This window comes from Rhizobium sp. WSM409 (assembly GCF_057653825.1).
This window is the reverse complement of record NZ_CM172794.1, coordinates 2687208-2744424: the sequence shown is the minus strand read 5'-3', so window position 1 is coordinate 2744424 and position 57217 is coordinate 2687208. Positions and strand designations below refer to the sequence as shown.

General features: G+C 58.9%; 48 protein-coding genes, 1 tRNA gene and 1 pseudogene (2 of these 50 only partly in view). 28 read left to right on the top strand and 22 right to left on the bottom strand.

Features of this window, described 5'->3' with window-relative positions:
- Positions 1 to 677, top strand: the 3' portion of a protein-coding gene (locus tag AC25BC_RS13800; protein WP_012758171.1) for a PhzF family phenazine biosynthesis protein. It extends 235 nt beyond the left edge of the window; the window shows 677 of its 912 coding nt (coding positions 236–912); its start codon lies beyond the left edge, outside the window; its stop codon occupies positions 675 to 677.
- A 204-nt stretch (positions 678 to 881) separates the two neighbouring features.
- Positions 882 to 957, top strand: a tRNA-Lys gene (locus AC25BC_RS13795).
- A 254-nt stretch (positions 958 to 1211) separates the two neighbouring features.
- Here AC25BC_RS13795 and AC25BC_RS13790 read toward each other — a convergent pair.
- On the bottom strand, positions 1212 to 1517 hold the full coding sequence (locus tag AC25BC_RS13790) for a helix-turn-helix domain-containing protein (protein ID WP_128438152.1): 306 nt from the start codon (positions 1515 to 1517) through the stop codon (positions 1212 to 1214).
- Between the two features lie 500 nt (positions 1518 to 2017).
- Here AC25BC_RS13790 and AC25BC_RS13785 point away from each other — a divergent pair, with 500 nt between their 5' ends.
- Both AC25BC_RS13785 and AC25BC_RS13780 read left to right on the top strand, forming a co-directional pair.
- Positions 2018 to 2404, top strand: a complete 387-nt coding sequence (locus AC25BC_RS13785) for a hypothetical protein (RefSeq protein WP_128438151.1) — start codon at positions 2018 to 2020, stop codon at positions 2402 to 2404.
- A 255-nt stretch (positions 2405 to 2659) separates the two neighbouring features.
- The gene (locus AC25BC_RS13780; RefSeq protein ID WP_245459792.1) at positions 2660 to 4498 is read left to right on the top strand and encodes an AAA family ATPase; all 1839 of its coding nucleotides are present in this window, start codon (positions 2660 to 2662) and stop codon (positions 4496 to 4498) included.
- A 171-nt stretch (positions 4499 to 4669) separates the two neighbouring features.
- Here AC25BC_RS13780 and AC25BC_RS13775 read toward each other — a convergent pair whose 3' ends face one another.
- From AC25BC_RS13775 to AC25BC_RS13760, 4 genes are all read right to left on the bottom strand, one after another.
- Positions 4670 to 5215: a hypothetical protein gene (locus AC25BC_RS13775; protein WP_128438149.1), complete on the bottom strand. Its 546-nt coding sequence runs from the start codon at positions 5213 to 5215 to the stop codon at positions 4670 to 4672.
- 67 nt (positions 5216 to 5282) lie between these two features.
- Positions 5283 to 6536: a hypothetical protein gene (locus tag AC25BC_RS13770; protein WP_128438148.1), complete on the bottom strand. Its 1254-nt coding sequence runs from the start codon at positions 6534 to 6536 to the stop codon at positions 5283 to 5285.
- A 12-nt stretch (positions 6537 to 6548) separates the two neighbouring features.
- The gene (locus AC25BC_RS13765; protein ID WP_128438147.1) at positions 6549 to 9539 is read right to left on the bottom strand and encodes a GTP pyrophosphokinase; all 2991 of its coding nucleotides are present in this window, start codon (positions 9537 to 9539) and stop codon (positions 6549 to 6551) included.
- A 396-nt stretch (positions 9540 to 9935) separates the two neighbouring features.
- Entirely contained in the window at positions 9936 to 12674 is a 2739-nt protein-coding gene (locus AC25BC_RS13760; protein ID WP_245459791.1) for a UvrD-helicase domain-containing protein, read from the bottom strand.
- Between the two features lie 881 nt (positions 12675 to 13555).
- Here AC25BC_RS13760 and AC25BC_RS13755 point away from each other — a divergent pair.
- From AC25BC_RS13755 to AC25BC_RS13730, 6 genes and pseudogenes are all read left to right on the top strand, one after another.
- Positions 13556 to 17404, top strand: coding sequence for a CHAT domain-containing protein (locus tag AC25BC_RS13755; RefSeq protein ID WP_128438145.1), 3849 nt, complete (start codon positions 13556 to 13558; stop codon positions 17402 to 17404).
- Positions 17401 to 18105 carry a peptidoglycan-binding domain-containing protein gene (locus tag AC25BC_RS13750; RefSeq protein WP_128438144.1) on the top strand — a complete coding sequence of 235 codons (705 nt, stop codon included), beginning with the start codon at positions 17401 to 17403 and terminating at the stop codon, positions 18103 to 18105. Before AC25BC_RS13755 ends, AC25BC_RS13750 begins: the two co-directional genes overlap by 4 nt.
- Positions 18099 to 18932, top strand: a complete 834-nt coding sequence (locus AC25BC_RS13745) for a CHAP domain-containing protein (RefSeq protein ID WP_128438143.1) — start codon at positions 18099 to 18101, stop codon at positions 18930 to 18932. The genes AC25BC_RS13750 and AC25BC_RS13745 overlap by 7 nt, the downstream gene beginning before the upstream one ends.
- A gap of 297 nt (positions 18933 to 19229) precedes the next feature.
- Positions 19230 to 20052 (top strand): annotated as a pseudogene (locus AC25BC_RS13740) (ImuA family protein).
- Entirely contained in the window at positions 19973 to 21484 is a 1512-nt protein-coding gene (locus AC25BC_RS13735) for a Y-family DNA polymerase (protein WP_128438142.1), read from the top strand. The pseudogene AC25BC_RS13740 and the gene AC25BC_RS13735 overlap by 80 nt, the downstream one beginning before the upstream one ends.
- Positions 21481 to 24771, top strand: a complete 3291-nt coding sequence (locus AC25BC_RS13730; protein WP_245459790.1) for an error-prone DNA polymerase — start codon at positions 21481 to 21483, stop codon at positions 24769 to 24771. The genes AC25BC_RS13735 and AC25BC_RS13730 overlap by 4 nt, the downstream gene beginning before the upstream one ends.
- Positions 24772 to 24993: 222 nt before the next feature.
- Here the strand turns inward: AC25BC_RS13730 and AC25BC_RS13725 are convergent, their stop codons facing one another.
- Complete coding sequence (locus AC25BC_RS13725) at positions 24994 to 25137, bottom strand: hypothetical protein (RefSeq protein ID WP_164902980.1); 144 nt, start codon at positions 25135 to 25137, stop codon at positions 24994 to 24996.
- 60 nt (positions 25138 to 25197) lie between these two features.
- Between AC25BC_RS13725 and AC25BC_RS13720 the strand changes: the two genes are divergently transcribed.
- Positions 25198 to 26469, top strand: coding sequence for a phospholipase D family protein (locus tag AC25BC_RS13720; protein WP_128438141.1), 1272 nt, complete (start codon positions 25198 to 25200; stop codon positions 26467 to 26469).
- A gap of 520 nt (positions 26470 to 26989) precedes the next feature.
- Here AC25BC_RS13720 and AC25BC_RS13715 read toward each other — a convergent pair.
- Positions 26990 to 27469 (bottom strand): ASCH domain-containing protein, encoded by a 480-nt coding sequence (locus AC25BC_RS13715; RefSeq protein WP_128438140.1) that lies wholly within the window; start codon positions 27467 to 27469, stop codon positions 26990 to 26992.
- 75 nt (positions 27470 to 27544) lie between these two features.
- Here AC25BC_RS13715 and AC25BC_RS13710 point away from each other — a divergent pair, with 75 nt between their 5' ends.
- Positions 27545 to 28675 carry a hypothetical protein gene (locus AC25BC_RS13710; RefSeq protein ID WP_128438139.1) on the top strand — a complete coding sequence of 377 codons (1131 nt, stop codon included), beginning with the start codon at positions 27545 to 27547 and terminating at the stop codon, positions 28673 to 28675.
- 49 nt (positions 28676 to 28724) lie between these two features.
- Positions 28725 to 29207, top strand: a complete 483-nt coding sequence (locus AC25BC_RS13705) for a hypothetical protein (RefSeq protein WP_128438138.1) — start codon at positions 28725 to 28727, stop codon at positions 29205 to 29207.
- Here the strand turns inward: AC25BC_RS13705 and AC25BC_RS13700 are convergent.
- A complete protein-coding gene (locus AC25BC_RS13700; protein WP_164902979.1) occupies positions 29197 to 29703 on the bottom strand; it encodes an AAA family ATPase in 507 nt (168 codons plus the stop codon). The two genes, AC25BC_RS13705 and AC25BC_RS13700, sit on opposite strands and share 11 nt — an antisense overlap.
- Before the next feature lie 364 nt (positions 29704 to 30067).
- On the opposite strand from AC25BC_RS13700, the gene AC25BC_RS13695 reads away from it, so the two are divergent.
- Positions 30068 to 30832, top strand: a complete 765-nt coding sequence (locus tag AC25BC_RS13695; protein WP_128438136.1) for a hypothetical protein — start codon at positions 30068 to 30070, stop codon at positions 30830 to 30832.
- Here the strand turns inward: AC25BC_RS13695 and AC25BC_RS13690 are convergent.
- From AC25BC_RS13690 to AC25BC_RS13675, 4 genes are read right to left on the bottom strand one after another with little or no spacing between them, the layout of a single operon-like run.
- The gene (locus AC25BC_RS13690) at positions 30807 to 31373 is read right to left on the bottom strand and encodes a hypothetical protein (RefSeq protein WP_128438135.1); all 567 of its coding nucleotides are present in this window, start codon (positions 31371 to 31373) and stop codon (positions 30807 to 30809) included. The genes AC25BC_RS13695 and AC25BC_RS13690 overlap by 26 nt on opposite strands.
- Positions 31370 to 32254, bottom strand: coding sequence for a bis-aminopropyl spermidine synthase family protein (locus AC25BC_RS13685; protein ID WP_128438134.1), 885 nt, complete (start codon positions 32252 to 32254; stop codon positions 31370 to 31372). The genes AC25BC_RS13690 and AC25BC_RS13685 overlap by 4 nt, the downstream gene beginning before the upstream one ends.
- Entirely contained in the window at positions 32251 to 32676 is a 426-nt protein-coding gene (locus AC25BC_RS13680) for a hypothetical protein (RefSeq protein WP_128438133.1), read from the bottom strand. Before AC25BC_RS13680 ends, AC25BC_RS13685 begins: the two co-directional genes overlap by 4 nt.
- On the bottom strand, positions 32673 to 33188 hold the full coding sequence (locus AC25BC_RS13675) for an ImmA/IrrE family metallo-endopeptidase (protein WP_164902978.1): 516 nt from the start codon (positions 33186 to 33188) through the stop codon (positions 32673 to 32675). The genes AC25BC_RS13680 and AC25BC_RS13675 overlap by 4 nt, the downstream gene beginning before the upstream one ends.
- A gap of 272 nt (positions 33189 to 33460) precedes the next feature.
- Here AC25BC_RS13675 and AC25BC_RS13670 point away from each other — a divergent pair, with 272 nt between their 5' ends.
- The 3 genes from AC25BC_RS13670 to AC25BC_RS13660 are packed head-to-tail and all read left to right on the top strand — an operon-like array spanning position 33461 to position 38229.
- A complete protein-coding gene (locus AC25BC_RS13670) occupies positions 33461 to 35170 on the top strand; it encodes an SIR2 family protein (RefSeq protein ID WP_128438131.1) in 1710 nt (569 codons plus the stop codon).
- On the top strand, positions 35167 to 35799 hold the full coding sequence (locus tag AC25BC_RS13665; RefSeq protein ID WP_128438130.1) for a hypothetical protein: 633 nt from the start codon (positions 35167 to 35169) through the stop codon (positions 35797 to 35799). Before AC25BC_RS13670 ends, AC25BC_RS13665 begins: the two co-directional genes overlap by 4 nt.
- 24 nt (positions 35800 to 35823) lie before the next feature.
- The gene (locus AC25BC_RS13660; protein WP_281023981.1) at positions 35824 to 38229 is read left to right on the top strand and encodes an AAA family ATPase; all 2406 of its coding nucleotides are present in this window, start codon (positions 35824 to 35826) and stop codon (positions 38227 to 38229) included.
- A 96-nt stretch (positions 38230 to 38325) separates the two neighbouring features.
- Here the strand turns inward: AC25BC_RS13660 and AC25BC_RS13655 are convergent, their stop codons facing one another.
- A complete protein-coding gene (locus tag AC25BC_RS13655; protein WP_128438128.1) occupies positions 38326 to 42111 on the bottom strand; it encodes an nSTAND3 domain-containing NTPase in 3786 nt (1261 codons plus the stop codon).
- On the opposite strand from AC25BC_RS13655, the gene AC25BC_RS13650 reads away from it, so the two are divergent.
- The 4 genes from AC25BC_RS13650 to AC25BC_RS13635 all read left to right on the top strand — a co-directional run bounded on the left by AC25BC_RS13650 (position 42085) and on the right by AC25BC_RS13635 (position 45102).
- Positions 42085 to 42555, top strand: coding sequence for a hypothetical protein (locus AC25BC_RS13650; RefSeq protein WP_128438127.1), 471 nt, complete (start codon positions 42085 to 42087; stop codon positions 42553 to 42555). The genes AC25BC_RS13655 and AC25BC_RS13650 overlap by 27 nt on opposite strands.
- Positions 42556 to 43213: 658 nt before the next feature.
- Positions 43214 to 43540: a helix-turn-helix domain-containing protein gene (locus AC25BC_RS13645; RefSeq protein WP_432431572.1), complete on the top strand. Its 327-nt coding sequence runs from the start codon at positions 43214 to 43216 to the stop codon at positions 43538 to 43540.
- Positions 43426 to 44553, top strand: a complete 1128-nt coding sequence (locus tag AC25BC_RS13640; RefSeq protein WP_128438126.1) for a tyrosine-type recombinase/integrase — start codon at positions 43426 to 43428, stop codon at positions 44551 to 44553. Before AC25BC_RS13645 ends, AC25BC_RS13640 begins: the two co-directional genes overlap by 115 nt.
- 252 nt (positions 44554 to 44805) lie before the next feature.
- Positions 44806 to 45102, top strand: coding sequence for a hypothetical protein (locus AC25BC_RS13635; protein WP_012758170.1), 297 nt, complete (start codon positions 44806 to 44808; stop codon positions 45100 to 45102).
- 76 nt (positions 45103 to 45178) lie between these two features.
- On the opposite strand, the gene AC25BC_RS13630 is transcribed toward AC25BC_RS13635, so the two are convergent.
- Complete coding sequence (locus AC25BC_RS13630) at positions 45179 to 45460, bottom strand: hypothetical protein (RefSeq protein ID WP_041935553.1); 282 nt, start codon at positions 45458 to 45460, stop codon at positions 45179 to 45181.
- Positions 45461 to 45741: 281 nt separating this feature from the next.
- Between AC25BC_RS13630 and AC25BC_RS13625 the strand changes: the two genes are divergently transcribed.
- The gene (locus tag AC25BC_RS13625; protein ID WP_012758168.1) at positions 45742 to 46044 is read left to right on the top strand and encodes a hypothetical protein; all 303 of its coding nucleotides are present in this window, start codon (positions 45742 to 45744) and stop codon (positions 46042 to 46044) included.
- 220 nt (positions 46045 to 46264) lie between these two features.
- Here AC25BC_RS13625 and AC25BC_RS13620 read toward each other — a convergent pair whose 3' ends face one another.
- Positions 46265 to 46573: a hypothetical protein gene (locus tag AC25BC_RS13620; RefSeq protein WP_012758167.1), complete on the bottom strand. Its 309-nt coding sequence runs from the start codon at positions 46571 to 46573 to the stop codon at positions 46265 to 46267.
- A 108-nt stretch (positions 46574 to 46681) separates the two neighbouring features.
- Complete coding sequence (locus tag AC25BC_RS13615; RefSeq protein WP_487778522.1) at positions 46682 to 46876, bottom strand: hypothetical protein; 195 nt, start codon at positions 46874 to 46876, stop codon at positions 46682 to 46684.
- Positions 46877 to 46951: 75 nt separating this feature from the next.
- Here AC25BC_RS13615 and AC25BC_RS13610 point away from each other — a divergent pair, with 75 nt between their 5' ends.
- Both AC25BC_RS13610 and chrA read left to right on the top strand, forming a co-directional pair.
- Positions 46952 to 47767, top strand: a complete 816-nt coding sequence (locus AC25BC_RS13610; protein WP_012758166.1) for a chromate resistance protein ChrB domain-containing protein — start codon at positions 46952 to 46954, stop codon at positions 47765 to 47767.
- A gap of 1 nt (position 47768) precedes the next feature.
- Positions 47769 to 49190, top strand: coding sequence for a chromate efflux transporter (gene chrA, locus AC25BC_RS13605; RefSeq protein ID WP_012758165.1), 1422 nt, complete (start codon positions 47769 to 47771; stop codon positions 49188 to 49190).
- A gap of 15 nt (positions 49191 to 49205) precedes the next feature.
- Here chrA and AC25BC_RS13600 read toward each other — a convergent pair whose 3' ends face one another.
- The gene (locus AC25BC_RS13600) at positions 49206 to 50537 is read right to left on the bottom strand and encodes a hemolysin family protein (protein WP_012758164.1); all 1332 of its coding nucleotides are present in this window, start codon (positions 50535 to 50537) and stop codon (positions 49206 to 49208) included.
- Positions 50538 to 50715: 178 nt separating this feature from the next.
- On the bottom strand, positions 50716 to 51099 hold the full coding sequence (locus AC25BC_RS13595) for a VOC family protein (RefSeq protein WP_012758163.1): 384 nt from the start codon (positions 51097 to 51099) through the stop codon (positions 50716 to 50718).
- Between the two features lie 525 nt (positions 51100 to 51624).
- Between AC25BC_RS13595 and AC25BC_RS13590 the strand changes: the two genes are divergently transcribed.
- Positions 51625 to 51933 (top strand): RcnB family protein, encoded by a 309-nt coding sequence (locus tag AC25BC_RS13590; protein WP_012758162.1) that lies wholly within the window; start codon positions 51625 to 51627, stop codon positions 51931 to 51933.
- Positions 51934 to 52207: 274 nt separating this feature from the next.
- Here AC25BC_RS13590 and AC25BC_RS13585 read toward each other — a convergent pair whose 3' ends face one another.
- The 3 genes from AC25BC_RS13585 to AC25BC_RS13575 all read right to left on the bottom strand — a co-directional run bounded on the left by AC25BC_RS13585 (position 52208) and on the right by AC25BC_RS13575 (position 54767).
- Entirely contained in the window at positions 52208 to 52384 is a 177-nt protein-coding gene (locus tag AC25BC_RS13585; protein WP_012758161.1) for a hypothetical protein, read from the bottom strand.
- Positions 52381 to 53586: a zinc metallochaperone GTPase ZigA gene (zigA, locus tag AC25BC_RS13580; RefSeq protein ID WP_012758160.1), complete on the bottom strand. Its 1206-nt coding sequence runs from the start codon at positions 53584 to 53586 to the stop codon at positions 52381 to 52383. Before zigA ends, AC25BC_RS13585 begins: the two co-directional genes overlap by 4 nt.
- 146 nt (positions 53587 to 53732) lie before the next feature.
- Entirely contained in the window at positions 53733 to 54767 is a 1035-nt protein-coding gene (locus AC25BC_RS13575; RefSeq protein ID WP_128438125.1) for a zinc ABC transporter substrate-binding protein, read from the bottom strand.
- Positions 54768 to 54869: 102 nt separating this feature from the next.
- Here AC25BC_RS13575 and AC25BC_RS13570 point away from each other — a divergent pair, with 102 nt between their 5' ends.
- From AC25BC_RS13570 to AC25BC_RS13560, 3 genes are read left to right on the top strand one after another with little or no spacing between them, the layout of a single operon-like run.
- On the top strand, positions 54870 to 55784 hold the full coding sequence (locus AC25BC_RS13570; protein ID WP_012758158.1) for an ATP-binding cassette domain-containing protein: 915 nt from the start codon (positions 54870 to 54872) through the stop codon (positions 55782 to 55784).
- Positions 55777 to 56592 (top strand): zinc ABC transporter permease subunit ZnuB, encoded by an 816-nt coding sequence (znuB, locus tag AC25BC_RS13565; RefSeq protein ID WP_012758157.1) that lies wholly within the window; start codon positions 55777 to 55779, stop codon positions 56590 to 56592. Before AC25BC_RS13570 ends, znuB begins: the two co-directional genes overlap by 8 nt.
- Positions 56589 to 56987 carry a Fur family transcriptional regulator gene (locus AC25BC_RS13560; protein WP_011652680.1) on the top strand — a complete coding sequence of 133 codons (399 nt, stop codon included), beginning with the start codon at positions 56589 to 56591 and terminating at the stop codon, positions 56985 to 56987. Before znuB ends, AC25BC_RS13560 begins: the two co-directional genes overlap by 4 nt.
- 157 nt (positions 56988 to 57144) lie before the next feature.
- On the opposite strand, the gene AC25BC_RS13555 is transcribed toward AC25BC_RS13560, so the two are convergent.
- Positions 57145 to 57217: the 3' portion of a hypothetical protein gene (locus AC25BC_RS13555; RefSeq protein ID WP_128438124.1), read on the bottom strand. The gene runs 1007 nt beyond the window's last position; 73 of the gene's 1080 nt are visible here — the last part of the coding sequence; its start codon lies beyond the right edge, outside the window; it ends in the stop codon at positions 57145 to 57147.

Below are 57217 nucleotides of genomic sequence, written 5' to 3'. Positions count from 1 at the left end.
TCGGCACGGCGGTGGCGCTGGCCGAACGGGCGCATGGTGCTGCGACGCGCGATCTCGTCTCGGTGCTCGAGGAAAATGTCGGGCCGGTGCGCTGCGCCGTGCGGCTGAGAGAGGGGGAGGCGAGCTTTGCCGAATTCGACCTGCCGCGCAAATCGCAGCCGGCCATCATGCCGCTCGACAAGCTCGGCATCGCCGACGCGCTATCGCTGAAGGTGACCGAGATCGGCTTCGAAAATCACGTCCCGTCGGTCTGGAGCGCCGGCGTTCCCTTCCTGCTCATTCCGGTGCACGATGTCGGAGCCACGCAGCGGGTGGAATTCGATCCGCAGCTCTGGGAAAAGATCGTGCCCTTCGTCGATGGCGCGCTTGCCTCGGCCTATGTCTATTGCCGCGGTGGAATCAACCACGTGGCAAAGTTCCATGCACGCATGTTCGCAAGCGGCATGGGCATCGTCGAAGATCCGGCCACCGGCTCGGCGGCAGCCGCGCTCTCCGGCGCGATCCACCATTTCGACCGGCTGACGGACGGGCATCACCCGATCATGATCGAGCAGGGCGTCGAGATGGGCCGGCCGTCCTTCATCCACCTGCATATCGATGTCGACGGCGGGGCGATCTCCAACGCGCGGATCGGCGGCCAGGCTGTGCGGCTGGCCAGCGGCACGCTCGACCTTTGATTTGATCAGCGCTAAGAACGATCTATCACTTTGAATCCGCGCATAATCCTTTCCGAAAATCGATTCCGACTTTCGGGATCGTGCGCTGCATTTCAGCCATGCCGAAAAATCTTCGCGATTAACCAAAGAAATTTTGCCTATGTGCTGGACAAGCCTGCCGATCCTGTTTATACGCCCCGTCACACCGCGCAGCCAAGCGCGGACGGGTGATTAGCTCAGTTGGTAGAGCAGCTGACTCTTAATCAGCGGGTCGTAGGTTCGAGCCCTACATCACCCACCAGCTACCTCTCTGATTTAAAACAGAGAAGTAGCCGTTTAGCCAATTCCCTTTTTTGGTTAAACGAAACAGGATTGGTGGGATTTATCGCGATCCAGAACGAAGAGTCCCGGAAAATTCCCGAGCTGAAATCGTCAACTCTGCGGCCGCGCTAAGGCAGAAGCTGACCAGAGCTGCCGACACGATCCTCCGCTAAGATCGCGACTCGCGGCGGCAACTAATGTTCGTTGCCGGATTCCGGTTCGCCGCATTTCCCATCAACTTCCGGCTCTCCTGCGTTTTGATGGCGGGATATTTTCCAGCGCATTCAACTTTGCTGGATCAGCCTTCGTGTTAGCATTGAATACCCCCCACCCTCTGTCGTCGGTGGGGGGGACAAACTCTATTCCCTGGTCTTCATAGAAACGCTGAATGGAGGCGATGTAGTGCACGATCACGTCGTCGCCTCGCTCGATTCGCTGAATGGTTTTGCGCGACACTCCAAGGATAGCTTCTACGTCGTCCTGACTTAGGCCGAGGAATTCTCTAGCGATCTTTAACATGGCGCGTGGCACGTGCTGCATAAGGATTCATAACCACAGATTTGAGACACGGTAAAATGCCCATGCAATAAATGTTGACGCCCAGGTTTCTTTGCTCATACTGAGACGCCAATGGCGCCTTTAAGTCGCTTATGGTGGATTTTCGTAATCGGGAATCCTTTCATCTCGTTCTGAATCCATTCTGGGATACGAATCATGGAATTTCACTTCACGTCGCCAGCGGCTCGTCTGAAGAGGCTCACTTCCCACCTTGAGCGCGTAAAGGTGGGAGACTTAGCCGCTTCAGTTGCGGCCTTACCGATCCTTGAAAGTTGGCGTCTGAGCGTCAGAAAAGTCAGTTGCGTAAATTGCGCTGTGGGCGGCCGCTCGGATGGTCACGCCCCTGCCACGAGCGATTTTTCCTTTCATGCGCACTGTAAGAACTTCCTTCGGACCCGGAACCGCTTTTACTGGCTCGGCGCGCGGGACGGCACTGGCCAATTGCCCGAACATAAAGTGGTCGAATTTGGGGGACGGATCGCATGAAACTTCTGAGATTTGGCGAGGCAGACGGTAATTCCTCGCTCCGCACTATCGGTTCGAGGCTACGGGCTCACAAGGACTTGGCGAGCGATCTCCGATTGCTCCTGCAAGAGCGGTCTATTCCGCAACTCGATCCAGATATCGTGACATTGGTTGAGGACTGGACGATCGAGAAATATGTATGTCCGATCCTCGTCGGTCGCTTTCGAGATCCCAGAAAGCCGGTTGGCCCTCCCGCCAATTGCTTCGACTTCAGCACGCCCTTGGAACTTATCTCAGTAGAAGGAAAGGCGGCCCGTTCGCTGACGCAATGGTATTGCCTTGGCGAACCATCGCCTCTGGCCGATGACGCTGTGCGTACCTGGAGTTTTACAAATGATCGGTAGTCGTGGCAACTTTGCTCTCGACCGCCCGAGAGGATCTTCTCGCAAGATGGGCGATGCCTTCAGGAAAGCTCCTAAACTACTTCCGCAGTACGTCGTAGTTCGCCAAGCGCCACAATTGCAGCATCGGCTACGCAATCGTGCTCAATCTATCTTGAACATTCTTGTTGACGGGAAAGCGGCAGAGCTCGCGCCTATCTTCTACGGCTGGCATCTGCTCGGCGCGGCGCGCGAGGGCAGGCCGCGATGAAACATCGAATGACCGGGAGCGCCTTTAAGGAACTCCGCAAACGGCCGGGCGTGATGCTTGCTTATTTCGTACTCTGTAAGACACTCCGGCATACGCCTCAATTCCGAGGCAACGTCGCCGGTATCCTCGTCGTCATTGTTGAAAGGGATTGGATAGGTCGGTTCCATCGTGCCGCGGAGCTCCTGCTATCGGGTCAACGGCAGGCATTCTTCAACGCCGAGACTTCTCGGCATCAAGTCGTCAGCATCGAGGCCGGGGCGAAGAGGCGGGTGGATCTCGACGTCCTACGCGCGTTGGCACAGACTATCGTGGTCACCGACAGCTTCGACGCCCTTTCCGATAAAGTCAAAATGGCGGCGGACGAGATCTTGTACGTCAACAATCCCACCGTTCGACATGTCCATGCGGTTCGAAAGCTCACCGGTAGAAGTACGATTGACGGAGAGTCGGCGCGCAAGCTTTGCAACGAGAGTTGGGATGTAATCGATGCGCTGCTTTGTCGGCAGTCGCTCGATCTGCTTATGACCAAAATCGTAAAGCCGTCCAAGGATTCGCGTTCGATAGGGCCGCGCCTTGGTGCATTGCCCGGCTTCGCATCTGTCCGCCCGTTGGCGTCGGAGCTCATGACTGATTTTGCGGCATGGACGGCTGGTAAGCTTGAATGGTCCGACGTGGATCGAGGCGCATTGCTTATTGGCCCGCCCGGCGTTGGGAAGACGATGTGCGCGGGTGCACTGGCCGCCGAACTTGGATTGACGCTTATCGCAACGTCAGCCGGCCATTGGCAGTCGGCCGGGGGAGGTTACCTTGGCGACATGTTGAAATCGATGCGCTCAAGTTTCGATGGCGCGGTGGCTTCGAAACCGGGGTCGGTTCTATTCATCGACGAATTGGATTCGATCGGAAACCGCGGCCACCGGAGCCACCATGCTTATTACGAGACGCAGGTCGTCAACACCTTCCTCGAACTTACGAGCAAGGAGATGCCTGGCGTCGTCCTGCTGGGGGCTACCAACCGCCCTGATGATCTCGACCCGGCAATCCTCCGATCAGGTCGTTTCGAACGCCAAATCTTCCTAGACTTGCCCACCAGACAGGAACGTGCGGATATCCTCTCCTATCATCTTGGCGGGATTCACCCCGACCGGCTCCGTCGCTGGACGGATCAGCTTGATGACTTCAGTCCAGCGGATCTCGAGCGAATTGGGCGCGCCATTAAACGCTCGGCGCGCGCCCTAGGGCGCGAGATCGACGAGATGGACGTCGAGAACGGGATGCCATGTAAGGTGACGATCTCAGGCGAGGTTCTAAGGCGGATTGCGGTCCACGAGTGTGGGCACGCACTCGTTGCCCTCTCGTCCGATTTCGTCGAGGGCGTCACGATCGAGCTCTCCGACGCGATGTTCGAGGGGCGTGTCACGCAATCAGGAGGGCAGGTCCGATACGACATGAGGGATCAACTCCTTCCGACCGAAGAAACCGTTCGTGCCCAGATCAGGATTTCGCTCGCTGGGCTCGCTGCCGAACAAGTTGAGTTTGGAAGCAAGTCAACCGGTGCAGGCGGGCAAATCGGATCGGACCTCGAAACAGCAACAGGAATTGCGAAACTGATGGTAGCAAGCTGGGGCATGGGGCGGGTGCCACGATTTTATGCCGAGCACCAACACGTTGATCAGTTTTTTCGGGCGCCGGGTGAAGTGGCCAGGGAGGTCGACGGAATCCTTCTGGAGGAATGGGAGAAGGCGAAGTCACTACTGCAGGGCAAGAGGGAAGCACTGCTACAGTTGACGTCTGATCTTCTAACCAAGCGCAGGATTCATTTAGATGCGAAGCACAGCGTGGCCTAGCCACCCAGGACTGCGGCGCCGGGAACACGGCGTCGGTTTCCGGAGACCACTTGTAGACGTAGGCCAGGCGGGCGATGACCGATCCATCCGGGAAACTCGCGTAGCCTCGCGGAATTCCTTCGCGGCAATGTCATTCCAAGGATGCCACGGATGTCGTTGTTCTTCGCGGCTTTATGAGCAACCGTTATCATCTGACAGCCGGGATACACCCAAGCTACGCGGCAGTCGCTGGTTGATGACGTCGTCGAACTTGTCGACCATCCGCAATACCTGTTGGGCGCCGGGATCGTCACCAATGAAAGCGCAGACGCTCACGGCGATGTCGTACGGGGAGGGGTCAGCTCCTTGGTGGGGATTGATCAGGGCGCATGCTGCTACAAGACCGCCGAAAATGGCCTCGATACCCCGTCTTTGATCCGCATGTGCAACAGCATTGCGCAGGTCGTTGAACCTGGAAAGAACATCGGCCAGCAGGTCCCCGGCCCCTGGGAGGCCCGGCCACGCTGCATTGATGATCGAGATTTTCTGCTTGAAGCCTATACCACCGGTCCGGAGGCACTCCGCCCTAGGTAGAAGTCTCGCGAGGAGCTGGTCCATCTCGACTTCGAGTGCCGCGTGATAAGTCAGCACGTCGACAATGAACTGATCCGGCTCCTTTTCGCCTGCATTTGTCACTCTCAGAATGCCTTCCAGACTGTCGTAGCCGACCCGTGCCATCCGCTCCTCCTCCGCGCATCTGGGACGGCAAGGATCGCCGTTCCAGGTTTTAACGATTCCGCCCCCGTTATACCGACGTCGCCGCAGCACGGAGGTCCATTAAGTTCGTTTCGCCGGTCAGGAAGTCGCCGGGTTTTTGAACGAACTTGTCGGTCCATCTGGCTGCGGCGGAGATCATCCGCAGACGCTCAAGGATCTTGAGAAATCTTCCTTCCTGTCTGGTGTCGAACACCATGTCGGTTTCCGAGACGTCGAACTGTATTGTGCCGGGGGCACCGTCGGCGGCGAACATCAGCGAGAACTCGGACTTTCCAAGGATCAGACCCAGTTCGATGAATCCTATCCAGTCCTTCAGCGTATGCCGAGTACCGGAGCCATATTCCTGAGCCTGAGCGAAGCCCCAGGTCTTCGACCTGATCACGAAATCGCCGTACAGCGTCCGTGCCATGAGGGCCGGCGGCACCCCTTCGAATATGTTCTCGGGCACGACCGTGAAGTCCGACTGAAGAACCACCCGGCGCGGTTCGTTGGCCGCGCAGTTGTGGATCACCGTCGAACCTGTGAGGTGAGCGGTCGGCAGAAAATCGATAGTGGCGTTTTTGATGGTATCCCAAGGCAGCTCGATGTTGAACCGACGCTCGGTAATGGCGACGTCGCTGACTTCGAGTGACTTCAAGCCAAGCAGACTCTCGGCGATGTCGTCGGGGGCATGTGGTAGCGAGAACTTCATGTTATAGTGATCGGGCTCGAATCCGAGCTCTTCTAGTTGCCGTCGCTTTTCGGCAGCGTAGGCGAGCATGCCGCCTCCTGCGAATTCCGCGAAGGCAGCGTACACGTCCGGCGCCTTGCGCTGAACGCGGTCGCTAGGATCTAGCTTGAAGGAAATCGTTCGCTCGTGCAGCCGCGGAGTATCCAACTTCGAGGCCTGGCGGAGCGCCTTGAGAATGCGACCAAGCGGCCCGTCGATCAGGTGGACAAGGTGGAGATCGACGATCTCGTCCTGCTCGTCGATCCGCAGTATTGCGACGGCGGCCGGCCGGGTGTCCTTTGCGAGGCGTTCGGCGACCGACAAAGACAGCCGGGCCGTGCAATTTTTCGCAAGAATCGTCTTTACCTGGACGACGATCGAGATGGGAGGAGGACGCCTGTAGAGCGAGACAAAGCCGCCGGGTTTCGCAAGCTGAAATTCGACGACGAAGTCCTTCCCTGTCCGATCGGGATCGACCTTGCTGCAATGAAGCCTCGCCTTCCTGCACAGGGTCCTGAATTCGCCTTCGCCGAGGTCACCGATCCGGTCAAGTTTCCTCCCCTTGAGGGTCATGCTCGCCACCGGTCAGTCCTCGTCATCGTCAGCATATTCGATCTCTCGCAACGCCCTTCTCGCGTCAGCCTGGCGCTTTTCGGAAAGAATTTCGCGGTCCATCTCCGCCAACTGCTGCCTGGCGAACCGCGCGACAGTCTCATCCTCCGACAGCCAGGGTTCGAGAAGAGCCTTCTTGTTCCTGAAACTTTCAACGAAACCGAACTCTCCGTGGACCACGCCATTGTTTCGAATGCTTCTCGCGACGCCGTCCTCGACGTTCTCGTCGTTCGGGAACTTTCGGAGCAGTTCCTTAAGCACCTGATGGGTCTCTGCTTCTCCGCGGTAGTTTTGCATCACGGCGACGACGAACTTCGCATCCTCGAGTCGCCCCTTTGCGACCTCGGACAAAAGAGCCGCCGCGAATGCTTCCGTCACCTTGGGGAAAGCGGCCTTTAGCACCCGGCCGCCATAGTAGCTGAACAAGGTGGATCTCTTGCCGAACCACCCTCGGACCTTGGCGACTGCGAGTACCGCGTCGGAAGAGAGTGTGACGACAAGGCGATTAAGGCGGTGAGGAGCCGCCTGGTATCGCGATCCCTCTATTCCTTCCTTCGGGTGGTCGAGCCGACGACCAAGGTAGTCCCACACGCAATCCAAATGCGTCTCCCCCACATAGGAGAGGACGCGGTCGACTTCATGTGTCACTTCCGGGGACTCGAGGAGGTTGTCGAGGATCAGTTCTGCATCGCCTCGTTCGAGTTCTTGGAAGAACCGCGTCCTGTGCGGCATGAACGAGATCCTCACCCACCGAGGATCGCTCGCGGCGATGAGATGGCGCATCGCAGGACGGAAGAAATCGTCGTGGGAGGGCGTTCCATCGGGGAAGTTCCGCATGGCGAAAAGCATGCATTCGGCGATGGCAGCCCGATCGTCCTCCTCGATAGCTCGGTGCAGCAGACGCGTCAGCGTGTCGATATCGTCCGGCTTGGAACTGCTCCAGTGCGCAGCTAAAGACCAGAGCTGCCCGCGTTCTGATAGGAAGCGCTCAAGGATTCGTCGGTAGACCGTTTGATCATCCGCCTTGAACAGTCCGTTGAGGAACGGTGCAAGGAATCGCAACAAATCACCGTTGCAGTTGTCCAGCATGAAACCTGAGATGCTCGGCGACCGTTGCGACAGGCGGTCAAGAAAGGCAACCAGTCTGGGGAACGTCGCGCCGTCGTTCGACCTAGTTGCCGCGCAGCGCTCGAGGAACGCGAGCCAGTCGGTCTGCGTCTTCGGACCGGCTTCTGCCAGCATCAACTCCAGTTGCTCGTCCCTATAGGTCTCGACGCGCTCGTGATCATATTCGCGATCGTCCCATTGCCATGGCATGACGCCTTCGAAGCCCACGAGCACCTTGTATCGTTCGTAGGTTTGGTCCGCGTTGAAACGGTCCCGCAACACAAGGATGGCGCTCTTCAACGCAGCAGCCTGGGTTCGGCATTCGAAAGGGTCAGCCTCGGCGGCCAGCAGTTCAGACGCGCGATAGAAGTCGTAGAGCGCGGCGTGCTCTATGGTTTCCCGAAGCTCGTACGACAGATGATCGGCCCGGCCCGCGAAGAACTCGGCTATCCTGAGATTGTCGGCCAGACTTTGCTGCACGAATTCCGCGCCGGGTCCGTTCCAGCCCGATCGGGTGGCATTCTGCAACGCATGGAAGACTTCTCGTCGATCACGGTCGTTCTCGGCGCTGTCGAAGAGAGTGAAGAGCGCGGACAAGGCTCGTTGTCGGAGTTCGCGCACCTGGGCCACGGGCACTTCGCCCGAGTTCAGCGACACGGAATCCGCCGACCACGTCGTCGAAGTGGCCTCGCCGTCGAGAAGGCTTTTCCACACCTCTACGACTAGGGGCCGGACATCCGTGGCGACGGCGTTCGGTTCGCCGACGACGTCGGCGAGGCGATATTGAATTCCGGGGCCGACTTGCTCCCAGGCTCCGAGGTGATATCCAGCCAGCCGTCCGACGATTTCGACGATCCGCGTCCGGCGTCGCTCATCGGTTTCCCGAGGAAAGATACGCTTCAATGCAAGAAAGGAGTTTTCGACGGAGGCGTACTTGTACTGATCGATGAGGTCTATCACCTTGTCGATGATCTGTTGGCTATCGTAGCCCTCGAACGAAGCAAACGGCGTTTCGAGGGCCTTTGGCGGGGTTGTCCGGGCTTCTTCTGTCGCGTCGACGAGCACGTCCAGGATCTCAGGGAAGATCGAAGTTATGTCGTCGTACAAAGGAAGGAGATCGTCGGAGAGGGATTGGACGAGTTCGTAGCGTCGATTGTTGTCCTCGGCCGTCTTCAGGGATTCGAGCACGTCCTGATCGAATAGCTGCTTTCCGGCGGTAAGCCGCTCGTAGTCCTGTTGGACGCGTTGGAACTCGTAGCCCGCAGGAACGAGATACTTGTCCATGATCCGATTGAAGCGCTTCCTGATCTGCTGAAGCGCTTCGTTGCCGAATCCTTCGCGATTGTCGGCCTTGTAGACGATGTCGTGCGACGTCTCCGCCCAGGCGTGGATCAGGATGGTCTGTATTTGGATCTCGCAGCGCATTCCGGCAAACATCCGGTACTCGGGAAGTTCGGCGCGCGCCGCATTCAACGAGACCGTATAGTGGATCGCCTGATAACGTACCTCGCCGTTTTCCTGCACGGGGTGATGAACCTTGGTCGCCTTGCGATCAACGTCGAAGTTGTCGAAGACGACGCTCGAGTTCGTGAAGCGATTCACGTCGTTGTTCGTGTAGAAGATCAGCCGGACCCCTGCGAGATCGCGTCGGATGGACGCGACGTCGGCAGCTTCCAGACTGCCGGTCTCTTCCAGGCGCTTTCGAAGGCTTGCCGGCGTTTTCGCACGCGCTTGGATGGACTGTGGCCGAGGCAGGTCGCCCGCTGCCCCGATGGCGCTCTCGAGTAGGTGACGCACGGTCTCTGCAAAGGATAGATACCGGCCGAAGTATGAGCGTTCGTATTCGTCGATGTTCATAGCAAGACCTTGAGTTCTATAGCCTTTTCATACAGGTCAGCCGGGCTGCGCGCCACACTCTTCAATCGGGCCGTATTGCTTGCTCACAACTTTGCGGAGGGTTAAGAGCGGGTGCTCCGTGATCGTCCGTAATTCGTCCTTTCGATCTCGCACGACATCCATCTACTAACCGAGATGCGTCGTGACGTTTGTAGCTCTGTCCATCAGCCAGGCCACAATTGAGAAGCATCATGCGCGCGGCCTCGCCACTGCGGATCCGGTTTTCCGCCTATTGACCAAAGCGGCCTTGTAGGCTTAGGGACCACGATCGTCTGTATCGCTCTTTCCATCGCCGATGCTATGTTCCGAACGAACCTTGCATCGGGAAACTCGAAGTCCGAACGGCCTCCTCGAAGGTTACGTTGAGCGCACCGAGGAATCTCTCCTTTGCTTTACCGTGTTGCTCCTAGCCTTTCCGTCACAAGATGGATAACGGACGCAACTCAGGAACGGACCATACCGGCCGCTTCGCTCCACGAACCAGCCGTCTTTGCATTGGGGGCATTTCGGCGCATTCGCCCCACATCCACATGAAACCTCCTGTGACCCGAGTTTCGGCCGGGGCAGGGCGGCGCCGCAGGCGTGGCATGCTGGCAGCACATTGTCGCAGTGCTGCACGTGCTCGCAACGATACCACATTCGATCATCTCGACGCCGCGCGACAAGCAACCGTCCACCGCACTCTCCGCACTCTTGCGTCTTCTCGGGTCCCGACGACGCCGCCCCAACGCCATACGCGGGGTCGTTTCGCAATTCGGTCACGAATGACGAAGGACGCGAAACTGAGGCAAGGATGGTCAGGGTCCGACGCGCCCGCGTCATCGCAACGTACATCACCCGCCGCTCCTCAGCATTCTCGAAAGACTCCTCTTCGGGCGAGACGAGGGAGAGCAGGGCGTCGTCCACGGTCTCCGAAGGAAAGCCCATGCGGCCGCTGTCGGCCTTCAGAAGAATAACGTGGTCGGCTTCGAGTCCTTTCGAGGCATGGATCGTCTTGAAGCTGATACGCAATTGCGGAAAGCGTTGCTGAACATCCCGCATGTCGGGTTCGAGAAACCTATACCGCCCCAGCAGGAGTACGCTGGCCGTGTCCCCGACGTCGCAGCCGGTTGAAATCGACGCGAGGATCTCGAAGAGCTTCCGCCCATCGTCACCTGCTGCTGCCGTAACTATCTTGATCGACGGTTCAGTCGCCGTCCCAGCAGGAACGATCTGCTTCTCGATCTGCGCCGGGTTCCTGAGGACGAAGGTCCTTGCTGCGAACGCAATCTGGTCTACGGATCGGAAGGTGCGTCCTAGATCGACCGTGCGATGCACGCCGCTCTCGCCGTCGAAGCTTCCACCGAACTCGTCGCCGAAGTGGCGCATCAGATGGATGTCGGATCCCGCAAAACGGAAGATCGACTGCCAGTCGTCACCGACGGCGAAGATGCGGACGTCCGAATGTTGAGCTTTCAATGCCTTCACCAGTCTGGCCCGGCTCTGCGAGATGTCCTGGAACTCGTCGACCAGGATGTGACGGAACGGGCTGTGATATTGGCGGGCTTCCACATATTGCGCGGCCCTCAGGATCATGTCTTCGAAATCGATACGTCCCTTCAAGCGCTTCTCGTATTCTTCGAACACCGGTGCGAAGACCGAAAGGAAAGCTTCCGCGCGAGCGCCCTGCTTTAACCTCTCCGCTTTGGTTGCACAGCCGGCAATCGCGTAGCCGCCGCTCTTGTACTTACGAAGGAAAGTGCCGAGCAACTGCGAGAAGGTGTCGACCTGCTTCAGTTCGACGACGCGGTCGAAGATCTCCTCGACCGGGCGGGGCTTGAGCGTCACATGGTGTTGGAGTTTCTCCGCCAAGGCGGTCAGCAGGCGTCCTTCCTGGCGCTCATAGCTGTAGGTCTCGATGAGCGTCGTCTCGTGCGTAGTATGGATCTCGCGCTTCCACTCCATGCCGGCGAGATACTTATCGCGATCGACGAAGGGCGCCGTAATCAGCCGTTCAACGCCGTCGGATGCCGTCTGGCGTCTCACGCCAAAGTGCTCAAGGTAGACGCTGCTCTCAGTGAGACGAAAGTCGGGGCAATAGTCCCGGAATCCACTGCCGGAAACCTTGTATTCGTAAAGTGGCTCGTATTCGTATTCGACGCCGTTCTCGTATAGCCAATTTGCGATCTGCAGCTCTTCGTAGCTTTTGACCTTTTCACCCTGAAGGGTACGCAGATCCTGCTTCTCGACGTGCGTGTAGTAGTCGTGCTTGGTTTTGAAATCCCACTCTGTTTTGGTCTCTACCAGGAAATGGGCGAACCATTTAATGATCGCTTTCGCGACCTCGGGATGGCTCCCCACTAGATCCTTCAAAATCAGTTTGATGATGTCGATGAAGGCAGCATCGTCGGTAGCGTGATTGGCAAGAGCAGGCTTCGATCCCTCGACCTCTCCGATGATGTCGTACGCAAGCGCGTGGAAAGTGCGTGCCACCAACGGCACGCCAGATCGCGCTTCGACCCGCTCCGACATTTCCTCCGCGGCGTTCTTCGCAAACGCCAGTAGCAGGATTTCCTCAGGCTGACGGATGCCGGCCTTTGCGAGATATGAGGCCTTGGCGGTTATCACGCTCGTCTTTCCGGAACCGGCACCGGCAAGGACCAACGTCGCATCCTCGTCGACAACAACGGAGAGCCGCTGTTCCGGCGTCAGCGGCTTGCTTTCGATGGTGTCGAAGAAGTCCTTCCAGGCTTCAAGCTCGGCTTCGACGAACTTTGAGACTGCCAATTCTCGCGCTGTGCGGGGATCGGCGACGAACTTCCTTACGAACGCGACGATATCGGCCGCTTCCCTTCCGATAGCTTGCGGCTGCAGCCTCGACAGCAGGGTCTTATCGAGAGACCTCGCGTCTTCCAGTACCGATGTAAGACTGCAGGCTGCGGGGTAGCGGCCGGGAGAGAACAGCCCGACGATCACAGAATGCAGTCGGGACAACCGATCCGCCTCACTGGAGAGGGCTGAGATGTTGTAGTCCGTCCACGCGGTCTCGACTGCCTTCGAGAAGGCGACAGCGCGGGAATGTCGGGCGGCACGCAAGACAATGTCGTCACCTCCCATGACAGGGATGACCAGCGTTGTCCCAAAGATTCTTTTGCGTAGGATTGGGGAAGATGCGACGCTGGCGAGAGATACTGACGTCGTCAGGCCCCGCTTGGTGAATGTCAGGTGATGCCCGTCAAGTTCCACCGCTCGAACTGTGCTTCCGAAAGGATTCGAGATAAGGCCCAGCAAGGTGCGTTGTGACAGTCTGGGCAATGTCGTGCCTTGAATAATCGCCGAGGTTCGCCTGTGTCAGTCCGAGGCGCAATGAGTGAAACGTTGCTCTGATGCGGGCGTAGGGTACTTGGCCAGTAGTTAATATCAGGCCAATGATCGCGCTATCGCAGTGAATTCTGGTTCTTCTGAAAGGGAAGTCCCCTTCGTCAGGGTGGATGGCGCTCGGGGAGCCTCCTGCAGCTTACGAAGAGAGGTCCTTCAGACGGAGCCAAGCGGACTGGCCGAGCCTTTCTCGGAGTCGAAGATTACATGGTAACGGAAGCATCCCGATCAAAGTGGATCGCTAGTATCAACGAGATACCGTGAGCTGTGCGGAGACATTGAAGCGGTGCGCACCTGGCGCCCAAGAGTAGTCGCGGACGCCTGAACATTGGATCTTCCTTTGCGTGCCGATGCTCCAGAAGCCAAAGTCCGGGACCAGGCAACAAAACCATCGCAACCCACTGTAAAAAGTTGTGGCTTTCGAACATGGATTTGCTCCTTCGCGAATTAGGAAATCCTAGTTTAGCCTCGCTAATACCACTTGGTTGATGATCCTCGCTCAAGTGCAAAGATTACGTTGGTTTATGGTGCTCGCGAAGGTGCTTTGCAGTTGTTGGATTTACAACTGACTTACTTATGGTAGACTAAAAGCCGCGCGGTTCTTGTGGGGAGACGGCGGGGTGTATTTTTCGAGAATCTTTACCGTAAAGTTGTGGAGACCGCTGAAGGAGCTTGTACAGTCAAGCTTTAAAGCTCTCATCGTCGGCGGAATTCTCATCCTAGCGACCGTTCAGCATTCTGCTGCCAGTGACTTCGTAGCAGAGCTGAAAAACGCTCAGGAGCAGGACAAATGTCCCGCTGACATCTGGACCGCGCTTTCCCAGTCGCTGAAGAACCATAGTATCCCGAGCGGTCAACTTCGCGAGCTGGCGCAAGCCATTTGGGGTTTTGAGCTCTATGTTTGCTTGTTGCCAGCCGATACCTTGGTCGACATTTTCGGCGAGCTTCAACGTAACGATCCCAAGCGTGCATTCAGTCAATTTGTGCGGGGAGCTGATGACGAGAAGCTTACCTTCGTCGGAGAAGTGCTTTACTTCGGAAATTCTGATGCACCGCGCCGGGAATTGGGACTGAAGCTATTGAAGCAGGCTCATGCAACGGACGACCTCGATCTGATTTCGTCCAGTTCGGACGGAGACCCTGGCGACCCACCTGGATTTTCGGCTGATTATGGTTTCTTCCAGGAGTACCAGGACGGCCTTTCCGGCAGCCGGACCGCAATGCAGGTCGTCACGAAGTTCTCTAAGGGTCTGGGAAACCTTCGCGAGGGGCGGGGCGATAATCGTTTCGTTTATCTCACGCAAGACGAAAGGACATTAGCGCATTGGCTTGCCCATCTGGCAGGGTACAATCCTGAAATAGCTACTAACATTATTCATTATGGTTCGCCCCAGCTTGCCTTCGCCGTTGGGACAATTTTGCTGGAAGGCAGCAGCGAGCATGGGTTCGACCGACCGCGCGGCATAGCTTTGATCAAGTCGGCCGCCGATAAAGGTTTGAGCGAAGCCCAGTATCGATATGCAATATTGGCGGAATTCGACCCATCTCTTGTGAATTCGCACGTTGACGCCACGCGTTATTATGAATTGGCCGCCAATGGCGGCGAGAGAGCTGCAGCGTTCGCACTTGCGCGACGAGCTGACGATGCTTCCGATAGGAAGGATGCGGAGAAGTGGTATGGCAAGGCTGCTGGCCTGATGCCCTCGATCGGAGAAGAAGGCAGCGGTGGCTATGAACGGTCCCTTGAGGCAGGAAGTCGCTACTTAACCTCCCCAGAGGGGAAAAATCTTCTTGATAAGCTGACCAAACACAATGCCGAGCTGGCGACTGCGCTCGGAGACGTAATGGTGTGCGTCGACTGCGATACGATCCCGGATCCAAACAGATCAGCGGACTGGTATCGAAAGGCGATCTCTGCTGACGGTGAAGAGGATCAGGATGGTACTGGAGCAGCGTTGAAATTGGCACGGTTGCTTCTTGTGTTTCCGGATGTCGCAAGAAACGAGAATGAGTTTGGCGATTTGCTGGAAAAATTCGGTGACAGGAACACGGAGTTTACGGGACCTAAAATTGCAGTAGACGCAGCGAGGGGAGAGGCGAACACGGATGATGTCAGTAAAGCCCTAGACGATCTCTGCGCTGACGAGGAATGCATCCGCTTGTTTCACGATTTGGCCATTGGGGCCATCGCACCTCAATTCGCGCGGCTGGGGTTCGAGAAGCTCCGGGCCTACATAGCCCAGCCGCCCGACAATGTTTCATCGGACGGATATCTCGCGCTTATGGATGCGTTGGCGTTTTACGGAGATTTTCAGGGCGCTGCTGATGTTATACGTGGAAAGAACCGTTTCGACCCGACGAGTTTCGATGATTTTAATACCCGAGCTTCCGTTATTCGCCGATTGGTAACGGATCACGGATTTACCAAGCAAAATGCAAAGCCGTTAGTAAGTTTACTACAGACGCTTAAGGTCGCGGGCGACCTTAATGCCGATTTTCTTCTACGGGCCATTGAACTGCCGCGGCTCGCTGACGAGGTGCCGGGGTTGAATGCCACGCCGGCCGAGGATGGCAGAGTCGCGGAACTGGTTGAGCTGCAAAGAGCTGAAAACGCGCGCGGTGGCCCGAGTGTGGGTCTATCGAGCGTGTCGAGACGCCTCGCGGCAGCCTACCTTAGTCGGGGCGACGCTCAGACGGCGCTGCGGTACGAACTTGTGGCCCTGAATACCGATCTCACGATGAACAAGATGAGGGTTATACAAGATGGCGTCGTCCCTACCGGACTACGAGAGGTTTGCCTTCTCACAAGATCAAGTCGCAGAACGTTGGCCTACGGGTACGGAGCGGTGTCGAACGTCCTTGCCAAAGTCGCTGTAAACCGGCTGCAGGAGGTCAGGCGCGATATGGCCGACATGCCCGCCGATTTGCAGACATGCTTTGCAGATTCTGCGTCTGACTCATACCGGTGGCTTGCTGGTCTCTTTTTCGAGCAGGGCGACCAGGCGAATTTTTCCAAGGTAATGTCGATGCTGCGCGATTTCGAGACGTTTAACTTCGTTCAGCGCGAGCGAAACGCGGCAGGGGCAAGTTTTTCTCCAATCAAGATGAGCACCCTCGACACCGAACTGGTTGCTGCGATCGAAGACGTTAAGGCGACGGACTATTCAGCGGCAAGTCAGATCCGAACGTTGGCGGCTAAGGGCGGCCAAATGACAGCTCACGAGGGCGTCCACCTCAAAGAATTGCAGGATATCGTCGATCAGCAAACCCGCCGAACTGACGCTCTTATCGATTCCATCGCGAAAGATCGCGGGAAAGATTCCGCAACGGTGGATGCCTTCTCCAAAAACGTCGAAGGCAACCTAAAGTCCGAGGTGCTCATTCAATATGTGGTACTTCCCGACCGGATTAACGCGCTGCTGACAACGCCGACCGGCCGAATTCCATATGTTTGGAAAAAGCTCGGCGACAAGCCGTTCTCCAGAGTGTTGCTAAATGAAAAAATCAAAGCGCTACGGGATGAGCTTACCGACACCGGAAATCATGGGCATGATGCCTCGGCCGAGATGTATCAAATGCTCTTTGCTCCGCTTGCCCGCGAAGTACAGGCGAGCGGTGCGAAGAGCTTGATCTTGCAATTAGACGGGCCGCTTAAATACGTGCCCTTTTCGGCATTGCGGAATGGTGACCACTATCTTATCGAAAGCTACTCGGTCGTCCGGATGAATGCGCGCGAGATTGGCGCAAATTCATTCGATCCGACTCCACCTTTGATCGCCGCCTTTGGACTTACAGAGGCACGAGGAACACTTCCGGCACTGCCGGGCGTCGAACATGAACTTGCCTTGTTAGTTGATGATGGCGTCTCCAAAGGAATAGTGCCGGGCAAAAGGTTTCTCGACGCAGATTTCACCACATCGATGATTGCACAATCGCTTCAGTTCGCTGGCGAGCCTCCGCGCGGGATACTTCATCTCGCATCTCATTTCGTCCTAGGAGAAACTCAGTCCGATTCATTCCTGGAACTTGGCGACCAGAGACTTTCGGTCGCAGACTTCCTTAGGTTAACCGACAGAGAACTGAGGCTCGGAAAATTGACGCTGCTCACCCTTTCCGCATGCGATACCGGATATCGTGACATTGAAGAGAACGATGATCTCGACGCCTTTGCTGCAAAGATGATCAATACGGGAACCAGGGCTGTTTTGGCCAGCCTTTGGGAAGTGCCGGATTCGTCTACTGGCTACTTCATGCGAAGATTCTACAACCTCGCCGTTTCGAAGGGACAGTCCCGACCCGAAGCGCTCGCCAATACGATGAGGGAATTCATATCTGGAGTTGCCGAACACACTGCGGTTGAGGTGGCCGACGAGGCTGTGCCGCCTGCAGCAAAAGACCCCGTCCAAACGTATGATTTCGATCACCCCTATTATTGGGCACCATTCGAGCTTTTTGAGGCAACACGATGAAATACACCAATGTAATCTGTGTAGCATCGGCCCTATCCGTTGCAGCCGTCTGCCAAGTCCCCACGGCTGCAGCGCAAGACCAAATTCATTGCTTTAGAGCCGATTACTCCAGGGAAGAAAGTATAGTCAGTGCTATATATGTCGACACTAAGGACGACGTAACCATCGCGCTGAGGGTGTGGGGGCTTCCCGACACCGTTTTCGTGTCGTTAGCCACCTGCAATGTGGAGGCCGGAGTGTTGCGATGCTCCGTGGAATGCGACGGAGGCAACGTAACGCTCGTAAAGAATGATCAGGGAATTTTGTTTGCCAGCTTTCGGGCTTTGACATTTGACGGAACCCGCATGCGCAGATCAATCTTGGATAATCTCTACGACGCTGATGGCACCGAACTGAGGGGCTCTTTCCTACTCCATGCGGCGCAAGACCAACATGCGTGTGCGACCGAAACCGAGCTGCCTAAGCAAGATGCGCGGGTACTGCAACCCGGCGATCTGTCGCCTGATATCGAGGAGATCGAGCAGGCGCTGACCAAGCTTGGTTACCCGGTCCCGAATTCCAGTTGGGTCTTCAACAAGGAGCTGGAGAATCGGACAAAGGAGTTTCAGACGGACCAGAACCTTTCAGTTACTGGTAAAATCGATCCATTTACATTCGAAAGAATAACCAACATGGCCCGAGGGGCAGGGGGAGGATGCTGATGTTCGTAAGCGGTGCGCTATCGGGTCTCGACAGGAGGGACGTGCTGAAGATCGGCTTGGGCAGTCTAGTGGCGGGGGCATTTGGAGGCGCTGCCTTCGCGACAGGCCCTGTCGACCTCACGGCCTTACCAGGATTGCCCGACGGAGTTTCGGGAAATGGCGCTGATCGCAACAATTACGCCACGGTACGCGGAGCGGACGAGCCCACGGCGGAACAAAAGAGGACAGCAAATGCCATCGCAGACTCAGCGCCAAGATCGCAAGGTGGTTCGATCGTGCACCCTCACGAGGTCGCGCTTTATTTTCTGAGCATAATAAACGACACGCACGGCAAGCACGATCCAAATTGGAAGGGTTATATGCGAGCGTGGCCAAAGGATGCTGCCGCAAACCCCCTTATCCGCGACGTATTTTTCTCGGCCACGAACCTCGCATCCAATGGGGATCTCACAGCTTGGTGTTCCGCATTCGTGAATTGGTGTTTCAAGCGCGCCGCTACCCCTGATCTCAAACCGGCTCAGACTGCACGGGCCAACTCGAGCTCCTGGAGGGACTGGGGCAAGGGTATTACCTTCAAGCGCGGCGACAACGTCCCAATCGGTGGAACTCCCAAGGTCGGAGACATCGTTGTCTTCAAGGATGTCAAAGATCCGAATTATGGCCATGTCGCATTCTTTCGCGATCTTAAGGGCGATCGGATTCAGTTCTACGGCGGTAACCATCTGGAGGGCCGGCCTGTCCGGCATGTGATTTCGGAGAAGTCACTTCCACTATGGGGAAGCGTGTTGGAAATTCATTCGATTAGGCAAACGTCAGGGCTGAACTGATCGGAGCCCCGATCTCACCCGATCGCACTGCGCTTCTACGTGGTGTCGGAATAGCGACTAACGCGAAATCTCGGTTTGGCAAATCCACAGGCAAGGCGCGAGCGGCATCAATGTATTTTGGATGGCGGAGCCAAGGTGTGCGCTGCCGCTACCGATTTGATTCGTTTTATTAATCTGAGTTCTTACTAATTTTTAGGACAAGTTTCCTGTCCGAAGCGTGGCTTGACGACGCCAGCGATAAGGAACAGAAGAAGAACAGTTTAGTTCTCACGACATGATGTCGTCCTTTTCAACGCGATTTCGAAGGATTCGCCAACGACGTCGGCTGCCCGCGAGCTAGCCATCGCCGATCTCCGCGAGCGCATCGCTGCTCTTGAAAGCGGCGTCGCGAAACGGAAGGGCTGCCTGCCTTTCGGATTACCGGACATCGACGCCGTGCTTCCCGGAGGAGGCCTCGCCTACGGCGCTCTGCACGAATTCGCAGGCGGCGGATCGGGCACCGTCGACGGAGCGGCGGCGGCTCTCTTCGCCGCGGGCGTCGCCGCCCGCACGAAAGGGAAGGTCGTCTGGTGCCTGACCCGGCCCGATCTCTTCATGCCGGCCCTGGCGCAAGCTGGCCTCCACCCGGACCGGGTAATCTTCGTCGAGTCCGACCGGGAGGAGGACGTCCTCGCGAGCATGGAGGTGGCCCTCGGTTATGGCGGCCTTGGCGCCGTGGTCGGCGAGGTCGTCCGCCTTCCGATGGTCTCCTCGCGGAGGCTGCAGCTTGCAGCCGAGAAGACCGGAACGATGGGGATAGCCGTCCGGCGCTGGAGAAGACAGACGGAGGCGAACGATTTCGGCCAGCCGACAGCGTCGACGACCCGATGGAGGGTGAGTGTCCTGCCGTCCGAAGCGCTCCCCGTACCCGGTCACCTACGTCCGTACGATCAAATTTGTTCGAAATTCTCGAAGAGGACCCGTCGGACGGGCGAGGTGGCTTGTGGAATTGATGAGATCGCGTGCGGGCGCGTGTGCCGAGTTTTGCGTGGGAGCATGTGATGAGCAGGGTCGTATCCATATACCTTTCGGATCTGGCGACCGACAGGATACGTCGGGCCGATCCCGACATTCCGCCTGAACAGGCGGTCGCGGTGATCGCGAAGAGCGGTGCCAGGCGCTGGGTCTCGGCCACAGACGCCGCCGCGAAGAAGGCGGGCCTCCGAGTGGGAATGCCGGCCGCCAAGGCGCAGGCACTCTTCCAGGGGCTCATGATGATCGATGCCGACCCAGTGGCCGACGCCGAAGCCTTGCGGCGGATCACGCTCTGGGCGCTCACCGTCTACTCGCCGATCGTCGCCATGGATGCGCCGGACGGCATCGTTCTCGACACGGAAGGCGCCGACCACCTGCAAGGCGGGGAGGCGCCGATGCTGACCGGGATCGCCAACCGCTTCCGCACCAAGGGTCTCACGGCGAGGGTGGCGATAGCCGACACCTGGGGTGCCGCCCATGCTTGCGCGCGCGCCATCAACCGGGAAACCGTGATCGTGCCGCGCGGCGAGATCGTCCGGGCGGTCGAACGCCTGCCGATCTCCCTGCTGCGGCTGTCCGAGAAGGTCGTCGGCGACCTCCGTACGCTGGGCTTCCGCACGATCGGCGAGCTTGCGAACACCGCTCGTGCGCCGCTCGCGCTCCGTTTTGGCCCCGAAATCGGCCGCCGTCTCGACCAGATGTTCGGGCGCGTGTCGGAGCCGATCGACCCAATTCGTAGCCCGGAGCTGATCGAGGTCAGCCGCTCGTTTGCGGAACCCATCGGCGCCGCCGAGACGATCAACAAGTACGTCGGGCGGCTTGTGGTTCAGCTCGTCGAGGAGCTGCAGCGCAAGGGGCTGGGTGTCCGGCGCACGGACCTCGTCGTGGATAAGGTCGACGGCACCCGCCAGGCGATCCGTGCGGGTACCGCCAAGCCGGCGCGCGACGTCGCCTGGCTGACCAAGCTCTTCAAGGATCGTACCGAGAAGATCGAACCCGGCTTCGGCATCGAGAAGCTTTCGCTTGTCGCGGTGATGTCGCAGCCGCTCGCAGAGACGCAGAAGACGTCCTCGCTGGTGGAGGAGGAGAACGACGACATCACGCCTCTCATCGACATTTTCGGCAACCGGGGCCAGCGCGTCTATCGTCTTGCTCCCGTCGCCTCCGATGTCCCCGAGCGCAGCGTCAGGCGCATCGCCGCTTCTGCTGCGGACGTCGGGGAGACGTGGACGCACGAATGGAAGCGGCCCGTCCGGCTGCTCGACCGCCCCGATCCGATCGAAGTGATGGCCTTGATGCCCGACCATCCCCCGGTCTGGTTCTCCTGGCGCGGCAAGCGTCGTCGCGTGAAGTGCGCGGACGGGCCGGAGCGCGTGTTCGGGGAATGGTGGGTGCGCACGTCGGAGGTCGAGGCCGTGCGAGACTATTTCGTCGTCGAAGACGACGTTGGCGAGCGCTACTGGATCTTTCGTTCCGGCGACGGCGTCGACGCGGGCACCGGTTCTCACAAATGGTTCCTGCACGGGATCTTCGCATGAGATACGCCGAACTCCAGGTCACCACGCATTTCAGCTTCCTCCGCGGCGCGTCCTCGGCCGACGAACTGTTCGCCACGGCGAAGGAACTCGGCATTGAAGCGCTCGGCGTCGTCGACCGCAATTCGCTGGCGGGAATCGTCCGGGCGCTCGAAGCGTCCCGCGCAACGGGCGTCCGCCTCGTCGTAGGATGCAGGCTCGACCTCACCGACGGGATGTCCATCCTGGTATATCCGACGGACCGCGCCGCCTACTCCCGGCTTATCCGGCTGCTGACGCTTGGAAAGAGCAGGGGCGGCAAGGGCAACTGCATCCTGTCGCTCGAGGACGTCGCGCTCTACGCCGAAGGACTGCTGGCCGTTCTCGTCCCCGACCTGCCCGACGAGACGTGCGCCGCCCGGCTCCGCAAGATCACCGACCTTTTCGGCGACCGCGCCTACGTTGCCCTGTCGTTGCGGCGTCGGCCAAATGATCAGATGAGACTGCACGAGCTGTCGAACATGGCGACGAAGTTCAAGGTTTGCCCCGTAGTCACCAACGACGTCCTCTTCCACGAGCCCGGCCGCCGCCAGCTCCAGGACGTCGTCACCTGCGTCCGCGAGCATACGACGATCGACGACGTCGGCTTCAAGCGGGAGCGCCACGCGGACAGATATCTAAAGCCGCCGGAGGAGATGGAGCGACTGTTCCCGCGCTACGGGGAGGCCCTCGCGCGGACTGTGGAGATCGTCGACCGCTGCAAGTTCTCCTTGGAGGAATTGACCTACCAATATCCGGAGGAGGCGATCATCTCCGGCAAGTCCGCGCAGGAATCTCTCGAGCATTACGTGTGGGAATGCATTCCGAGCCGCTATCCGGAAGGCCTGCCGCCCGACGTGCTGAAGACCGTCCGGCACGAGCTCGATCTCATCAAGACCATGAAGTACGCGCCCTACTTCCTGACCGTCTTCTCGATCGTGCGCTACGCGCGCTCGCAGGGAATCCTATGTCAGGGCCGGGGTTCGGCCGCCAACAGCGCCGTATGCTACATCCTCGGCGTCACCAGCATCGACCCGTCGACCAATGACCTGCTGTTCGAGCGGTTCGTCTCTCAGGAGCGCGACGAGCCGCCGGACATCGACGTGGATTTCGAGCACGAAAGGCGCGAGGAGGTCATCCAGTGGATCTACAAGACCTATACGCACCAGAAGGCTGCGCTTTGCGCGACCGTGACGCGCTACCGCGCCAAGGGCGCGATCCGCGACGTCGGCAAGGCGCTCGGCCTGCCCGAGGACGTCATCAAGGCTCTGTCCTCCGGCATGTGGTCATGGTCGGAGGAGGTCAGCGACAGGAACGTGCGTGAACTCAACCTCAATCCCGAGGATCGTCGCCTCGTCCTGACCTTGAAGCTCGCGCAGCAGCTCATGGGCGCCCCGCGTCATCTCGGCCAGCACCCCGGAGGGTTCGTCCTCACCCACGATCGTCTCGACGATCTGGTTCCGATCGAGCCGGCGTCCATGGTCGACCGGCAGATCATCGAATGGGACAAGGACGACGTCGAAGCGCTCAAGATGATGAAGGTCGACGTTCTCGCATTGGGGATGCTCACCTGCATGTCAAAGGCCTTCGACCTGATCCGCGAGCACAAGGACGACGATCTCGATCTCGCGACGATCCGGCAGGAAGATGCCGTGACCTACGCGATGATCCGCAAGGCCGACACCCTCGGAACCTTCCAGATCGAGAGCCGGGCGCAGATGGCGATGCTTCCACGCCTGAAGCCGCGGACGTTCTACGACCTGGTCGTCCAGGTCGCGATCGTCAGGCCCGGCCCCATCCAGGGCGACATGGTCCATCCCTATCTTCGACGTCGCGAAGGCAAGGAGAAGGTCGAGTATCCGACGCCGGAACTCGAGGCCGTCCTCGGCAAGACGCTGGGAGTGCCGCTGTTTCAGGAGTCTGCCATGCGGGTGGCGATGGTCTGCGCCGGGTTTACCGGAGGCGAGGCCGACCAGCTCCGCAAGAGCATGGCCACCTTCAAGTTTACGGGCGGCGTTTCACGCTTCAAGGACAAGCTGGTCTCCGGCATGGTCAAGAACGGATATACCCAGGAATTCGCCGAGAAGACCTTCTCGCAGCTTGAAGGCTTCGGAAGCTACGGGTTTCCGGAGAGCCACGCGGCGTCGTTCGCGCTCATCGCCTATGCCTCCAACTTCGTGAAATGCCACTTTCCAGACGTCTTCTGCGCGGCGCTGTTGAACAGCCAGCCGATGGGTTTCTATGCGCCGGCTCAAATCGTCGGCGACGCCGCGAAGCACGACGTCGAGATCAGGCCCGTCTGCATCAACCGCTCGCGATGGGACTGCACGCTCGAGAGGATCGAGCACACCGACCGCCACGCGGTCCGCTTGGGAATGCGCATGGTGAGAGGCCTGGCGACCGCCGACGTCGCGCGTATAGTCGCGGCGCGGATGAACTCGGAATTCGACAGCGTCGACGACATGTGGCGGCGATCCGGCGTCCCCGCGGCGTCGCTCGTCGAGCTGGCCGAGGCAGACGCCTTCCGGCCGTCTCTGGGCCTCGAGCGCCGGGACGCGCTGTGGGCGATCAAGGCGCTCCGCGACGAGCCTCTTCCATTGTTCGCTGCGGCGGCCGAACGCGAGATGAAGACGATCGCCGAGCAGCGTGAGCCGGAAGTCCGGTTGGTCCAGATGACCGAGGGCCACAACGTCGTCGAGGACTACGGACATGTCGGCCTGACCCTCCGGGAGCATCCGGTCGCCTTCCTGAGGCGCGACCTGCTGAACCGGAACATCGTCACCTGTGCCGAGGCGATGAACGCCCGCGACGGCCGCTGGCTTATGACGGCGGGCCTCGTCCTGGTTCGCCAGAAGCCCGGATCCGCCAAGGGCGTCATGTTCTTGACGATCGAGGACGAGAGCGGACCGGCGAACGTGGTCGTCTGGCCGTCGCTCTTCGAGAAGCGTCGCCGCGTCGTGCTCGGGGCGTACATGATGGCAATCAACGGCCGCATCCAGCGGGAAGGGGACGTCGTCCATCTCGTCGCGCAGCAGCTCTTCGATCTCAGCGGCGACCTGTCGGGCCTGGCGGATCGCGACTCCGACCCAGAAACAACGTCGAATTTGAAGTCGCTGGCCGTCCAGCTCCGGGCCAACTTCGACGAGTTCGCGGTCGAGGACCTGGAGGACATCTTGAGGGACGAATGGAGGACTCGCGGCCGCCGTTCAACGACAACGCGGAAATATAATGCTTGCGCAAGATCGTCTTTCGCAAGCGGGCGAGTAGCCTGAGGTCTCGCCGTCTTCGAATCGACGAGTTCCTTGGTCCCGCTGCACCGTGGAACTCTTACCTTGGAATTATCAGGTGGCTGAAGGTAACGGCTTTCGGATGTGAATATAAAAAGCGCTTGCGGGTGAGATCAATTCGGGTACCAATTCGTCTCCCTGGACCCGCAGTGACATCGTCGGTCGACGGCGCCAACGGGGGCGGATCGATCTCCCAATGACGCAGAGTCAGATCGCGTCCAAGTCGAACCCCATCCTCTGCACGGCCGGGTACATCGTCCGCCAGGCCCCGTAATCGACTTCCGGTGTGAAGGCGAAGACCACCGCCAGCATGATCGGCCTGTACGACAAGAAGTCCGGCAAGGCGTCCATCGAGGAGTATCGCTTGCTCGGGAAGTAAATTAAAACAACAGGGCTGGGAGGGCTATTGTTATGCAGTTTTTGAACGAACGAGACGGGCTGAGTGCCATTCGAGAAATGCTCGGCAAAGCTGACGCCGCAACGATCGTGGTCGCGTTTTGGGGAGCGGGAGCGATCGACTCCCTCGGACTTCGCAGGCAATGGCAGTCTCTGCGGGTAGTCTGCAATCTGGACTCCGGGGCGTGCAACCCGTCTGAAATTGAAGAAATCATGGGACTGGGGGCCAACGTAGAGGTCCGTTCCGACCCGAGGCTCCACGGCAAGGTTTACCTCACGGCCGCGCAGGTCGTGCTTGGTTCTTCAAATGCCTCCAGCAACGGTCTCGTTGTCGAAGGACCGGCCATTTCAGGTTGGGCAGAGGCAAACATCACGACAACCGACAGCGGGCTTCTGGCCCAACTGCGCACTTGGTGCGACGAGCGTTTCCTTACCGCGGACGCGATCACTCCTGAAAAGATGGAGCTTGCGCGCGTGGCCTGGAAGGCGAGACGCGCAGCGTCGCCCGCAGCAGGCGGATTATCCACCGATCTACTTTCCTCCGTTAGGAGCCAGCCTGACCATCCTGCCTTTGCACGCATCAAAGTCGTACAGTGGGCCCGGACAGTTTCGGCCCATGCCGAGAGAGTTCACAGACGAGCGATCGACGAGGATCAAAGCCTTACCGGGACGGACATCTACGAAGGCTGGGGAGATGCCATGCGCGTCGGCGACTGGCTCGTCGACTTCGATGTCAGCGGTCAGCAGGCGTCCTTCACAGGTTATTGGCATGTCGCCCACCGTGACAACGAAAACGACCTGACGTTCGTGCGGAAGCGGACCTCTGTGGAGATTCCAACGATCGGAAAGCTGAAGATCTCTAGCTTGGACAGGGCGCGGCTGGAGAAGATGATCGGCACGACACCGGGTAAATTGCTTGGTCCAGCCGAGAAGATCACCCCGATAGCTCAGGTCGTTTCATCGCTGGACAACTGGGCGCCGGTGCCCAGCATCAAGGCTTTTGATAGGGCGATGTTTGCCATCTACGATCAGGCGGCGTCGTTTGGCTACTATCCACATGATTTCCGTTCGATGGTCGAAAAGCTCGGTGGTGTTCCTGCCGCCAAGCAATTGATCAACACGGTGAAGGTCTCCCAGGGCTTCACGCGGTTGTGGGAAGAAAAGCGTCTTGACCTTAGTGTCGAGGCGCTTGCGGTCTCGCCACAATGGAGGGCGCTCTTCACCGTCGAGGAAATCAAGCGTTCAAGACGACGGCTGAAGGAGGTTGGCTATCCGCTTCCAGATTGAGGAGCAGCCCTCGCATCTCACTGGAGCCGCCCGCCCTGTCGAACGGGTCGGTCGCCTCCCAAGAAGGCTGGCGAAGGTCGCCACATCTAGGAAGTTCGACATCTTTCCGAACCACGATAGGGTTTCGCTACGCCCGTCGGCAGGAAGCGTTCTACAGCGAAGTCCCTTTTGACCGCAGGTCCACAACGGGCTTCGCCCGTCAAGACGTAGCGGAGCTTCCGAACTAACGCCAACGGCACTTCAGACGAGCATTGTCTCCAGATGCAAGCTCCGTCTTCGCTCGTGCGACACAGGAACGGGCCTCGTTTCTAAAATCCATCGGATACCCTAAGGTTGGACCCGGCACTCGGTTCAATGCCGGAGCGTCAACCTGCCATAAGTGAAAGCGACGTCGCAAGCCCAGATATCTGCCCACGAATTCACGACTTGGCCGGGCCTGTAGCTCAACCGGTTGCGCCGTCGGGCTCCGACATCTCCTCGGTGGCGTTCTCGCAAACGCCAGTAGCAGGATTTCCTCAGGCTAACGGATGCCGGACTTTGCGAGAAAGGAGGCTTTGGCGGTTATCACGCTCGTTTTTCCGGAACCGGCGTCCGCAAGGACCTCCCTGGCCGTCTTTGACAGATCTACCCAGATGACAGCTCCGCGAGGATGAATATATGGGATCGGGCGATGGTAACGGACTGCGTTCTCGAATACCCAGGCGAAGGTGGCGCGATAGGGAAGGGCAATCGTCTCCCAGTCCAAGTCAACTAGATGCAAGTTCTTCGAGCCCGACAGGGAATCACGATCAAGTGGGCCGACCACATCGACTAGGATGGCCTCACCTAAGACCAGGCCCGATCCCGCAGCTATAAACGCAGTGCTTCCCCGATGAGCGGTCTTCGAGCCGCGCAACTCCCATTTCTTGCGCCCGTCAACCAGTGCTGACACCCAAGGCTCTCGAACAATAAGGCCCTTCGCCGGAATTTTCACCGCCTCACTCTCAATCTGCCGAGCCATCGCTCAGGGCGACGCCTTAATTAAAGATTTGGAGATCTACCATAAGGTGCGCTGAAAACGAGGTTGAACCATGAAATGACCAGCAGCATCGCACTGTGGTACGAACAGACGCAGGATCCGCCGAAGGGCGAGCGAGCGAAGGTCGAGGTGCACTTCAATCTCTGGCGACATCTTGTCAAGAAGGAAGAGTCAAACTTTCTCGATGTCGGGCTTCTGATAGAGAATGGCGATGAGATCAAGACCTTGAGTCTCTTTCTTCCAATTGCATTTGATTTGACCGAGGTGATCGACCTCAGCGAGGTCTTGAATGACGATAAGCTGCTGAGTGGGGTTTTCAACGACGTGGTGAAGTTCGGTGCTGAAGTGCCTCCGAACAGCTTTACCGCCGAGTCAAAGGGAAAGCACTTCCTCACGTTCCATCGCGTGGATCGCGACCACGACGTCGCGCGTATCGACTATGATGGAGGCGAGGCCGAATGCGGGTTTCAGCTCACGTTCAATGCTGACTTCTGCCGAAGGCTCCATGGGCCTGGCAAGCATTACATGCGTTTGCGCTTCCTACTGAGCGACGCTGCCGCGACGGTCTTCAGCACCAAACGCGGTGGAGAAGGTGGCATACTCGTGTCCACGCTGTGGTACGAGGAGTTCACGGAGCTTCGTTTCAACGAAATGCGAAATGTGCCAAAGGCCGTCGTGGCCCGGATGGAGGAGCCCGCGTCAAAACTCTTCAATGTGACCGCGGCACATTGTTTTATAATCCGTGATCTGAGCTTCGAGCATGTCGCCTCTCATGGTGCGATGCAAAAGATGCGCAGGATGGAGGCCCACCTCTGGGACGGATATCTTCCAAAACACCTTCCGGACATCAATATCGGGAACATGATGATTTATCACTGGCGAGCCAATTCCGCGCCGGTAGACAATTTTGTCTCTCTCGCTCGCTTCCGCGCTCCAACCAACAATATCTGGTACTATGTTGCTGGCGTGGTCTTGCTTGGGGGCCTGGGAAGTGCTCTTGAGGACTTCTTGTCTTCACGACACTGGCTGGGCTATGAGGACGAAAGTGGCGCTGTCGCGGATGGTGGCTTCTGGGCCGGCTTGGAGATCGCCGGAATCATTCTGTTGTGCGTCCTTCTTTTAGCGAGGACGCGGTCATCGATTTGGCGTCGAATAAAAAGTTTTTTCAAATCTTTAGAGGGAAAGTGATGACATTCACGGCCATCCTCCCTACCATAAGGGTAGAAGGAATCTTGACATGACCGAGCTACAGAACGTCGTGCTAGCCACGTTGAGCGGTGCCGCGCTTCCCGAAGTAGCGGAGGTATACACCCGCCTGCAGCATCTCGATGCCTATTACCCGGACTTCGAGAGGTGGTATTGGCAAAGCGTGGTTCCAGGTCTTCTCGACGGTACGAGAACGATCCGTGCAATCCGGTCGAGAGATCGTGTCCTTGCGGTTCTGATCGCGAAAAAGACCGATGAGGAGCGTAAGTTATGCACCCTGTGGGTTGATGAAATCTATGCAGGCAAGGGCCTCGGTGTTCGCCTCATCAATGAAGGTCGACAGTGGGTTGGAAGCAATACGCCACTCGCGTCGGTGCCTGAGGAGCGCATGGGCGAACTCTCTGGCATACTGGGACGGATGGGTTTTGTCGTGACCGAAGCATTAGAATCCTTCTACCGCCCCGGTAAGACTGAGTACGTCTTCAACGGACGTCTCTCCACCATCAACGGCTAGTCAAAGCAGTCTCGAAATCAGCCAGATGTCCGCTTTTCACGAGGTGGAAGCGGGCGTCGATGGATGACGCCCATTCCTCTGATGTTTTTCGTTCCAACGCCTGGAGATGGCGGATCTCGTATTCAGAATGGGAACGTCCCTTGCTGCGGCGCCTCGCTTGAAGGACGGATGGATCGTCGTATATGAGGACTATCGCCGCGATAGGAATGTCAGGAAATAGTGCCGCCACCTCCAGTGTGCTCGAGTTAGTGTCCTCTAGCACTGCATGGCCATCAAGGATAAGCTGGTCGCCATGGCGAAGTGCCATTTCATGGATCGTTTCTTGAAGAGCGACCTGATTTTCGACAAGCATCTCGCGTGAAAGGTTCGTTGTAGGCCGTCCAAGCTCGGCTAGTACCTTGCTCGCCCTGCCGTATAGATAGTTCGGCGACAGTTCTACGAACCGCTCAATCGTGTAGGTCTTTCCGACGCCGGATATCCCGGTCACAAGGATCATTTCGCTCTTTTGACTCCTCGATATGCCTATCGCATTGTTCAAACGCACCCGGTCGTTCATTATATGGAGCGTATCGTGAACGGGGGTCCTGAGGCGGCGTATGGAATCGCTTGGATCATAGCTCAAACACAACACCCATGAGCGGTAGTTTGAGACTGACGCCAGTCGAACACAGCATTGATTTAAGAACAAAAAGGGAACACAATGAGTCTAAGCGATGAGTTGTCCACCGCCTTTCCACAGGTCCCACACAAGGATGGTGTGAAAAATGGGTGCAAGCATGCGCGCGACTCGCTGTTGGTGTTCGTTGGGCTAGAAGGCTCGACTATCGTGCACATGGACGACCGATTTTTGGAGGCCACAAATGCAGTTCGATCTTTTTTCCGAAGTGGACGAACTCGTGGACGTCAGCACGGACATGCGGGCCAGATCGGCGTCACCGCGATTCATGTGCTGGACTAAGATGCAGGCGGAGGCGGGGCAGAATCTTTCGGACATTTTCCGCCGAAAGGAGTACGAGCGTCGAGCCGGAAACGGGGTGTTCTTTTGGGGAATTGGAAATCCGCTCGACTTTTCGAAGCTCCAGTCGAACGACCGGGTCGATCTCGTGTTTTCCACTATGCTTTCGGCGCCTAAACGCGAAGACAGAGATCCGGAAAGCGTGCTCGTCTGGCGCAAGTACCTCAACGCGGCTGGAGAGGAGGTGGAATTGCCTCCGCAAGTTCTGCTGATGAGCAGAGCGACCACAAAGCTAGGCCCGAAGAAGCGTCACTACGCGCTGGTCTGCCATTCTGACAAGGAATTGATTCTCGGGGACGAAGGCGAATTCGATCCAACGGTCTACCGCAACGCGGGCCCGAATGGCGGCAAGGTAGGCTTCTCGCAGGTTACCTCTCTGCTCGAGAGGACGTCGCAGTCTCCTACGCCATCGCGATATCGCGCTAACTTCGGTGCACAGCTCCTCCGACCTTTTATTGTGAAGCTCTGCGATCCGGTACTGCTTGAGCCGGAAGATCGCCGCCGTGTTGACGATCACCGCGCAGGGGAGTCAAGTACGTGGCTGCGGTTTACGACCCAGATCCGAGCAGGCTCCCTTTCCTCGATCAACGCGCGGGCCGCTCGCCTCTGAGCAGGACGCCGAATGGCTGAGCGAGTTTGGCCGAGTATGCCGACTTCACAATTCTCGGCGAAACCTCGTTCGCTGGCCCGATGTAGTCTAACAATCCCTTGTCCACGCGACCCTTGATGTATCCGCCGGCATTCTTTCCCTCGCTTGGGCCGATGCCAACGACGTAGCGCGTCAGGTCGACTTCGAGATCGCCTGGGACGATTTCATTCAGGACGACGGCATATTTCGAACCGCGAACCTCGATACCCTCTGGGATCGGCTTCCAGTTCTCACCATCTTCCGAATACTCGTCCGCCACTGCCGACATCGAATGGTTCGACTTGATAAGTTCCATGATCAGGCGGACGTCGCGGCCCTGCTCAACCCTGTACTTGGCGAAAGGCTGCAGCTTGGAGATCGGGTGCATGGTGCCGCCGCCGTAACCCCAGAAACTCATCCCGGTCCGGTCGAACTCCTTGTTCTTTCGTACGAGGATGTCCTCGAAGGATTCTGACGCATGCATTCCGACCTTCATGAATACGATCGACTCCATGCCGTTCATTCAGCTATCTCCCTTTCGATCTCATAATCCCGTGGATCCGCCATGCCGCGGCCGATGCGCTCGATTTCCCGGACATACCGCGCCTCAAGATGTTGGTCGCGACCATAGAAGTCCTTCTTCTCCTCGGCGGTCAGCGGCTCGTTCTTTAGGTCGAATTTCTCCACCTTCCGGAAGATCATCGCGCAGGACGCTAGCTCGGGCGCGTCTTCGAGGTGGTAGGTATGCATGTGCGGCTGCATCTCGACGACAGCCATACCGAGCTCGATTGCTGCTTTTTGGGTCATTCGCAGCACCAGGCCCGGCCATGTCTTCGTGTCGTCGTCGGCGATCGCGACGACGCCCAGGCCTTGGTCTTTCAGAAGCTGGGCGCCGCGCCGAAGGAAGGACACGACGCTCTTGCCGTCGTTGTATTGGCCCCACGGTGGGTTAATGTGAAAGGAATCGAAGGATTCGAGGAGCCTAGGGTCCAAGCCGTCCGCGACGTTATAGAGCCGTGCTTCCATCTGCTGAGAGAATTCGTTGTCCTGCGCGAACCGGTTGACGGAGTTCACCATTCGCTCGTCGAAGTCGAGAAGCAGAAGCCTGCTCGGACCGTAATCAAGAATCCCTTCGTTCATCAGATGAGCGATCGATAGTCCGATGGCGTCGCCGTCGCCTACGAAGACGAGCGAACGGCCGTCGAGCTTGCGGCAGAGGTACTCAGCGTACACGACCATATCGCCGACTTTCATGTAGATCTGGTCGAATTCGCGGATTGGCGGAGGACGGTTCTGAACGACGTCCGACAGCGCATTCAGGGCCAGGCGTAAGTCAAGAGCCCTGCGCCTCGGCTGGCCGTTCCGTCCGTTCCCGTTCTTCTTGCGCTCGTCGTTCTCGCTCATGGAGTCCTCGATGATTTCTTTCGCTGCGAAATTTCAGAAATCGGCAGGGAGAGCTGCTTGCCGAAGAGGTATCGGGTAACCAGGTAGCCGAGGCCGAAGACCTGCGCGAGGACGCTCGGAAACAGAACTTTGAGCAGGGTGACGTCGAAGTGGAGGACTTCGGCGCCGATGAGCACCATGAGCAGGAATGCGAATGCAACTTCGACGCAGATCAGGGAGAAGATCATTTTCGCATAAAGCGACCGCATCTTGCGTTCGTCGTCCGTTTGCTGCGACCACACGCGAAGGTATGCCTGCAGTCGCTCGCGGGCCTCCCATTCGGCGAAATTGTTCGGCTCCCACGACGAGCCGTCCTGCGGCTTAACCTCGCCCAAAACGTCGACAACCGATTTCGGTTTGGAGGTAAGGTCAGGTTCGCTCATTCAAGAAGTCCCAGACTGTCGAGGCGGAACGTCATCGCCTGCTGGGATACCTGGAAGAAGGCGGCCATTCCCTCCGGATCGGCGATCTCCTTCCATGCGTGGACAACTGCCTCCCTAGGCATGAGGAGGGCGGCCGCGAAGACGTTCGCTTCCCATTCGGCACGGCGGACGTCGTTCCAAGGGGTATCTGGATCCTGTACCGTTCGGAAATTGTCTTGGGTATCGATGAATTCGCCCTCGCCTGCGGCGAGATGAAGGATGAAGTGGCCCAGTTCGTGAGCGACCGTAAACCGTTTTCGAACAGGCCGGTCATTGACATTGACGTAGATGCTGGTGTTGGACGGCCGCTTCGCGATCAGTCCGTGTATCCCTTCGTCGTCGAACGTGGCGTTGTAGACCTTCAGTCCGAGTTCGTTCGCGACGGCCACGGGATCTACAGGGCCTGTCGAATCGACGCCGATCCGCGAAAGCAGCGCGCTCGCTTCCTCCTCGATCGCTTTGCGTGTCGCCAAGCCTCGCTCCTGCAGAATCGTGCGGACGCAAAATAGAACGAATCATCAAACTGAACTCTAACAAATATAGACTACAACTTCTGCGCTCTCAACTGCGGCTTGCGGAGCAATCAGGTGGCGCCGTAGATTTATGAAAATTAGCACCGTTGAAGATCCAATATCGTCGTGACGAAGAAACTCTTGAGACAACGACTTCATGACGATGGACCACATCGATTTCAGCGAGTACAAGAGTTTTTCTATTGCACCTTTCGATTGTCCTTTGAGGCTGAATGGCACTTCCTCCCGCAGCTACGATAACGATTCCAGAGACGCTCGCGATGCTTGACGGACCGAAGCGGGAGCTTGCAGACGGCGTCGCGAACGACCGTTATGTCTTCTGGCTGGGTTCCGGCATCTCGCGCGAACGAATGCCGGACCTCGAAACTCTTGCGAAGCGAATCCTTATTTCGCTTCATGGACGAATTGATCAGACCGATCCGAAGTGCCGTTTTCGTGAAGCTCTCGACCAGGTGGTCCGCAATGCCGGGCCGAGTCCCGACGAATGGAATAAGATCGACTATTCGATCAGTCCGGATCAGTGGCCGATCTTCGAGGCGCTCGCCGGCCGCCTGGTCAACAACTACGCACGCATGCTCGGCGTTGCCGTCGATGGCGAGGAGGCGGACTACCTCCTCTGGGACGTCTTGAATGCCGCCGCCGTCTACTCGGATCCGACGATCGCGCCGGACGCCGAGCATCTCTGCCTTGCCGCTCTCGCGATGGAGGGGGTCGCATCGGAGATGCCCTCGGCGAACTGGGATTCGCTGGTCGAGAGGGCGTTGGATATCCTAGCGGGTGGAAAGCCGATCCAGCGTGTCGCGATCGCCCCAGACGATACCAGGGCGGGGCGCAGGCGCACCAATCTCTACAAGTTCCATGGTTGCGCGAAATCGGCATTGGAGGATCCGGCGCGATTTCGGTCATTGCTTGTGGCAAGGCAAAACCAGATCAATGGCTGGATCGCCAACAATCAGGTCATGGCGAACGCTCTTATCAATTTGGTCGTTACAAAGCCGACGCTGATGCTCGGTCTTTCCGCGCAGGATTCGAACATCCAGAGCCTTTTCGCCAGCGCGCAGGTTCAGATGCCTTGGCACTTTCCGACCCGTCCGCCAGCCTATGCCTTCGCGGAGAACACTCTGGGAGGCGACCAGGAAAGCCTCCTTCAGAACGTATATCATCAGGAGTTCAATGCCGGCAGCCGCTCTGCGATCAAGGCCGATGCATTGGTCCAGGCCTTCGCCAAACCTTTGCTGCTGGCACTTCTTCTCTTCGTTCTGACGGAAAAACTAACACGTCTCGTACGTGAGGGGCTGCCGACGATTGACGACGTCGATAGGGCGAAGCTCGCTGAGGGACTTGGACACGGACGCAACCTTGTGGCTGTGAAGGTAACTGCAAGTGCGGAAGATGTGATGAGCCTGATTACTATGATGGGTCGGACTATGACAATGCTCAGGGAGGGTGCGCTTCCAACGGCCGCAACCGGTCTGTATAGTCCGGTAACGGCGGAGCCTGTGGAGCTCATGACCGCGAATCCCAATCTTGCGGGTGGCGGAATTGCCGAGTTCGCCGTCGGATTGAGCCTCGTCGGGCTCGGGCTGGATAGAGGGCTCTGGACCGCAGAACGCGCGAATACCGCCGTGCCGGATTCCGGCTCGTTCGGGCTGGTAGGACGTAGCGGTGCGGCGAAGATTTTTTTCGCAGGCGATCAGCGCGCCGCCATTCGTTTGATTACTAACGGACTGCTCGCGGACAACGACGACGCGGTCGTGGTCCACAGCCAGTCAAATCCTGCTACCATGCCCCGGTCGCCTCGACGGCCGCCGGGCCGAACAGGTCTGGCGCCTGTTCGCGAGGTTAGCGTCGAGGAGCTTCTTGCAGAGGGAACCGAGGTAGAGGATCTTCTGGAACGTTTTCGAAACAAGGTGGCGTTATGACGGCGGCAATCCCAGCAGAAAGAGTTGCAGCAGTTCTCAAGGATGCGGGATACCGTCGCTTGGACTCTCCGCTGGAAATCGCCGGTCTGGTATTCGACGTGGCCGCCGCCTTCGTTGGAGTAGGGCATTGCGCCGATCTGGTGATTGTCGGTGACATGGCCGCAAACGGCGAAAGGAAGGTTGTACAGCAGATAGAGGGCATCGCCCGTGCTCTTGATGTGATGCGGTCGCAGCGCCCTTTGACTTCGATCATCGTCGGACCGCGACCGGTTGGGAAAAACCTGCAGGCGCTTTCACAGGTCGGCAGGATCCTCGCGGTCGAGGAGGCGGCCGATCCACGGGACCTTCTGGACAAGCTTTCGATCCTGCTCCCTTTGAAACTCCCAAAGACCTTGTTCAGCGAACACGACATCGGCGTCGGAGAGGCGAAGATCATTCCCGGTACCGATGAGGCCGCTCGGTTTCTCGAAGCTTCCAACCTCGGCGAGGACGTTGTTCGCACGCGTTTCCACGACGCGCTCAGACGAGCTTTAGGGGAGGAAGATGATGATTTGCAGTTGGTGGAGTCCGACCGGGAGACGGTCGCCGATGAGCGGCAGCTTGACGACGAACGGGATGTGGAGGCCTGAACGATGCGGTTGAAGTCCCTTTATATGAAGGATTTCCGAAGTGTGGACGGCGAAGTCAGGGTTTCGCTCGACGCGCCGATCGTGCTCGTCCATGGGCCCAATGGAGCGGGCAAGACGAGCCTGTTGTCGGCAATAGAGATGGGCCTGACCGGGGCAGTGCCATCGCTGTCGCGCGCCGAACCCGACTATCTTGCCTACCTGCCTCACAAGGACAGGCCTTTTGGAGACGTCAGAGTGGAGGTCGAGACCGCGACCGGAGACCAACTGGTCGGCGAGATGCGAGTGACAGCGGATGGGGTCGTCGGCACGCCGGTCCTCGGCAGCCTGCAAGCGAACTTCTTCAGCGAGCGGAGCTACCTCGCGCAGTCGACCTTGGGACGCCTTCTCGAGATCTATCAGCATTCCGACAAGCGAACTGATTCGCCTCTCACCCGCTTCGTGAAGGAGTTGCTTGGCCTTGATAGAATGGAGGCGATAATAGGCGGCCTTCACTCGGCTGGAAACATCATGCGGCTGAGAACTCCGGTACCGTCTTACGACGACACGCGCGCCGCGATCGCTGCGACGGAGAAGACGATTGACGAGGTTGACCGGCGCGAAGCGAGCCTGAGGATATCCGTCGAGACGCTCGAGACTGAGGTTCGCGAGATCCTGGCGCGTCTCGATCCCGCGCTGTCCGCCGAGTCCGGGAGTCTACAGGCATTGCTCGAGTTGCTCCCAGTTCAAGGCGACGAGGAGAGCGACCTGATGGAACTCGCGCGATTAAGACGCGATTTCTCAGTGCTTGACGAGACCTGGAACATGGCAAGAACCGCCAGCGGCACTGGCGAGCGGCTCCTGCTCGAGGCCGTCGCTACAGAGGCCAGAAATTCCTTACACGAGTGGATCCGGACACGAGGTCATGGCGTCGAGGCGTTGCTGCAACGGGCAGGGAGCTTTTTTGCGGACCTCGTCGTTTCAAGCGAAAGCGGGTTGCTTGAACGTGGCGATTTCTTGCGTGGACGCATCGGTGCCGACGTCGAGCGGATTGATAGCATCCTTAAATCCCACGAGGCCGCACTTCGCATGCTTGAGCAGATTAGGCGCGAGGCAGGAGAGGCGCGAGCGCGCCTGTTGCGCCTCGACGAGCAGTTCGGAACCGCGACCGATGCCAACGAGGCTCTTGCAAAGATGCTGTTCGAACTCAGCACCCACATCCACGACGACCTTTGCCCGGTATGCGATCGCAATTTCAGCGAAGTAAGTACGACGCCACTGAGTGCACATGTCGCCGCCAAGGTCAGCGAGATGCTTGAGCATGCCGGGCGGCTGCAGTCGCTCTCGCGAGACAGGACGAGTACGAGTTCCGCAATCTCTTCCCTGGAACGCCGCCTGTCGGAAGCCGGGGCCGATGTGCTGGCGGACGAGGAGTTCACGCGCCTGAAAATGCGGCTCGCCGACCTCTCCGACGTCGGGCAGGAATTGAGCGCGACGGCGTCTGACATGCAGAACGGCGACGACCTGCGAAACACAGCGGCGGCCAGCGCCAGAAACGCAGCGACGGTTCAAAGCGCCGACCAGTCGCTAGAGATCCTCCGGAGAGACGTGGCCGCGCTCGCGGATCGGATCGTCGTGGCGTCGGACCCTCACGAGTCGGTCGGCGAGCTGCTCCAAAGGATCCGTTCGTCCATCGACCGCAGGGAGAACGTTCTTAACGAGAGAGGTAGGGAGCGCAGAACCCTGGCTGAAAAGGCCGCCTCCTTGGATACTGATGCCAACGCTCTTTCTGCCCTCGGAACGGAGAGGACGCACGCGATCTCCAAAGCTGACGAGCTTCGGCGAAGACGCGCGGACGCCGACGGTATAATCGAGACCGCAAAGGATCTCGTCCGCAAAACGCGGGAAGCAAAGGGGAAAGTCGTCCGCAAGGTGTTCAACGACGAGCTCAACGCGCTATGGCGAGACCTTTTCGTCCGTTTGGCGCCGGAGGAGCCCTTCATTCCCGCCTTCGCAATACCGGATGTAACGTCCGGTGATATCGAAGCCGTCCTCGAAACCCACCACCGTCACGGCGGCAAGGGAGGCAACCCGCGGGCCATGCTGAGCGCCGGCAACCTCAATACCGCCGCATTAACGCTTTTTCTCGCCCTTCATCTGTCGGTGAAACCGCAGCTTCCCTGGCTCGTTATCGACGATCCCGTCCAGAGTATGGACGAAGTCCACATCGCTCAGTTCGCAGCGCTCATTCGTACGCTGTCAAAGCAGATGGGTCGACAGATCGTCCTTGCCGTGCACGAACGTTCGTTGTTCGACTATCTCAGCTTGGAATTGAGCCCGGCGTTTCCTGGCGACAGACTGAACGTGATTGAGTTGGGAAGGAGTTCTTCCGGCCAGACAACTTGCCGGTGGAACGCCAAGCTTTATGAAACGGATCGCGCAATCGCAGCCTAGCTCGCCTTGGCATAGTTTATTTGGATTCGTTTGCCTTACCTGTCCTGCACTTGCCGTTGCAGAGAGAAAGGCCGCGACAGTGGAGTCATCGGCCGATCAAGGATCCATCCATCCCGAAGGGACTGGCGCCCTGATGCGCAGCCTCTCGCGAAGTTCCGTTCGCAATTCGAGGCTTTCGTGTCTGCGTTCTTCGAGCCAATCGAAGAAATCAGGGGCGCCGGTTTTGAATGTGCTCAATGTCGCAGTCAGACGACTGTAGGTCCCGTGAATAGCAGGCGGTCGGGCTTCGATCATTGTCCTGAGGACTGGTAGGCCTCCAGGCAAGTCGGTGTTCGAGGAAAGTTTCTGTGCGATTAGAATTGCGTGTAGGTCGCCTTCAAGTGCTTTGAGAATAAACGGATGGTCGTCAGTCGGAAGCCAGCGCTGAAGGTCACTGATGTCTTCGAGGATGGCAGGAAGATAAGTTAGTGTTCGGGTAAGGAGTGCGTCCCGCATATCCCTGTTTAGGGCGAAATCCAGAACCGCTTCCCATGCCTCCGGCATGAAGTCTCCCGTTCTGTTGACTTTGTCCGCCGTTAGTAGGTCGATCACCATTTCGGCGCGCTCGGCCCCGATTGCCCGGATTGTTGTCGCAACCGGTCTGCCATCTCCTCTGAGTGTCAGCTCGAACCAGGCGGCGGAAAATGAGGTATGCTGGGGAACCGTTGCAAGGATTGTGATCACCGGTTCCCACACTTCCTCGCCGTGATGGGCCTTGTTCCAGAGATGGCCGATCCATCCCGCATACGAATGAACGCACGCGTCAAAAAGCTGGGCAGGTATCTCGTCTATCAGGGTTTCCGGATCAGCCTCCAGAGTGAGTGTTCCACCTAGAATTTTGTGTTGAAGGTAAAGTGGAGGATGCGTCCTGGTAAGGACTGCTGCCTGAAGCCATAAGGCATCCGGCCTGGCGTCTTGCAGCAGATCCTCGATAACCTTGCGTTCGTCCGAGGTGAGCAGATCCCAATAGTCAACGGCGTCGACTAGCGCCGAATGCACGGCGCTGGTTCCTGGCAGGTTCAAAATCCGGTTCAAGCGGCCGGCCCGTTTCTCGGGCGCCGTCCGTGTCGCTACGACGAGAATCTCCGGTACCCCGACGGCGTATTCTCCACGAAACCTCCCATCGCGCAGCTCCCGTTCTATCCAATCAATCCACGCGTCGCATATCTCCACAACTATCGCTGTATCGAGCTTCGACACGGCTTCCCTTATGACGGAGAACAGACGCGGTTCTGACACGACGGCGCCAGCAGGGCTAGACTTGAGCGCGGTCGGCATGAGCGAGCCGAAAAGATCCCACGGCGTATTGATGCCTGTGAATTCCACTCTGTTGAAACGGACGAGATCCGGCAGGATCGCGGCGGCACCAGCAGCATTGCCGGCATGCATGCGCAACGCCTGGACTATCAGGCGCCGGCGCGCGGGGGTTGACGAATTCCAGCCCTTCACCGCCCCCTCCATCGCGCACGCAGCGACGCGGGGGTGGTCATCGCGTCCGATACGGTCAATAATCTCGTCGTCGTCGGTCCTGTCCACTGAAAGCCAAATTAGTGCTGCTTCTCCGCGGATGAAGCCTTCTTCGTAGGTCAGCAACCTGCCGGCAGCAAGCTGGGTGAGCGAGCGGGGATCCTGCCTGTAGAAGAGAAGTGCTCGCGCAGCGGCCTCGACCGACAGATAGCCTCCGGAACGACCCTCAAGAATGGCTCGCTCGGAGGTGACTTCCGCCGCCGCCAATCCGACCAAGTCGAGTTCAAACGCCCGAAAGCCTATGCTCTTTCCCAATGGAAGACGGGCATTGCCACTGCGCCATTCAAGTGCAGAGATATCGATCTTGGTCACGCTTCCGACCCACTGCGGCAGACGTTGTTGAACATCGAGTGCCCACCTGCTGAAATGCCGAAGCAGGAAGCTGAAGCACGCGTCCCTTACCGATGGATAGTAGCCGCGGAGCGCCTGTTCGACCACCTCCAGCATTAGAGCTTGTTCGCGGCGCCCTGCGAGCCTTTCGTAGATCCAATCGGCGTTCTTCGCCGCTATCGTTGCTGTTCTTGGGTCGGCGGAGAAGATCGCTCGTCGGAAGCCCTCGCAGAGCTCCGTGGCTTGCTGTTGGGTGGTTCCACCCGATGCGATGCGGGCAGCCGCGACATAGATCGGATGCGAGAAACGAAGCTTGCCCGAGGCGTTCAAAATAAGGGCGCGTTCCTCAAGGATGTCAACTTGACGAGCCTGCGCTTCGGACAGCTCGGGCTCCGTTTCGTAAGTAGGATCGGGAGGGTTCGAACTGTCGTCCCCGCCGTAGACGAACCCGTCGAAATCTCCTTTTGGCACCCCTGGAAGCGCTTGGCCGCCGCTGCCTAGGATGAACGCCAGCTCGCGCAGATCAACGTCTTCGGACGCGTTCGAACCCAGAGCGAGCGCGCGCGCAACCGGGCGCAAGCCTTCAGCAGCCCAAGCACTGCCGATCGCGTTTGAATCCTTTGTCGCCAGATCTTGGACGCCGTCGAGAGTAAAGGGCTGAGAGAGATCCGCATGGTTCGCCGCGACGAACGATGCGGCGCCAGGACTTAGAAAGATCGCTCCAGTGCCCAGCCCATCCTCGACGAGCGTCTTTAATGCGTTCGGAGCATTCGCCTCGTCGGCGCCCGCGAGCCACACCTTGCGCACGAAATCCGGATCGCCATCTAAAAGTTCGACCCACCCTAGGCCACCTGACGTCAGGGTTGTCACGCTGGACGCAAGCGACGCCGCAAGAAGCTGCTCCTGTGATTGGACTACGATCAGCCTTGCTTCCGGCGGCAGACGGCCGACGAGCTTGGAGATCCGGGCAAGGGTACGGCCACCATCAGGTTCGAAGGCTGCGCCTCCAAGGGGATCTTCGAGCACGGCTACGCGAGCCTGTCGGGTTGGTTCCTCGAGATAGCGTTCGGTGGAAGAGATGTCCGACGTCCTGAGTACGTCGTATCCGAAATGCTGGTATCGCGACGCGATCATGAAGGCCGTGAAGCTCTTTCCGGTCCGAGGTCTGCCAGTTACGAGAAGGGCGTGGTCACGTTCAAGCCGCGCGGCCCAGTCGTCTTCTAAGCCGCGGTCAATGTAACCGACCGGTTGGACGGACGCCGATTCGATCCTAGAAAGCTCGGTTCGGAAGGCGGGTAGCGCGTCCACCGCTACCACCTTCGCAGATTTCACGACGTCGCGGAACCTAGCAATAGCGTCGGGCACCTTGTTTAGGGAAAGGCGGTGCTTCGCCGAGAGCGTGCGTGCGAATCGATCTTGAATCGTTACGTCGTCTACTCGCTCGAACACGAAGACGCGCCGCAATGCCTTCCGCAGGTCGGCGGGCTCTAGTCCATCAAGGAACCGTAGAAGTTGATCTTCGCGCGTCTTCGAAAGCTTCGTAGGCTCGTCTCCCGCCGCCGCAGCTTTGCGGAGGGCGACGAGGAGCGCATTCGCCCCCTCCAACTTGACACGCGCCAGTGGGGCCGGGTCGCTTGGAAACACGGTGGTGACGAGCGCCGAAGTGGCGTCGTCGCAGCGGCCGCTAAGAACGAAGATGGCGTAGCGATTCTCCTCGGACACGATGCGTTGGAGGAAGGAGCCTGATGCGGCATTGGCGGGGAAATGCGCCAAGTAGTCAGCAATATTGTCGAAGCCTACCGCCCCGGCCGCGCCCTTTACCTGGATCTCGAATATCTTTCCCCTGGCATGGAGCTGACCGTCTTCACCGCCGGCCGGCTCGACTAGGAAACATGCTGTGTCATCGTCGGCGAACGAGAGCATCGTTTCGGCGCACACCAGGTCCTGGAAATCATATTTTTGCTGCCCAGTGATGGCGATGTTCATCGTTGTTTCTCGGGCTCTGGTTGGTCGGTTGCAGAGTTCATGCAATGTAGTCTTTTGGGTTGTCAATCTTCCCTTGTGCGCGATCCTTCTGGATTTGCAAGTCTGACCGAGAGCGCCAGAGTGAGCGTCTGCCTCAACGGGCTAAGCGGAAAACAGTGCAAACCATCGATGGCGCTATTTTGTTGCATCCAGGCCGGCGCGGACGGCCTCCTCTATGGAGCGGACGACGGCAGTCTGCTGATAAGCGACGTCAATCTGCGATGCGGACGGCTATTGAGCGACCTGTCCTCCGTCTTCGGCAGGGGCGGGATTGGAACCTCGGAATGCAGTCTGGGCGCTACGCTCACTCAGTTTGACGAGAACGGCTTCTATGCCGACGGACAGGCAAACGTCAGGTGGCTCAACACCAATCTCTTCTTCAGAACAACTGGCAGCACGGATTGAAGTCGCGGTTTCGGCTATGCGCTATCCCAACTGTACGGAAATTCTTCTCGATCTCGGCGCCATTTCCGCGCCGGACATCGGAAACGGACATCCGCCCACTATCATCAGACTTCACGTCCTGTGATGTGTGCCGGGAGTGTCGAGGGGCTGAAGGCTTCCGCGCCAACTCACAGCCAGGGGAAAAGACCGCGATCATCGCCGCGACGCCATCGTTGACAAGCCCGGATTTGCGATTTCGCCATCAAAAGATCGACCGGTTCCCCTTTGATCTTTTGGACACAACCTTGTCACCTCAGCTCGATCACGGAAACGTGATTGATATATCACAAAGACGAACGTCTCGATTAATGAAGGACTCGCTCACTCTACCTAAGAGTGTCTTACTTTATACCGCTACCTTTGATGTGCCTTTTTCAAGGACTCGATCAAAGTTGCATGGATTCGAGCTGTTTCAGTAAGGCCGGTAGAACTGTCACGTTCGTTCGTTGCGACGCGCCTTCCCGCCCATGGCACCTCTGCTACGGGATTGATTTTGTGCGATTTCTCTGAGTTAGATTCGCGTGCGGTTAGGAGCTACCGCGCAAACCTTTGTAGTATGGGCCGGCTTTAAACGCCCAGAGAGGCCGAACTTAGCGCATTAGGGCGAAGGAGGTGAGGCGTGAATTTCACCAGCTCTGCGACCAATCAGTTCGTCACCCTCAAGGAGGCGGCCAGGCGTCTTGCCATATCCGAAAAGACTCTCCTCCGGCATGTGCGACTAGGCCGCCTTGAATATGTCGACCTCGGCACTGAGCGCCGGGAAATTCGTCGATTCTCGATCGACCAGCTCGAACAGTTCATTCTCACGCGCAGGAGAAAGGAGATATCGCCATGTCCATCTATAGGCCAAATGGGAGCCCGTACTTCCACTATGACTTCCAAGTCGATGGTAGTCGCTTTCACGGATCTACAAAATCCAAGAACCGCAGGGAAGCGGCCGCGATAGAACGTGATTTGAAAGAAAAGGTGGCAGAGGAAGTCAGAGAGAGAGCGAAAAGCGGTAAACAGCCGCTGACATTCAATCAGGCGGCCGGCCGGTATTGGGAGGAAAAAGCAAAGTACCTGAAAAATCCGGAGAGGCACTTCGCCACGATAAAGAGAATCGTCGATTTTTTCGGCAAGGAAAAGCGGCTTGAAGAGATAGACGACGAGGCAGTAATGGAGATCGTCGCCCACCGCCGAAAGCAGCCGCGTTGGGGCAAGTCGAAGCTCAAGACCGTTTCTAACAGACCGGTAACTAGCGCGACTGTCAACAGGGAAGTCCTGGAGCCGCTCAGAGCAATACTACGCCACGCGAAGGAACTCTGGCGATATCCGCTTCCCCTCGAGCCTCGTTGGCGCAAGCACTGGCTGAAAGAGCCGAAAGAACGCGTCAGGGAACTGCGAGATAGCGAGCGGATAGCCCTAGACGCCTCGATGCGTGACGACTTCATGCCTTGGTATCTTTTTTCTCATGTAACTGGGCGTCGCATGTCGGAGACACTAATACGATGGACTGACATCAATGAGGACGCTGGAGAGATCGTCACGCCCGGCAAAGGCGACACGGTGGTCCGAACACCGCTCACACCATCGATCCGCGAAATCTTGGAACCGCTGAAGGGTCATCATCCCGTTTTCGTCTTCACTTTTGTAGCAAAGAGGAATCTTCCGAAGAAAGGCTACATTAAAGGACAACGATATCCTATTGTGCGATCGCACGCCTCTATCCGTTGGCGTCGCTGCCGCACCGAGGCAGGTGTCGAAGATTTTCGTTTCCACGATCACAGGCATGATCGGGCTACGAAGCTGCTGCGGGAGACGCGCAATCTCAAGCTGGTCCAGCTTGCCTTGAACCATTCGAACATATCTACCACCGCCAAATATGCGCATGTCATGAACGAGGATTTAGCAGCAGCGCTGGAAGAGAGCGCCAAGTCCCGAAATATGTCCCGAAGTGATTCTCTGCCAAAAAGCTAACTATCTCAATTCTATGATACATTGGCTGGTAGGTGAGGCGTCTTGTAACCGGCTCTTAATCAGCGGGTCGTAGGTTCGAGCCCTACATCACCCACCAAATCTCTTGAAAAGATTGATGTATTTGAACTCAGGCCGGATTTTCCGGCCTGCCGGAAACCGTTCTCGAAGCGAGCGGCACGGTTCGCGTTGTCCGCAGGGCTGGCCGCGCCGGTCCGTGCGCCCTATCTCCCTCTCGCGTATCGGGAGGGATCTATGAGAAGCGTTATTTTTGTCGTCGCATTGTCTCTGCCGTTTCCTGCCTTTGCCGCAGCCGTCATGAACGTCAAAGCGAGCGAGCATAGCTGCAGCGAGCTTACGCAGATGATCCGCCAGAACAAAAAGGTCTTTGTCCGCGTCGGTTTCGGCGGCCGCAGTTTCCGTTATCCGCCCGCCCAATGCAGCATGGGCGATAAGCGCACTACGACCAGTTTGCGCGATGCAGGTGGAAAGCAGTGCATCCTTGATTATGCCTGCGTTTTCGACCCCGCGTCGCCCTATAACTTTCCCTAGACGCTTCCGGTGAGAGAGGGAGGGAGCGGGAAGTGCGGGTGGCGGTCAACTTCAGACGGCGCCAACCGAGGTTGCCTCAATCGCCGCCGCTCAGTTTCATGCCTGCGAGCCAGAGAGCTGCGACGATGAAAAACGACAGTGCCGCCATCACTGCGATCGGCGCTGCGTATTCCTGGAAGGAATGCGAGGCGTTTAGCCTAAGGACGTAAATAGTCGCAACCGAAAGTTTGGTAGCAATCAACAGGACCAAGGTCGCGTTTTTGGTGTAACGCCTGATTTTCGGCCAATCGAAACTTCCGGCGGGCGACGCATCGACCTTCCGTGCTGGAACGGCCCTGGTCCGCTCCGGCTCTGCCAATGCAAGGTGTCTGCGTCCAAACGTCGGTTTCATGGCCGGCAGCGTAGACCAAACATCTTAATGGATCGGGATGTAGCGATGCCCTCGCCGGGGCAGTAGCGAAGGAGTGCCCGTCCACCTGGGTCTTGCTGCCTTCAAAGAGCTCGTGCCTTAGCTGACTTCTCAAGCGTGCCGGGAAGTAAAAGGCACGGCTGTGCTCAGGCGTACAATTCGTAGGGTTTCCGGACTGGCGGCACGCGGTGGGATGCCCTACCTTGGCTCTCTCCAATTCAGGAGTTTCCATGAAAAGCGTTGTTCTGGCCGTCGCACTGTTGTTTCCGTCCGCAGCTCTTGCCATCGAGGCGGTGGAGGTCAATGCAAGGGATCACAGTTGCGAGGAGCTTGCGCAGATCATTCGCAAGGACAAGGCGGTTTTTGTGCGTATGGGTTTTGGCGGCCGCAGCTTCCGTTATCCGCCGGCCAGGTGCAATCTCGGCGACAAATACGACAGCGCAAGGGTAAGGGATGCCAACGGCAAACTCTGCCTTCTCGAATACGAATGCGTGTACGATCCGCAGTCCTTCTATAACAGGATCCCGAAATAATATCCCGATCGAGGCGTTGCCAATAGGGTCAAGAAAAAAGGCCGGGCGAAACTCGCACCGACCTTCCTCGATCAGTCTCGATAACGGCTGCCAGTACCTCCGTGGTCAGCCGTCAGAGACAGATTTAGTATCCCTTAAATAGGGTTTGCTTAAAAATCTTCAAGAACTCGCGGCAGAAAGGAAGCCGGCACTGGGCCGGCTTCTTCTGAACGAGCAGCGATTACTGCTGTGCAGGGGCAGCCGGCGGAGTGGCCGGTGCTGGTGCCGGTGCAGGCGCTGCGCTGTTGTCGGTCGGAGCGATCGGCTTGGCCGGCGCCGGCTCTGATTGGGTCGTGGAGGCTGTCGTGTCCGGGGATGTGCCGGGGGTGCTCCACTGCGAATAGGCGAATGCAGCGACAGCGATCACGGCCAATGCAGCGACCCAGACAACCCACGTATTACTGCTGCGCGCGCTCGGCGTGGTGCGCAGATCCAGATTTGGGTTCAGCGGGCGGTTCGGGTCGTTGGCATTATTGGGGTCGTACGTCATGGTACTTTCTCCTCTTTCGGTGACAGAAGAATGCAGAAGTGGGCATTTTGTTCCGTTCTGGGCCGAAGCGCTTGTGCTGACTGGGTTTTCGTACTCACTTTTCGCGCTTTACTGGCGTTCCGCGCATTCGCGGCTTTGCCGCTCACCCATCATATGCTTGCGGGCGACCGGCAGAAGACCCGGTGGTAGAGCTGCCGGCTGAGCGGATGCGGTGATGGATGGCGGCCCGCCGGTGCGGACGGCAAGCCGCCTGGGCGCAATGCGCTTGACACCACGGAGTCTGTTTGCGAATGATTTCTGCATGGGGTCGCGATCACCCCACGAGGCGTCATGCTGAAGAATCGCGTCCAGTAAAACCGATCAACGGAGGGACGCGTCATGCCGTCATTTCTCGAAATTTCTCCCGACAAGCTCAACCGCCTCATTGGAACCCCCGGTGCGCCTTGCATTATCGACGTTCGCACCGAGGAGGACTTCGCGCTCGATCCGCGCCTGGTGCCCAGCTCGATCCGGCGAAGCCATGCCGAGGTCGGGTCCTGGGCGGGCAGCGTCGATGCCGATTCCGTCGTCGTGGTCTGCCAGAAGGGCAGCAAGCTCAGCCATGGCGTCGCCGCCTACCTGCGCCATGCCGGGATCGACGCCGAGAGCCTCGAAGGCGGCTTCGAAGCCTGGATCACAGGTGGACTGGCGGTGCCCGAGGAAAAGCTGCCGCGCCGCGACGCTGAGGGACGTACCGTCTGGGTGACGCGGGCGCGGCCGAAGATCGACCGCATTGCCTGTCCCTGGCTGATCCGGCGCTTCGTCGATCCGAGCGCCGTATTCCTGTTCGTGCCGGCGCCTGAGGTTTTAGCCGTCAGCGAGCGCTTCGCGGCTACGCCCTTCGATATCGATGATGTGTTCTGGAGCCATCGCGGCGAACTCTGCACCTTTGATGTCATGGTCGAGGAGTTCGGGCTGGCATCGGAGCCGCTCCTGCGCCTGGCGCGGATCGTCAGGGCGGCGGATACCGCAAGACTCGATCTCGCGCCCGAGGCGGCGGGCCTGCTGGCCGCCTCGCTCGGCCTCTCCAGGATGTATTCCGACGATCGGGAACAGCTCGAGGCCGGGATGCTTCTCTACGACGCCTTCTTCCGCTGGTGCCGCGATGCGACCGAGGAAACCCACAACTGGCCGGCGCTGAAGAAGAGAGCATGAGATGGTCGAGATGACGGATAATGCGCCCAGTGGCAAAATGGCGGAGGAAGACACCGGAGAGGGGCATCATCACGGCGTCTCGTTTGGCGATGCCTTCAGGGTGTGGCTGCGCGTCGCCGCCCTGAGTTTCGGCGGCCCTGCCGGCCAGATCGCCGTCATGCACCGGATCATTGTCGACGAGAAGCGATGGATCGGTGAGCACCGTTTTCTGCATGCGCTGAACTATTGCATGCTGCTCCCCGGACCCGAGGCGCAGCAGCTCGCCATCTATATCGGCTGGCTGATGCATCGGACAGCAGGCGGTCTCGTCGCCGGCCTGCTGTTCGTAATGCCTGGGTTCCTGTCGATCCTCTGTCTCAGCTATATCTACGCGGCTTACGGCAATGTCGGCATCGTCGCCGGCCTGTTCTTCGGGCTGAAGGCGGCGGTGCTTGCCGTCGTCGTGCAGGCCGTCATCCGCATCGGCGGTCGTGCGCTCAAGAATCGCGTCATGGTCGGTATCGCGGCCGCGGCCTTCATCGCCATCTTCTTTCTCCATGTGCCGTTCCCGCTGATCGTGCTCGCGGCCGGCATTGCCGGCTTCCTCGGCGGCAGGTTCGGGCTTGCCGCCTTTCAGACGGGCGGCGGCCATAAGGCCGGAAGCGGCCCGGTGCTGTCGGATGCGGAGTCGGCGCTCGGCGAAGGCATACCGGCGCATGCGCGCCCGAATCTCGCCTGGTCGCTGCGCATCTCGGCCGTGCTGCTTGCCCTCTGGCTCGCGCCGCTCGCGGCGCTCTACGCAACCTTCGGTGCTGACAACGTCTTTACCGAAATCGGCCTTTTCTTCAGCAAAATGGCGGTCGTCACCTTCGGCGGGGCCTATGCGGTGCTTGCCTATGTCGCACAGGAGGCCGTGCAGCATTTCGGCTGGCTGAAACCCGGCGAGATGTTGGATGGTCTCGGCATGGCCGAGACGACGCCGGGGCCGCTGATCATGGTCGTCCAGTTCGTCGGCTTCATGGGCGCCTACCGGGATTCGGGAGCGCTGAACCCGATGCTTGCTGCGACCCTTGCGGCGATACTGACGAGCTGGGTCACCTTCGTGCCCTGTTTCCTGTGGATCTTCCTCGGTGCGCCGTTCATCGAAAAACTGCGCGGCAACATAGCGCTCGCCGGCGCGATGTCGGCCATAACAGCGGCGGTGGTCGGGGTTATCCTCAACCTCGCTATCTGGTTTGCCCTGCACACGCTGTTTGCAGAGGTTGCGACCGTCCAGCTTGGCGGCTTGCGGCTCGATATTCCCGTGCTGCAATCGGCCGTGCCGGCGGCAATGGCGCTGTCTGCCGCCGCGGCGATAGCGATCTTCCGCTTCAAGGCTTCCGTCATCGCGACGCTGCTAGCCTGCGCAGCCGCGGGAATGCTCTGGACGCTGGCGGTGAACTAGAGCCTTTCTTTGGCCCTAGGCCTCCGCCCCATCCGCGGGAATGCGCGTCGCGAGCATCTTGTCGATACGCATGCCGTCCATGTCGAGCACTTCGAAGCGCCAGTTGTCGAAGACGAAGGTTTCGCCGGCTTCGGGGATGTGCTGGAGCTGATGCAGCGCAAAGCCCGCCAGCGTATGGAAATCGGCATCCGGACGATCGCGCAGGCCCAGCCGTTCGAAGGCGTCGAAGGCCGGCATCATCGCATCGATCAAGAGCGACCCGTCTTCCCTGACGACGATGTCGGGCTCTTCGTTGGATCCCGGCAGGTCGCCGGCGATGGCTTCGAGCAGGTCGGTCTGGGTGACGATGCCTTCGAGGCTGCCATATTCGTCGATGACGATGGCGAGGCGAACGGGTGAGGCCTTGAAACTGTCGAGCACGCGGACGACCGAGGTGCCCTCATGCAGCACCAACGGCTGCTTGATCACCTCCATCGGCCGGACCTTGCCGCCGTCGAGAACCTGATCGAGAAGGTCCTTCTTCAACACCATGCCGATCGGCTCGTCGATCGAGCCGCGGGCGACCAGTAATTGCTCGTGGCTGCATTCGCGGATGGTCTTCAGGATCTCGGCCTCGCTGTCGTCGGCGTCGAACCATTCGATGTCGAGACGCGGGGTCATGATGTCGGAGATCGGTCTGTCGCCGATGTTGAACACCCGCTCGACGAGCTGCTGCTGCACCTGGTTGAGAAGGCCGGCCTCCTGGCTCTCAGCGACCAGCAGCTTGAGCTCCTGCGGCGAATGGAACGACGATTCCCCGGTTCCGGCGCGAAGACCGACGCCCCGCAGCACCATGTTGCCCATGCCGTTCAGGACAAAGATCGCCGGCTTAAACAGCACCAGGAACAGACCGAGCGGGCGCACCACGGCAAGCGAAGTGGCCTCGCTGCGTTGAAGCGCTAGGCTCTTCGGCGCGAGCTCGCCGAGCACGATATGCAGGGCCGTGATGATGACGAAGGCGATGACGACGGCAACAGTATGCGCGCCCGCCGTCGCCCATTGCCCGGGCAGCCAGGACAGCAGCGGCTCGATCAGATGGGCAAGCGCCGGTTCGCCAACCCAGCCGAGGGCGAGCGACGAGATGGTGATGCCAAGCTGGGTGGCTGCAAGGTTGGAGTCGAGATTGTCGACGGCGCGCTGAAGTGCCGAGGCGTTCATGCGGCCTGCCGCAGCGAGTTCGGCGACGCGGCTACGCCTGACTGACACCAGGGCGAATTCGGCGGCAACGAAGAAGCCATTGGCGGCGACGAGAAGAAACACGGCTAGTATCCCGATATAGTCGGAGAGCCCGCCGGCGGAATCGGACATGTTTTCCCTGCCTTCGAATTGATAGGAATCCGAAACTACACGCTCGCACACTGGTGGCAAGGCGTTCCGGCCAGCCTCGCGGCGAGAGATGCCAACGCCGGCAGCCGTGATCGAAATACTGCGTCGGTTTGCTGATGACTGCAAATGCGTGGCAACCGCATGACCGGCGTCGCGCCATTCACCGCTTGGGTGCTTCGAAGAGCTCGATCGGGTTTCCGGCCGGATCATCGAGCAGGATCTGCTTGCCGCCGATGCCCTGCACGATCTCGTTGCGGAAGCGCGCACCGGCTTGGCGCAGCGCGGTGACTTTCGCCTCCAGGTCTCCGACCTCGATCTGGATACGATTCCATCCGCCAGGCTCCGGCTTTCGCCCGTCGGGCATTGCTTGAGATGCTCCGCCCGGTCCCGTCATGCCGCTGACGAACAGACGAAAACCGTCCCTGGTCAGGATGGCGAAACTCGGCGCGGGGCGAAGCGCGACGGAGAAGCCGAGATGTCTTGTGTAGAATTCCACCGCGGCGTCGACGTCGTCGACGATATAGCGCATGCTGATACCGGGCATGTTTTCCTCCATTGTGGTCTTCGTTGTCTTGATCTGATCGTCCCCTCACGGGACATGCAGAATTCTCCTGTTCCTAATGCGTCGCTTCGAACTCGATTATGCGCCCGTTTCAAGTTTATGCATCTCGCTATGCCAATCGCGAGCACCTTTAGGCGATAGGCAAGATATCGAATCGAGGGCATGCCCGTCGGCCGCCATCCGCAGCGACCCTCCACGGCGGCGTCTTCCAGGCGATGGGCACAGGAAGGGCGCGCCGCCCTAGGCTCATCCTCGGATGCCCCGCAACTGTCTTTTCTTCAATCCCGCCCCGATGTGCTGCCAAGGGCTTCCAAGGACGAACTGGCCGGCCGCGCCGATGCCCCGTCTGCGGCGATAGAATATTTGTTACCATGTATAAGATTAATCTAAAATATAAACTTCGACCCGTAGCTATTGGATTTGATTACAAAAGTTTAATTTTTATTTCAGTTTCGGTTCATCTTTTCGGCCCTAGTTTGGTCACGTGCCCAACATGAGGAATCCCACATGAAAAAGATTTTTGCAGCTCTTCTTTCCGCCTCCTTCCTTCTTTCCCCGATGGTTGTTTCCCAGGCCAGCGCCGACGATCACCGCCGTCCCCACGTCGAGCAGAAGAAGGTGGTCGTCCGGTCGCATTGGAAGAGGGGATACCGCGTCAACGCCAGCGAACGTCGCCGGTTCTCCGATGTCAACGACTACCGCCGCTACCGGCTGGCGCCTCCGCCCCGCGGTTATCGCTGGGTGCGGGCCGACAATGACTACCTGCTGATTGGCGTCACCAGCGGTATCATCTCCAGCATTATTGCCGGTCGCTGATCGGTCGATAGATCAGGAAGGGCGGCTTCGGCTTTGACTCTGCGGCGGCAAGCGCTTCCGTCTCGGATAAGATCGTCGTTCTCTCTATCCTTCCTCATTCCTGTGCTCGTCACAGGAATCCAGCCACGGCGCGTCTGCGCCGTGAATGACTCTCATTCGGAAGGAAGTCTCGCGTGCTCAAAGACTTGGGCACACTAGATTCCTGTGACAAGTACAGGAATGAAGGAGGGTGAGGCGGCGTTCGCGCCAGACTCGCTGCGTCGGTTGTGATCGCTTAGTCCTGCCGACGCAAAGCTACCCGGCCGGCGATGATGCCGAGAAGTCCCTTCGGTTTGCGGGCTTCAGTCTCTGTGTCCGGTTTATACGTCAGCGGATGCAGCCCTTCGATCGGTGGCAAAGGATCGCATTCCTGGCAGACGCAGAGATAGCGTTTGATTGCCTTCGCTGTCATGCCGCCTGCCTGTTCCAGCTGGCGAAGGGGTCGGACAGGTTGCGCCAGCGTTCCGGTGTAAACACAGTGGCGTCGACCAGACAGGCGTCGAGTTCCTTCCTGATCCAGGCTTCGTCCATCGGATCGGCGCCGATGAAGACGATTTCCTGGCGGCGGTCGCCCCAGACGGGGTCGAGATAGGGGCCGATGGCGCGCATGAAGGCCGGTTCCTCAGGCCATTGTTCGCGTGGCACTGCCGCCCACCAGAGACCCATCTTGCCGGTGCGCACGATCGCGCCCGCCTGGCTGATCTCGCCGACATGGTGCGGGCGCGTCGCCAGCCAGAAGAAGCCTTTGGCGCGCACCACGCCTGGCCATGTCCTGTCGAGGAAGTCCTGCAGCTTAGCCGGATGAAAGGGGCGTTTTTCGCGGTAGACGAAGGAGCGGATGCCGTATTCTTCGGTCTCCGGCAGGTGGTCGCGGAAGCCGTGCAGTTCCTTATACCAGAGTGGATGGGTCTCGGCCTTGTCGATATCGAAGCGGCCGGTGCCGAGCACGTCTTTCAGGGCGACCTTGCCGAAATCCACCTCGATCAGCCGTGCATCCGGGTTGAGGCCGGTGACGATCTTGCGGGCGGCGTCGCGCTCTTCCTCGGCTGCCGTGCCGATCTTGTTCAGCACCACGACATCGGCGAATTCGATCTGCTCGACCAGCAGGTCGACGATGGTTCTGTTGTCGCCGTCGCCGGCCGTTTCTCCCCGGTCGGCGAGGAAATCGGCCGAGGCATAATCGGCAAGCAGATGTGCGGCGTCGACGACGGTCACCATCGTATCCAGCCTTGCCACATCCGAGAGGCTTTGGCCGTTCTCGTCTCGGAATTCGAAGGTGGTGGCGACGGGCAGGGGCTCGGCGATGCCGGTCGATTCGATCAGGAGGTAATCGAAGCGGCCCTGATCGGCGAGCTGGCGCACTTCCTTCAAGAGGTCGTCGCGCAGCGTGCAGCAGATGCAGCCATTGGTCATCTCGACGAGCTGTTCCTCGGTGCGGGAGAGATTGGCGCCGCCATCGCGCACCAGGGCGGCATCGATATTCACCTCGCTCATGTCGTTGACGATAACCGCGACGCGTAAACCTTCGCGATTGGTCAGTACGTGGTTGAGCAGCGTCGTCTTGCCTGCGCCGAGGAAGCCTGAAAGCACCGTGACAGGAAGTCTGTTGTCCATGGGAACCTCATCAGAGTCTTATTTATGTTATATCATTACATTTGATGGTCCGAAAAAAGGCGGAACGGGGTTGTCCGCCTTTTTCCGCCTCAGCTCTCCCTGGGGCGTCGCGTGTCCGGCAGGACGCGCGGAGCGGCGCATGAGAGTCATGCGCTGGAGAGGCAGTCCTTCATGCTGTTGGCGATGCCGCGCATGAGGTTGAAGTAGAGATCGGGACCGGCCTTCAGTGTTGCCGCTTCGGGATCGAGCACGCCTGACTTGGCGCGCGTGCCTTCGATGACGACATTGACGAGGCGCGGCTCGAACTGCGGTTCGGCAAAGACGCAGGTGGCGCCGAGTTCGCCGACCTTGCGGTGGATTTCCGAAACACGCTCGGCGCCGGGAATGGTTTCCGGGCTGACGGTGATCGAGCCGGCGACGCGGATGCCGTAGCGGTGCTCGAAATACTGGTAGGCATCATGGAAGACGATGAAGGGCTTGCCCTTGACGGGAGCGACCATGCCCTTGATCTCGGTATCGAGTGCATCCAGCCTGTCGTCCAGCGCCTTGGCATTGCCCTGATAGGTCAGTGCATTGGCGGGATCGGCGGCAACCAGTGTCGTGGTGATCATGGTCGCCATGGCCTTGGCATTCATCGGGTCGAGCCAGAGATGTGTGTCGAAGGCACCGTGGTCGTGGTCGTGGTCGGCTTCGGCGCCGTGCGTGGCTTCGGCCTTATCGTGCTCATGACCGGAAGCGCTGTCGTGCTCGTCGCCGTCGTCATGCGGCTCGAAGGCGCCGCCTTCGCGGAAAGGCAGCTTGACGAGGCCGGGGGCATTGTCGAGTTCGGCGATGCTGGCATTCCGACCCAGCGCCTGCAGCGGCTTTTCGAGAAAGGCCTCGAGGCCGGGGCCGACCCAGAAGATCACCTTGGCCTCCTGCAGGGCGCGGGCATTCGATGGCTTCAGATTGTAGGTATGCGGGGAGGCCGCGCCATCGACGATCAATTCGGGTTCGCCGACACCCTGCATGATCGCCGAAACCAGCGAATGGATCGGTTTGATCGAGGTGACGACGACAGGCGCATCGGCTGCCCGCATGGTGCCGGCAAAGAGTAGGGCGGGGATCGCCAGGGCCGGGATTGTGAAGGCCGGCATTCGGAGGGCCAAGATTTTAAGGGCAGGCCCCAAGGCGCGTTTCATCAATATGCTTCCCTTGAATTGCAATTGTTATGTTATTACATCAATTGCGTTATGCTATAACGTGTGCAATAGCAGGACGCAACAGCACTTTCGGAAAATTTGATGCTCTCTCCCGCAAAGACCCCCGCTGGTATCAGGGCCGAACCGCTGGTTTCGCTTGAAAATGTCGGCGTTCTGCGCAATGGCCGCTGGCTGGTGCGCGGCGTTGACTTTTCCGTTTCGCGCGGCGAAATCGTCACGCTGATCGGGCCGAACGGCTCGGGCAAGTCGACCAGCGCCAAGGCGGCGATCGGTGTGTTGAAGCCTGATCAGGGCAGGGTGGAGCGCAAGGCCGGCCTCAAGGTCGGCTATGTTCCGCAAAAGCTCACGATCGACTGGACGCTGCCGCTTTCGGTGCGCCGGCTGATGACGCTGACCGGACCGCTGCCCGAGCGCGATATGCTCTCGGCGCTCGAATCCGCCGGTATCGCCCATATGCTCGATGCCGAGGTCCAGCATCTCTCCGGCGGCGAGTTCCAGCGGGCGCTGATGGCCCGGGCGATAGCGCGCAAGCCCGATCTGCTGGTGCTCGACGAGCCGGTGCAGGGGGTCGATTTCTCCGGTGAGATCGCCCTCTACGATCTGATCAAATCGATCCGCAATGCGACGGGCTGCGGCATCCTGCTGATTTCGCACGATCTCCACGTCGTCATGGCGGAGACCGACACGGTCATCTGCCTCAACGGCCATGTCTGCTGCCGCGGTACGCCCGAGTCGGTCAGCCGCAGCCCGGAATATGTGCAGTTGTTCGGCAGCCGGGCGGCGCAGACGCTTGCCGTCTATAGCCATCACCATGATCATACGCATCTGCCTGATGGACGCGTGCAACATGCCGACGGCACGGTGACCGACCATTGCCATCCCGATGACGGGCATCACGCGCATGACCACAGTCATGAGCACGACGATGGTCATGATGGGCACCGCCACGAACATGACCATCCGCATACCCATGCCACGGAGGACCGCCATGCTTGACGACTTCTTCGTGCGCGCCATTCTTGCCGGCGTTGGTCTGGCGCTGACGACAGGGCCGCTCGGCTGCTTCATCATCTGGCGGCGCATGGCCTATTTTGGCGATACGATCGCCCATTCGGCGCTGCTCGGCGTCGCACTGTCGCTGCTCTTCGAACTCAACCTGACGCTGGCTGTCTTTGCCGTTGCCGCGCTCGTGTCGGTGCTGCTGCTCTTCCTGCAGAAGCGCCAAGCGCTGTCAGCCGATGCGCTGCTTGGCATCCTCTCACATGCCACACTGGCGATCGGCCTCGTCATGGTCGCCTTCATGAGCTGGGTGAGGATCGATCTCATCGCCTTCCTGTTCGGCGATATCCTTGCCGTTTCCACGACCGACATCGCGCTAATCTGGGGTGGCGGGCTGTTCGTGCTCGTGGCAATGGCCTGGCTCTGGCGGCCGCTCCTGGCTGCGACCGTCAATGCCGAGCTCGCCGAGGCCGAGGGGCTGAGGCCGGAGCGGGCGCGGCTGTTCTTCATGCTGCTGATGGCCGTCGTCATTGCCATTGCCATGAAGATCGTCGGCATCATGCTGATCACCTCGCTGCTGATCATTCCGGCGGCTGCGGCGCGGCGCTTCTCGCCGACACCGGAAATCATGGCAGTGCTCGCTTCGCTGATTGGAGCGGTCGCCGTCGTCGGCGGGCTGTTCGGCTCGCTCACCTACGACACGCCCTCGGGCCCCTCGATCGTGGTCGCGGCGCTGATCCTCTTCATTCTCAGCCTGCTTCCGGTCAGGCGCCACCGCGCGGTCATGCAAGGACAAGGCTCATGACGACACCGCAATTGACCAAGAACCAGTCGCTGGTCTTCGACGTGCTCGAAAAGGCCGAAGGGCCGCTCAGCGCCTACACCATCCTCGATAAGCTGCGCGACCACGGTTTTCGCGCGCCGCTGCAGGTCTACCGGGCGCTGGAGAAGCTGCTCGAATATGGCGTGGTGCACCGGCTCGAAAGCATCAACTCGTTCGTCGCCTGCGCCCATCCGGGCGACGATTGCCACAGCCACGGCATCGTCGCCTTCGCCATTTGCGAAAGCTGTGGCCAGGTGACGGAGTTCCACGACCACGAGGTCGATCACCGACTTATGGAATGGGTGCGCGGGCAGAAGTTCAAGCCCGAAAAGACGACGATCGAGATCCGTGGGTTGTGCGAGGCCTGTGCGGCATAAGCTTCCTCGCCTTCGCTAGACGATCGCCTCGCGGGCTATTGCGATGGCAGAACCCGTAAGATCCCGACGTTATTAGACGCCGATCACAAAGCGGCGATCAAAAAGGGCGAGGCCGGTAACCCGGCCTCGCCTCTCACTTTCTTTTGCCCCGATCGGGTTAGTCCGGCTTAGATTCAGAGCCGCCCTTGCCGGGGCCGTCATTGCCGCCCTTGCCGGGACCGTCGTTGCCG

Excerpts from the sequence above, each read along its gene's own strand:
- AC25BC_RS13790 (WP_128438152.1), bottom strand. The coding sequence starts at position 1,517 with ATGCAGCACGTGCCACGCGCCATGTTAAAGATCGCTAGAGAATTCCTC.
- AC25BC_RS13785 (WP_128438151.1), top strand. The coding sequence starts at position 2,018 with ATGAAACTTCTGAGATTTGGCGAGGCAGACGGTAATTCCTCGCTCCGC.
- AC25BC_RS13780 (WP_245459792.1), top strand. The coding sequence starts at position 2,660 with ATGACCGGGAGCGCCTTTAAGGAACTCCGCAAACGGCCGGGCGTGATG.
- AC25BC_RS13775 (WP_128438149.1), bottom strand. The coding sequence starts at position 5,215 with ATGGCACGGGTCGGCTACGACAGTCTGGAAGGCATTCTGAGAGTGACA.
- AC25BC_RS13770 (WP_128438148.1), bottom strand. The coding sequence starts at position 6,536 with ATGACCCTCAAGGGGAGGAAACTTGACCGGATCGGTGACCTCGGCGAA.
- AC25BC_RS13765 (WP_128438147.1), bottom strand. The coding sequence starts at position 9,539 with ATGAACATCGACGAATACGAACGCTCATACTTCGGCCGGTATCTATCC.
- AC25BC_RS13760 (WP_245459791.1), bottom strand. The coding sequence starts at position 12,674 with ATGGGAGGTGACGACATTGTCTTGCGTGCCGCCCGACATTCCCGCGCT.
- AC25BC_RS13750 (WP_128438144.1), top strand. The coding sequence starts at position 17,401 with ATGAAATACACCAATGTAATCTGTGTAGCATCGGCCCTATCCGTTGCA.
- AC25BC_RS13745 (WP_128438143.1), top strand. The coding sequence starts at position 18,099 with ATGCTGATGTTCGTAAGCGGTGCGCTATCGGGTCTCGACAGGAGGGAC.
- AC25BC_RS13735 (WP_128438142.1), top strand. The coding sequence starts at position 19,973 with ATGAGCAGGGTCGTATCCATATACCTTTCGGATCTGGCGACCGACAGG.
- AC25BC_RS13730 (WP_245459790.1), top strand. The coding sequence starts at position 21,481 with ATGAGATACGCCGAACTCCAGGTCACCACGCATTTCAGCTTCCTCCGC.
- AC25BC_RS13725 (WP_164902980.1), bottom strand. The coding sequence starts at position 25,137 with ATGGACGCCTTGCCGGACTTCTTGTCGTACAGGCCGATCATGCTGGCG.
- AC25BC_RS13720 (WP_128438141.1), top strand. The coding sequence starts at position 25,198 with ATGCAGTTTTTGAACGAACGAGACGGGCTGAGTGCCATTCGAGAAATG.
- AC25BC_RS13715 (WP_128438140.1), bottom strand. The coding sequence starts at position 27,469 with ATGGCTCGGCAGATTGAGAGTGAGGCGGTGAAAATTCCGGCGAAGGGC.
- AC25BC_RS13710 (WP_128438139.1), top strand. The coding sequence starts at position 27,545 with ATGACCAGCAGCATCGCACTGTGGTACGAACAGACGCAGGATCCGCCG.
- AC25BC_RS13705 (WP_128438138.1), top strand. The coding sequence starts at position 28,725 with ATGACCGAGCTACAGAACGTCGTGCTAGCCACGTTGAGCGGTGCCGCG.
- AC25BC_RS13700 (WP_164902979.1), bottom strand. The coding sequence starts at position 29,703 with ATGATCCTTGTGACCGGGATATCCGGCGTCGGAAAGACCTACACGATT.
- AC25BC_RS13695 (WP_128438136.1), top strand. The coding sequence starts at position 30,068 with ATGCAGTTCGATCTTTTTTCCGAAGTGGACGAACTCGTGGACGTCAGC.
- AC25BC_RS13690 (WP_128438135.1), bottom strand. The coding sequence starts at position 31,373 with ATGAACGGCATGGAGTCGATCGTATTCATGAAGGTCGGAATGCATGCG.
- AC25BC_RS13685 (WP_128438134.1), bottom strand. The coding sequence starts at position 32,254 with ATGAGCGAGAACGACGAGCGCAAGAAGAACGGGAACGGACGGAACGGC.
- AC25BC_RS13680 (WP_128438133.1), bottom strand. The coding sequence starts at position 32,676 with ATGAGCGAACCTGACCTTACCTCCAAACCGAAATCGGTTGTCGACGTT.
- AC25BC_RS13670 (WP_128438131.1), top strand. The coding sequence starts at position 33,461 with ATGGCACTTCCTCCCGCAGCTACGATAACGATTCCAGAGACGCTCGCG.
- AC25BC_RS13665 (WP_128438130.1), top strand. The coding sequence starts at position 35,167 with ATGACGGCGGCAATCCCAGCAGAAAGAGTTGCAGCAGTTCTCAAGGAT.
- AC25BC_RS13660 (WP_281023981.1), top strand. The coding sequence starts at position 35,824 with ATGAAGGATTTCCGAAGTGTGGACGGCGAAGTCAGGGTTTCGCTCGAC.
- AC25BC_RS13655 (WP_128438128.1), bottom strand. The coding sequence starts at position 42,111 with ATGAACATCGCCATCACTGGGCAGCAAAAATATGATTTCCAGGACCTG.
- AC25BC_RS13640 (WP_128438126.1), top strand. The coding sequence starts at position 43,426 with ATGTCCATCTATAGGCCAAATGGGAGCCCGTACTTCCACTATGACTTC.
- AC25BC_RS13635 (WP_012758170.1), top strand. The coding sequence starts at position 44,806 with ATGAGAAGCGTTATTTTTGTCGTCGCATTGTCTCTGCCGTTTCCTGCC.
- AC25BC_RS13625 (WP_012758168.1), top strand. The coding sequence starts at position 45,742 with ATGAAAAGCGTTGTTCTGGCCGTCGCACTGTTGTTTCCGTCCGCAGCT.
- AC25BC_RS13620 (WP_012758167.1), bottom strand. The coding sequence starts at position 46,573 with ATGACGTACGACCCCAATAATGCCAACGACCCGAACCGCCCGCTGAAC.
- AC25BC_RS13615 (WP_487778522.1), bottom strand. The coding sequence starts at position 46,876 with ATGCAGAAATCATTCGCAAACAGACTCCGTGGTGTCAAGCGCATTGCG.
- AC25BC_RS13610 (WP_012758166.1), top strand. The coding sequence starts at position 46,952 with ATGCCGTCATTTCTCGAAATTTCTCCCGACAAGCTCAACCGCCTCATT.
- chrA (WP_012758165.1), top strand. The coding sequence starts at position 47,769 with ATGGTCGAGATGACGGATAATGCGCCCAGTGGCAAAATGGCGGAGGAA.
- AC25BC_RS13600 (WP_012758164.1), bottom strand. The coding sequence starts at position 50,537 with ATGTCCGATTCCGCCGGCGGGCTCTCCGACTATATCGGGATACTAGCC.
- AC25BC_RS13595 (WP_012758163.1), bottom strand. The coding sequence starts at position 51,099 with ATGCCCGGTATCAGCATGCGCTATATCGTCGACGACGTCGACGCCGCG.
- AC25BC_RS13590 (WP_012758162.1), top strand. The coding sequence starts at position 51,625 with ATGAAAAAGATTTTTGCAGCTCTTCTTTCCGCCTCCTTCCTTCTTTCC.
- AC25BC_RS13585 (WP_012758161.1), bottom strand. The coding sequence starts at position 52,384 with ATGACAGCGAAGGCAATCAAACGCTATCTCTGCGTCTGCCAGGAATGC.
- zigA (WP_012758160.1), bottom strand. The coding sequence starts at position 53,586 with ATGGACAACAGACTTCCTGTCACGGTGCTTTCAGGCTTCCTCGGCGCA.
- AC25BC_RS13575 (WP_128438125.1), bottom strand. The coding sequence starts at position 54,767 with ATGAAACGCGCCTTGGGGCCTGCCCTTAAAATCTTGGCCCTCCGAATG.
- AC25BC_RS13570 (WP_012758158.1), top strand. The coding sequence starts at position 54,870 with ATGCTCTCTCCCGCAAAGACCCCCGCTGGTATCAGGGCCGAACCGCTG.
- znuB (WP_012758157.1), top strand. The coding sequence starts at position 55,777 with ATGCTTGACGACTTCTTCGTGCGCGCCATTCTTGCCGGCGTTGGTCTG.
- AC25BC_RS13560 (WP_011652680.1), top strand. The coding sequence starts at position 56,589 with ATGACGACACCGCAATTGACCAAGAACCAGTCGCTGGTCTTCGACGTG.